Source organism: Pseudomonas sp. RA_15y_Pfl1_P11, assembly GCF_963970975.1.
Classification (GTDB): domain Bacteria; phylum Pseudomonadota; class Gammaproteobacteria; order Pseudomonadales; family Pseudomonadaceae; genus Aquipseudomonas; species Aquipseudomonas tritici.
Genome location: NZ_CAXAOY010000027.1, coordinates 1 through 55411 on the forward strand (window position 1 = coordinate 1; position 55411 = coordinate 55411).

At 58.6% G+C, this 55411-nt stretch carries 57 protein-coding genes, 2 tRNA genes and 4 pseudogenes (1 of these 63 cut by a window edge); 29 read left to right on the forward strand and 34 right to left on the reverse strand.

What is annotated here, in order from left to right:
• From tnpB to dapA, 10 genes are all read right to left on the reverse strand, one after another.
• Positions 1 to 193 (reverse strand): IS66 family insertion sequence element accessory protein TnpB (gene tnpB / locus AACY44_RS25540; protein WP_339531315.1); only part of this gene is annotated, 193 nt, incomplete at its 3' end.
• A 176-nt stretch (positions 194 to 369) separates the two neighbouring features.
• On the reverse strand, positions 370 to 1335 hold the full coding sequence (locus AACY44_RS25545) for a hypothetical protein (protein WP_339531317.1): 966 nt from the start codon (positions 1333 to 1335) through the stop codon (positions 370 to 372).
• Positions 1336 to 1337: 2 nt separating this feature from the next.
• The gene (locus AACY44_RS25550; RefSeq protein ID WP_339531318.1) at positions 1338 to 1937 is read right to left on the reverse strand and encodes a DUF4326 domain-containing protein; all 600 of its coding nucleotides are present in this window, start codon (positions 1935 to 1937) and stop codon (positions 1338 to 1340) included.
• Positions 1934 to 2377, reverse strand: a complete 444-nt coding sequence (locus AACY44_RS25555; RefSeq protein ID WP_083283766.1) for a DUF488 domain-containing protein — start codon at positions 2375 to 2377, stop codon at positions 1934 to 1936. The genes AACY44_RS25550 and AACY44_RS25555 overlap by 4 nt, the downstream gene beginning before the upstream one ends.
• A gap of 9 nt (positions 2378 to 2386) precedes the next feature.
• Positions 2387 to 3163 carry a dual OB domain-containing protein gene (locus tag AACY44_RS25560; protein WP_339531322.1) on the reverse strand — a complete coding sequence of 259 codons (777 nt, stop codon included), beginning with the start codon at positions 3161 to 3163 and terminating at the stop codon, positions 2387 to 2389.
• Between the two features lie 286 nt (positions 3164 to 3449).
• Positions 3450 to 3539: transfer RNA gene (locus tag AACY44_RS25565), tRNA-Ser, on the reverse strand.
• A gap of 83 nt (positions 3540 to 3622) precedes the next feature.
• Positions 3623 to 4336, reverse strand: coding sequence for a phosphoribosylaminoimidazolesuccinocarboxamide synthase (purC, locus tag AACY44_RS25570; RefSeq protein WP_339414938.1), 714 nt, complete (start codon positions 4334 to 4336; stop codon positions 3623 to 3625).
• Between the two features lie 27 nt (positions 4337 to 4363).
• Complete coding sequence (locus AACY44_RS25575) at positions 4364 to 5122, reverse strand: MBL fold metallo-hydrolase (protein WP_339414939.1); 759 nt, start codon at positions 5120 to 5122, stop codon at positions 4364 to 4366.
• Positions 5123 to 5126: 4 nt separating this feature from the next.
• Positions 5127 to 6242, reverse strand: a complete 1116-nt coding sequence (bamC, locus tag AACY44_RS25580) for an outer membrane protein assembly factor BamC (RefSeq protein ID WP_339414940.1) — start codon at positions 6240 to 6242, stop codon at positions 5127 to 5129.
• Between the two features lie 17 nt (positions 6243 to 6259).
• Entirely contained in the window at positions 6260 to 7138 is an 879-nt protein-coding gene (gene dapA / locus AACY44_RS25585; protein WP_339414941.1) for a 4-hydroxy-tetrahydrodipicolinate synthase, read from the reverse strand.
• Between the two features lie 273 nt (positions 7139 to 7411).
• On the opposite strand from dapA, the gene AACY44_RS25590 reads away from it, so the two are divergent.
• Together AACY44_RS25590 and AACY44_RS25595 are read left to right on the forward strand one after the other, a co-directional pair.
• A complete protein-coding gene (locus tag AACY44_RS25590) occupies positions 7412 to 7972 on the forward strand; it encodes a glycine cleavage system protein R (protein ID WP_003172487.1) in 561 nt (186 codons plus the stop codon).
• A 10-nt stretch (positions 7973 to 7982) separates the two neighbouring features.
• Entirely contained in the window at positions 7983 to 8456 is a 474-nt protein-coding gene (locus tag AACY44_RS25595) for a peroxiredoxin (protein ID WP_339414942.1), read from the forward strand.
• Between the two features lie 154 nt (positions 8457 to 8610).
• Here AACY44_RS25595 and AACY44_RS25600 read toward each other — a convergent pair whose 3' ends face one another.
• Entirely contained in the window at positions 8611 to 9681 is a 1071-nt protein-coding gene (locus AACY44_RS25600; protein WP_339427824.1) for an AI-2E family transporter, read from the reverse strand.
• 31 nt (positions 9682 to 9712) lie between these two features.
• The gene (locus AACY44_RS25605; RefSeq protein WP_010212198.1) at positions 9713 to 9952 is read right to left on the reverse strand and encodes a sulfurtransferase TusA family protein; all 240 of its coding nucleotides are present in this window, start codon (positions 9950 to 9952) and stop codon (positions 9713 to 9715) included.
• 94 nt (positions 9953 to 10046) lie between these two features.
• Here AACY44_RS25605 and AACY44_RS25610 point away from each other — a divergent pair, with 94 nt between their 5' ends.
• Complete coding sequence (locus AACY44_RS25610) at positions 10047 to 11480, forward strand: M48 family metalloprotease (protein ID WP_339414944.1); 1434 nt, start codon at positions 10047 to 10049, stop codon at positions 11478 to 11480.
• A gap of 64 nt (positions 11481 to 11544) precedes the next feature.
• Here AACY44_RS25610 and AACY44_RS25615 read toward each other — a convergent pair whose 3' ends face one another.
• The 4 genes from AACY44_RS25615 to rpoE all read right to left on the reverse strand — a co-directional run bounded on the left by AACY44_RS25615 (position 11545) and on the right by rpoE (position 15399).
• Positions 11545 to 12984, reverse strand: coding sequence for a DegQ family serine endoprotease (locus AACY44_RS25615; RefSeq protein WP_339531324.1), 1440 nt, complete (start codon positions 12982 to 12984; stop codon positions 11545 to 11547).
• Between the two features lie 235 nt (positions 12985 to 13219).
• Positions 13220 to 14182 (reverse strand): MucB/RseB C-terminal domain-containing protein, encoded by a 963-nt coding sequence (locus tag AACY44_RS25620; RefSeq protein WP_339531326.1) that lies wholly within the window; start codon positions 14180 to 14182, stop codon positions 13220 to 13222.
• A gap of 15 nt (positions 14183 to 14197) precedes the next feature.
• Positions 14198 to 14785: a sigma-E factor negative regulatory protein gene (locus tag AACY44_RS25625; protein WP_339414947.1), complete on the reverse strand. Its 588-nt coding sequence runs from the start codon at positions 14783 to 14785 to the stop codon at positions 14198 to 14200.
• A 32-nt stretch (positions 14786 to 14817) separates the two neighbouring features.
• The gene (gene rpoE, locus AACY44_RS25630; protein WP_003172477.1) at positions 14818 to 15399 is read right to left on the reverse strand and encodes an RNA polymerase sigma factor RpoE; all 582 of its coding nucleotides are present in this window, start codon (positions 15397 to 15399) and stop codon (positions 14818 to 14820) included.
• 459 nt (positions 15400 to 15858) lie between these two features.
• Here rpoE and nadB point away from each other — a divergent pair, with 459 nt between their 5' ends.
• Positions 15859 to 17475: an L-aspartate oxidase gene (nadB, locus tag AACY44_RS25635; RefSeq protein WP_339414948.1), complete on the forward strand. Its 1617-nt coding sequence runs from the start codon at positions 15859 to 15861 to the stop codon at positions 17473 to 17475.
• On the opposite strand, the gene AACY44_RS25640 is transcribed toward nadB, so the two are convergent.
• Both AACY44_RS25640 and AACY44_RS25645 read right to left on the reverse strand, forming a co-directional pair.
• A complete protein-coding gene (locus tag AACY44_RS25640; RefSeq protein WP_339414949.1) occupies positions 17444 to 17890 on the reverse strand; it encodes a hypothetical protein in 447 nt (148 codons plus the stop codon). The two genes, nadB and AACY44_RS25640, sit on opposite strands and share 32 nt — an antisense overlap.
• Positions 17874 to 18128 (reverse strand): FAD assembly factor SdhE, encoded by a 255-nt coding sequence (locus tag AACY44_RS25645; protein ID WP_339414950.1) that lies wholly within the window; start codon positions 18126 to 18128, stop codon positions 17874 to 17876. Before AACY44_RS25645 ends, AACY44_RS25640 begins: the two co-directional genes overlap by 17 nt.
• Positions 18129 to 18267: 139 nt before the next feature.
• Here AACY44_RS25645 and ygfZ point away from each other — a divergent pair, with 139 nt between their 5' ends.
• Complete coding sequence (gene ygfZ, locus AACY44_RS25650) at positions 18268 to 19209, forward strand: CAF17-like 4Fe-4S cluster assembly/insertion protein YgfZ (protein ID WP_339414951.1); 942 nt, start codon at positions 18268 to 18270, stop codon at positions 19207 to 19209.
• Positions 19210 to 19245: 36 nt separating this feature from the next.
• A complete protein-coding gene (locus AACY44_RS25655) occupies positions 19246 to 20064 on the forward strand; it encodes an HDOD domain-containing protein (RefSeq protein ID WP_339414952.1) in 819 nt (272 codons plus the stop codon).
• Positions 20065 to 20067: 3 nt separating this feature from the next.
• Here the strand turns inward: AACY44_RS25655 and AACY44_RS25660 are convergent, their stop codons facing one another.
• Together AACY44_RS25660 and AACY44_RS25665 are read right to left on the reverse strand one after the other, a co-directional pair.
• Positions 20068 to 21453 carry a sensor histidine kinase gene (locus AACY44_RS25660; protein ID WP_339414953.1) on the reverse strand — a complete coding sequence of 462 codons (1386 nt, stop codon included), beginning with the start codon at positions 21451 to 21453 and terminating at the stop codon, positions 20068 to 20070.
• Positions 21446 to 22117, reverse strand: coding sequence for a response regulator (locus AACY44_RS25665; protein ID WP_010212220.1), 672 nt, complete (start codon positions 22115 to 22117; stop codon positions 21446 to 21448). The genes AACY44_RS25660 and AACY44_RS25665 overlap by 8 nt, the downstream gene beginning before the upstream one ends.
• Before the next feature lie 232 nt (positions 22118 to 22349).
• Here AACY44_RS25665 and AACY44_RS25670 point away from each other — a divergent pair, with 232 nt between their 5' ends.
• The 5 genes from AACY44_RS25670 to AACY44_RS25690 all read left to right on the forward strand — a co-directional run bounded on the left by AACY44_RS25670 (position 22350) and on the right by AACY44_RS25690 (position 27490).
• A complete protein-coding gene (locus tag AACY44_RS25670) occupies positions 22350 to 23333 on the forward strand; it encodes a Bug family tripartite tricarboxylate transporter substrate binding protein (protein ID WP_339414954.1) in 984 nt (327 codons plus the stop codon).
• 60 nt (positions 23334 to 23393) lie between these two features.
• On the forward strand, positions 23394 to 23852 hold the full coding sequence (locus AACY44_RS25675) for a tripartite tricarboxylate transporter TctB family protein (protein WP_339414955.1): 459 nt from the start codon (positions 23394 to 23396) through the stop codon (positions 23850 to 23852).
• Between the two features lies 1 nt (position 23853).
• Positions 23854 to 25368: a tripartite tricarboxylate transporter permease gene (locus tag AACY44_RS25680; RefSeq protein ID WP_339414956.1), complete on the forward strand. Its 1515-nt coding sequence runs from the start codon at positions 23854 to 23856 to the stop codon at positions 25366 to 25368.
• A complete protein-coding gene (locus AACY44_RS25685; RefSeq protein ID WP_339414957.1) occupies positions 25361 to 26389 on the forward strand; it encodes an AbrB family transcriptional regulator in 1029 nt (342 codons plus the stop codon). The genes AACY44_RS25680 and AACY44_RS25685 overlap by 8 nt, the downstream gene beginning before the upstream one ends.
• A 162-nt stretch (positions 26390 to 26551) precedes the next feature.
• A complete protein-coding gene (locus AACY44_RS25690) occupies positions 26552 to 27490 on the forward strand; it encodes a YncE family protein (RefSeq protein WP_339414958.1) in 939 nt (312 codons plus the stop codon).
• 11 nt (positions 27491 to 27501) lie between these two features.
• On the opposite strand, the gene ung is transcribed toward AACY44_RS25690, so the two are convergent.
• Positions 27502 to 28194, reverse strand: a complete 693-nt coding sequence (gene ung, locus AACY44_RS25695) for a uracil-DNA glycosylase (RefSeq protein WP_339414959.1) — start codon at positions 28192 to 28194, stop codon at positions 27502 to 27504.
• Between the two features lie 136 nt (positions 28195 to 28330).
• On the opposite strand from ung, the gene AACY44_RS25700 reads away from it, so the two are divergent.
• The gene (locus AACY44_RS25700) at positions 28331 to 29443 is read left to right on the forward strand and encodes an enoyl-CoA hydratase/isomerase family protein (protein WP_339427820.1); all 1113 of its coding nucleotides are present in this window, start codon (positions 28331 to 28333) and stop codon (positions 29441 to 29443) included.
• 55 nt (positions 29444 to 29498) lie between these two features.
• Here AACY44_RS25700 and AACY44_RS25705 read toward each other — a convergent pair whose 3' ends face one another.
• Positions 29499 to 29861 (reverse strand): hypothetical protein, encoded by a 363-nt coding sequence (locus AACY44_RS25705; RefSeq protein ID WP_339414961.1) that lies wholly within the window; start codon positions 29859 to 29861, stop codon positions 29499 to 29501.
• A 263-nt stretch (positions 29862 to 30124) separates the two neighbouring features.
• On the opposite strand from AACY44_RS25705, the gene AACY44_RS25710 reads away from it, so the two are divergent.
• The 7 genes from AACY44_RS25710 (at position 30125) to AACY44_RS25740 (ending at position 35238) form a co-directional block, all read left to right on the forward strand.
• Positions 30125 to 31747, forward strand: coding sequence for a methyl-accepting chemotaxis protein (locus AACY44_RS25710; RefSeq protein WP_339531329.1), 1623 nt, complete (start codon positions 30125 to 30127; stop codon positions 31745 to 31747).
• Positions 31748 to 31832: 85 nt separating this feature from the next.
• Positions 31833 to 32045: a cysteine-rich CWC family protein gene (locus tag AACY44_RS25715; protein WP_339415050.1), complete on the forward strand. Its 213-nt coding sequence runs from the start codon at positions 31833 to 31835 to the stop codon at positions 32043 to 32045.
• Entirely contained in the window at positions 32045 to 32737 is a 693-nt protein-coding gene (locus tag AACY44_RS25720; RefSeq protein ID WP_339438010.1) for a 16S rRNA pseudouridine(516) synthase, read from the forward strand. Before AACY44_RS25715 ends, AACY44_RS25720 begins: the two co-directional genes overlap by 1 nt.
• 305 nt (positions 32738 to 33042) lie before the next feature.
• A complete protein-coding gene (locus tag AACY44_RS25725) occupies positions 33043 to 33927 on the forward strand; it encodes an alpha/beta fold hydrolase (protein ID WP_339427819.1) in 885 nt (294 codons plus the stop codon).
• 188 nt (positions 33928 to 34115) lie between these two features.
• Positions 34116 to 34189: transfer RNA gene (locus tag AACY44_RS25730), tRNA-Gly, on the forward strand.
• A gap of 195 nt (positions 34190 to 34384) precedes the next feature.
• Positions 34385 to 34909, forward strand: a complete 525-nt coding sequence (locus AACY44_RS25735; RefSeq protein ID WP_339427818.1) for a DUF3833 domain-containing protein — start codon at positions 34385 to 34387, stop codon at positions 34907 to 34909.
• A 23-nt stretch (positions 34910 to 34932) separates the two neighbouring features.
• Positions 34933 to 35238 carry a DUF6482 family protein gene (locus AACY44_RS25740; RefSeq protein WP_339531331.1) on the forward strand — a complete coding sequence of 102 codons (306 nt, stop codon included), beginning with the start codon at positions 34933 to 34935 and terminating at the stop codon, positions 35236 to 35238.
• A gap of 203 nt (positions 35239 to 35441) precedes the next feature.
• On the opposite strand, the pseudogene AACY44_RS25745 reads toward AACY44_RS25740, so the two are convergent.
• A pseudogene (locus AACY44_RS25745) lies at positions 35442 to 35902 on the reverse strand (MFS transporter); the annotation flags it as partial.
• Entirely contained in the window at positions 35899 to 37062 is a 1164-nt protein-coding gene (locus tag AACY44_RS25750) for an MFS transporter (RefSeq protein ID WP_339414966.1), read from the reverse strand. The gene AACY44_RS25750 and the pseudogene AACY44_RS25745, both read right to left, overlap by 4 nt.
• A gap of 95 nt (positions 37063 to 37157) precedes the next feature.
• On the opposite strand from AACY44_RS25750, the pseudogene AACY44_RS25755 reads away from it, so the two are divergent.
• From AACY44_RS25755 to AACY44_RS25765, 3 genes and pseudogenes are all read left to right on the forward strand, one after another.
• Positions 37158 to 37765 (forward strand): annotated as a pseudogene (locus AACY44_RS25755) (LysR family transcriptional regulator).
• A gap of 694 nt (positions 37766 to 38459) precedes the next feature.
• Positions 38460 to 38960: a methylated-DNA--[protein]-cysteine S-methyltransferase gene (locus AACY44_RS25760; RefSeq protein ID WP_065874719.1), complete on the forward strand. Its 501-nt coding sequence runs from the start codon at positions 38460 to 38462 to the stop codon at positions 38958 to 38960.
• Positions 38961 to 39073: 113 nt separating this feature from the next.
• Complete coding sequence (locus AACY44_RS25765; protein WP_339414967.1) at positions 39074 to 39499, forward strand: low affinity iron permease family protein; 426 nt, start codon at positions 39074 to 39076, stop codon at positions 39497 to 39499.
• 52 nt (positions 39500 to 39551) lie between these two features.
• On the opposite strand, the gene AACY44_RS25770 is transcribed toward AACY44_RS25765, so the two are convergent.
• The 3 genes from AACY44_RS25770 to AACY44_RS25780 form a co-directional block, all read right to left on the reverse strand.
• Entirely contained in the window at positions 39552 to 40079 is a 528-nt protein-coding gene (locus tag AACY44_RS25770; protein ID WP_339414968.1) for a DUF4142 domain-containing protein, read from the reverse strand.
• Positions 40080 to 40265: 186 nt separating this feature from the next.
• Positions 40266 to 40676 carry a fosfomycin resistance glutathione transferase gene (fos, locus tag AACY44_RS25775; RefSeq protein ID WP_339414969.1) on the reverse strand — a complete coding sequence of 137 codons (411 nt, stop codon included), beginning with the start codon at positions 40674 to 40676 and terminating at the stop codon, positions 40266 to 40268.
• A gap of 13 nt (positions 40677 to 40689) precedes the next feature.
• Positions 40690 to 41607: a LysR substrate-binding domain-containing protein gene (locus tag AACY44_RS25780; RefSeq protein WP_445261136.1), complete on the reverse strand. Its 918-nt coding sequence runs from the start codon at positions 41605 to 41607 to the stop codon at positions 40690 to 40692.
• Between the two features lie 77 nt (positions 41608 to 41684).
• On the opposite strand from AACY44_RS25780, the gene AACY44_RS25785 reads away from it, so the two are divergent.
• On the forward strand, positions 41685 to 42173 hold the full coding sequence (locus tag AACY44_RS25785; RefSeq protein ID WP_339414970.1) for a DMT family transporter: 489 nt from the start codon (positions 41685 to 41687) through the stop codon (positions 42171 to 42173).
• On the opposite strand, the pseudogene AACY44_RS25790 reads toward AACY44_RS25785, so the two are convergent.
• The 6 genes and pseudogenes from AACY44_RS25790 to yiaY all read right to left on the reverse strand — a co-directional run.
• Positions 42174 to 42713 (reverse strand): annotated as a pseudogene (locus tag AACY44_RS25790) (MFS transporter); the annotation flags it as partial. It abuts the gene before it with no gap.
• A 136-nt stretch (positions 42714 to 42849) separates the two neighbouring features.
• Positions 42850 to 43791: a hydroxymethylglutaryl-CoA lyase gene (locus tag AACY44_RS25795; protein ID WP_339438009.1), complete on the reverse strand. Its 942-nt coding sequence runs from the start codon at positions 43789 to 43791 to the stop codon at positions 42850 to 42852.
• Positions 43788 to 44981 carry a CaiB/BaiF CoA transferase family protein gene (locus AACY44_RS25800; protein ID WP_339438008.1) on the reverse strand — a complete coding sequence of 398 codons (1194 nt, stop codon included), beginning with the start codon at positions 44979 to 44981 and terminating at the stop codon, positions 43788 to 43790. The genes AACY44_RS25795 and AACY44_RS25800 overlap by 4 nt, the downstream gene beginning before the upstream one ends.
• A gap of 113 nt (positions 44982 to 45094) precedes the next feature.
• Entirely contained in the window at positions 45095 to 46006 is a 912-nt protein-coding gene (locus AACY44_RS25805; protein ID WP_339455674.1) for a LysR family transcriptional regulator, read from the reverse strand.
• Positions 46006 to 46698, reverse strand: coding sequence for an NAD(P)H-binding protein (locus AACY44_RS25810; protein WP_339531334.1), 693 nt, complete (start codon positions 46696 to 46698; stop codon positions 46006 to 46008). The genes AACY44_RS25805 and AACY44_RS25810 overlap by 1 nt, the downstream gene beginning before the upstream one ends.
• 92 nt (positions 46699 to 46790) lie before the next feature.
• Positions 46791 to 47939, reverse strand: a complete 1149-nt coding sequence (gene yiaY, locus AACY44_RS25815) for an L-threonine dehydrogenase (RefSeq protein ID WP_339435932.1) — start codon at positions 47937 to 47939, stop codon at positions 46791 to 46793.
• Between the two features lie 125 nt (positions 47940 to 48064).
• Between yiaY and AACY44_RS25820 the strand changes: the two genes are divergently transcribed.
• The 6 genes and pseudogenes from AACY44_RS25820 to AACY44_RS25845 all read left to right on the forward strand — a co-directional run bounded on the left by AACY44_RS25820 (position 48065) and on the right by AACY44_RS25845 (position 54869).
• Complete coding sequence (locus AACY44_RS25820; RefSeq protein ID WP_339414975.1) at positions 48065 to 49081, forward strand: DUF4917 family protein; 1017 nt, start codon at positions 48065 to 48067, stop codon at positions 49079 to 49081.
• A gap of 171 nt (positions 49082 to 49252) precedes the next feature.
• Positions 49253 to 49438, forward strand: a pseudogene (locus tag AACY44_RS25825) (dihydrodipicolinate synthase family protein); the annotation flags it as partial.
• A gap of 121 nt (positions 49439 to 49559) precedes the next feature.
• A complete protein-coding gene (locus tag AACY44_RS25830; RefSeq protein ID WP_339414976.1) occupies positions 49560 to 50099 on the forward strand; it encodes an RNA polymerase sigma factor in 540 nt (179 codons plus the stop codon).
• Positions 50096 to 51070 (forward strand): FecR family protein, encoded by a 975-nt coding sequence (locus AACY44_RS25835; protein WP_339531336.1) that lies wholly within the window; start codon positions 50096 to 50098, stop codon positions 51068 to 51070. Before AACY44_RS25830 ends, AACY44_RS25835 begins: the two co-directional genes overlap by 4 nt.
• A 127-nt stretch (positions 51071 to 51197) precedes the next feature.
• Entirely contained in the window at positions 51198 to 53762 is a 2565-nt protein-coding gene (locus AACY44_RS25840) for a TonB-dependent receptor (RefSeq protein WP_339414978.1), read from the forward strand.
• 207 nt (positions 53763 to 53969) lie between these two features.
• Positions 53970 to 54869, forward strand: coding sequence for a DMT family transporter (locus AACY44_RS25845; RefSeq protein ID WP_339414979.1), 900 nt, complete (start codon positions 53970 to 53972; stop codon positions 54867 to 54869).
• Positions 54870 to 54902: 33 nt separating this feature from the next.
• On the opposite strand, the gene AACY44_RS25850 is transcribed toward AACY44_RS25845, so the two are convergent.
• Positions 54903 to 55411: the 3' portion of a class I SAM-dependent methyltransferase gene (locus tag AACY44_RS25850; RefSeq protein WP_339531339.1), read on the reverse strand. Its footprint extends 709 nt past the window's final position; the window shows 509 of its 1218 coding nt (coding positions 710-1218); its start codon lies off the right edge, out of view; the stop codon is at positions 54903 to 54905.

The following is a 55411-nucleotide window of genomic DNA, read 5'->3' on the forward strand; positions in this document are numbered from 1 at the left end:
AGCCGTTGCGCTCCCAATAAAGTATTTTCACCCGATTACGGGGGCGATTCAGAAAAACAAAAAGCACGGGATCGAACACTGCCACTTTGATATCCAATTCAACCAGGGCGGCGAGGCCGTCGATGGATTTTCGGAAGTCGACAGGCCTGGGGTAGAGGTAGACTTTTTCAACTTTGGCGTCGGGGCGCATCATAACTGCGGGCTCCTGATGGGAATCGGGAGCACAGCATCAGGCTTCAACGGGCAGTTTTGAATGTGTACATGGTGGATCGCTTACGGAGCTTTTAACGCATCATTGGCCGGGCGTTCGCAACCGGGCCAATACCCACGGAGTGAGAAAAACCTGATATTTGCATTATCTAATATTTCTTAAATTTTATAATCTTCGAAATATTTACGCTCATCCGTCCACTTTGCGTCTATGGAGTAGCCTGCAATCAATATCGGAGCAGTGATTTCCGCACAACTCCATTTAGGTCTAGCTACTGTTTTATATACACTCCGGTCTTCTGTTTGACTATTCCAACGCTCAAAAATTTCTTTGCCGTATTGACTTTCAAGAAGGACATGGATGGCAGAAATAGCATCTAGAAGGTGTTCTAGATTTGCATCTGTGATGTTATCGCTTCTATTGTGCTTTACTGCATTATAGGCATTATACCAAGGTAGTGATTTGGTTGGAGATTCGGCCTTCCAATCATGAAAAGTTTTGAATACCTTCACGCTTGGATATTGCACCAAGCTTACTTCGAATTTATCCAGCCCTAATATATCTTTGCATTTTATATAATCATTTGTGGAATATCTATCTTTTTGCTCATAACCATTATCAACCAAGGTCTTTACAAGCAAGCATTCAACTTCTGTGCATGCCAATATCAAAAGCTCTCTAATTTTATGACCGTAAGCACTCAAATTGTTTGCGGACGGCTCAATGTAGTTAAATAAGCTATCAAGGCTAAATTGAATATTTTGGTAGGCTCTAACATCTTGTAAAAATTGTTCACTCACATAGTTAAAGAAAATATTATCTCTTGAAATTCTCGGATAAAAGCTTCCCGGACGTTGAACATCCTCCATTTCAACGATATCGATACTGATCGTCTCTTGGTAACTATGTAAGAAATACTGTATGGCTTCTTTGCCTATTATTTCCCTATCGGCATCTCCTCCGTGCCCAGCGTCAATATATTGGACCCACGTTTGCCAACTATTAGCACCAGATATGGAATAAAAAGCTTTCGAGGTATTCACATAGTAACTGACATGGTTACCGTCCCTTTGAAAAAAACCTAAGTAGCCATCGACATTACGGAATGCTACTAGCTGAAACATGGTCACTTTCCATCATCTTGGGAGTTTAGATAGTTCGCGATTACGTCACCGTGACAAGCCGCAGGCTTGCAGTGACAACCGAGCGTCTTACCCCTAAGTTTTTCGATATTTTCATCAAATTTTTCGGGCAGTTTCAAAAAACGCTTATCAAAATCATAAGCGAATTTGGCTATTACCTCATCGCGGGTGCCTTCCTTGCCCATCTGGTAGGGGTTTCCCCAGAGGGTTCCTCTACCAATGTAAACATCGTAACTATCACCCATGTCTTTATTAGACACCTTGGTGATTTTCAAATTGATAATTCTTGTGGGTATTTCTTTTTCCCGCAATTCATTATCGAGTATAAAAAAACAATTACGCTCTTCATCTTGAAAAAGAATGGCGTGCGTGACTTCTTTCAACGCTTCTTTATCCGAGTCAAAGTGCGTTGCGTGCAAACCCTTCGACTTTGAATATTTTTCGATAAATTCGTTTTCATCACGCAAAAAAATTAGCTCTACCTTTTCAAGAGAGCTGATAATTTTATCGACTTTCCTCTCAAATTTTGAATATGAAAGGAAGTCGATAGGATAAGCAATTAAAACTTTTGCATCTTTATTCATATTAAATCTTTTACAACCGCGTCAGATTGATCCCACGCTTGCTTGAGATAATTTGCAACCAGCCGTCTATGGCACTGATGCGGCTGATGCTCACTGCACAACAAGCAACCTTCATCAATAATTTCAGGCTTTACGTGTTTTTCAATATTTCGCTTCGCCATAAGGTTTAGGAATTTATCCTCGTACTGCTGCCAAGAAATCTCTTTCTTTTGGTATGGCGACAAAATTTCTTTTGTAGGAGCCAATTCCGGCACATGGACGTAATCAACGTCACATAATTCCTTCAGGAAGTATTTCAAATCATCTCTTTTTGCAAAACCTGAGAGCTGAGAAATATTGTTCAACCGAACGTCAACAATTCGCTTTGTGCCTGATAATTTTATCAAGGAGAAAAAGCGTTCTGCTTTTTTCTCCGTAAAACCTATCGTGAAAATCTTCATTTTTACCCCTTAAAATACTGCGGCGACCAATTTATAGGCCTCTCCGTTGTAAGGTTCACCTAGGCTAATGGTGAAATAGCTTACGTTAGCCGCGTACTCGCCATTTTGCTGGGCTTTGTAGTGTTGTTCTGTCTCTGGATCTGTCACGGTCAGAGCATACGGAATCCGGTTATAGGTGAACTTGGCACGTACAACACGTTTCGGATTTCCGAATTGGGCACCCTCCGCACTGACCTTGAAAGTGACATTCTGCGGTTGAATGAGGTAAAGACTTTGACGCGGTTCAGTCAGGTGCTCCACAGAGACCCTATCGTTCACACCTGAATAGCTGTGATTGCCATTCTCCCATAGGGTAGCCGGTGCATCCGCAATCCCTGCAAGGTCATTGACAACCATTTGGCCCGCTTTCTCCCAATAGATGTTGTCATCAATTATGTGGTTCTCACGCTGGAACCCAGCGGGTGCGGTATTCGTGAACGTGATGTCAATGACATCCAGCTTTTGGGCCGTGGTCCCGTCCTGATACTCACGATCTCGCTCGGTGATCTCATGCGTAGCCGTGGTGCCAATAGGACGCAGCCAAGCCCCTGTGTAGTCTCCCGTTGTCACCTTACCAGCAACACAGCAGCCACTGAGCTTACGAGAATTTGCCAAGCAGATTATCCGGTATTGATACGGCATTTTGTATGTCCCTTCCATGATGGCGATATGCCTTTCAGCATCCTCGCTTTGCCCATCACAGATGGCAAGCCTTACTTTGGTGAATCCACAGCCGCCCAACCGCATAGACCGATCAAGCGGTCTGCATCGCAACGTAAGGGCTTCTAACGCACATTCGCTCGCGTGCTACTCAAAGCGATGCGAACCCTACCGTTTCGCACCATAGAGGGTCACACAGGGTGCTGACCAATGAGAAGTGAAGGTCGGACTTAATCGCTGAATTAAAAAATACAGACGAAAAAAAACAGCGATCTGGTCGCTACAGTTTGGCAAAAAGTTGCTACAAACTGCTGCTACAAATCACTGCTTTTTGACCTTCGTAAATCATTGATTTACAAAGGTTTTTCTGTAATGGCGGAGAGATAGGGATTCGAACCCTAGGTACCGGTGAAGGTACAACGGATTTCGAATCCGTCCCATTCGGCCACTCTGGCATCTCTCCAACGGCGCGCATCATAACAGCGTGGATCAGGAAAGCAAAGCGCCGAAGCGATTTTTTTCCGTGCTATCAGATGCTTGCGTCGATTAAAGCGGTACGCCGAGACGATTGGCGACTTCTTCGTAGGCTTCGATCACATCACCGAGGCCCTGGCGGAAGCGGTCTTTGTCCATCTTCTTCTTGGTGTCCTTGTCCCACAGGCGGCAGCCGTCCGGGCTGAATTCGTCGCCCAGGACGATGGAGCCATCGTGGAACACACCGAATTCGAGCTTGAAGTCGACCAGCAGCAGACCGGCGGCGTCGAACAGCTTGCTCAGCACATCGTTGACCTTGAGGGACAATTCCTTCATGCGCGCCAGTTGCTCAGCGGTGCCCCAGCCGAACGCCACGACGTGGGATTCGTTGATGAACGGGTCGCCCTTGGCGTCGTCCTTCAGGAACAGTTCGAAGGTGTATGGATTGAGCTTGAGGCCCTCTTCCACGCCCAGGCGCTTGACCAGGCTGCCGGCGGCGTAGTTACGCACGACGCATTCCACCGGGATCATGTCGAGCTTCTTGACCAGGCACTCGTTGTCGCCCAGCAGTTTGTCGAATTGGGTCGGAATGCCGGCCTCTTCGAGTTTTTGCATGATGAAGGCGTTGAATTTGTTGTTCACCATGCCTTTGCGATCAAGTTGTTCGATGCGCTTGCCGTCGAACGCCGAGGTGTCGTTGCGAAACAGCAGGATCAGGCGGTTGGCGTCGTCGGTCTTGTACACCGACTTGGCTTTGCCGCGGTAGAGTTCTTCACGTTTTTCCATGATGGGCTCCGCTTTGAGTGAGGTGGGCTAGGCGATGTGGCGCCAGTCGAGCCCTGAATCTTGATCGGCCAGTTGCAGCCAGTCCGGGTCGCACCCAAGGGTGTCGACAAAACATTGCCGGGCAAGCGTCGGCAGGTTGTTCTTGCTGCTCAAGTGGGCCAGGACCAAGTGTTGCAGGTCTTGCCAGCCCAACTCATACACCAGGTACGCGGCCTGGTGGTTGTTCAAATGTCCCAGTTCACCGCCCACCCGCTGCTTGAGAAAGTAGGGGTAATGACCGCGAGCCAGCAGGTCTCGGCAGTGGTTGGACTCGATCATCAACGCATCGAGGTTCCGGTAACCGTCCAGCACCTTGGCGCAGTAGGAACCCAGGTCAGTGAGCACGCCGAAGCGTCGCTCTCCGTCACTGAAAACATACTGCGTCGGTTCCTGAGCGTCGTGCGCCACGGCAATCACATCGATGCTCAGGGCACCGATTTGCAGTTGCTCGCCACCGGCCAGGAAACCCGCGGGTTCAATGGGTTTGCGCATCCCGCGCAAGGTGCCGCGACTGAGGTACACCGGAAGATTGTAGCGCCGAGACAGCAAACCCACGCCATGCACGTGGTCGGCATGTTCGTGGGTCACCAGAATCGCACTCAACTGCGTGGGGTGAACCCCCAGGCGCAGCAGGCGCCGCTCGGTTTCTTTTAAGGAGAAACCACAATCCACCAGCACATACGTGTCGTCATGGGCGACCAGCGTGCCGTTCCCTTGGCTACCGCTGCCGAGAACGGCAAAACGCATCGGATCAGCCCAGGTTGTCCTGAATCACGCCCAATACTTTGCGCGCTGTTTCAGCGGGCGCAACGGTATTGATGTTTTTCTCGACGGTGACTTGCACGCTTTCGCCCACTTTGCTCAAACGAACCTGATAACGCTCGGCGCGGGTTTCGACTTCTTCCTTGGTCGGCTTGCTGCCGAACAATTTGCTGAAGAAACCTGGTTCGTCATCTTTGCGCTCGGCCTTTTCAGCCACGTTGATGTAGTACAGGCCCAGGCTGCGGTTGATGTCTTCAACACGCCAAGGGCCCTGTTCCAACGCGCGGCCAACACTGGCCCAGGCACGATTGAGGTCTTCACCCAGGTTCAGCACAACGTTGCCGCTGCCGTCTTCAGTGAGGCTGACGCGGCTCGGGGTGTCGTAATCACGTGCGGCGAGCAGCGAAACGGAACCGCCCTTCTCGGAGATACGGCTCATGCTGGCCAACATCTCGTCGACCAGTGCCGAGTCGACACCGGGGTTAACCGAACGATTGGTGAAATCAACGTTGGCGGTGCTGCCGGCAGGACGCTCGGCGCTGACCACGTAGACTTCACTGGTATTGCGTTGCACACCTGGCTCGATGCGCACACGCACTCGGGCTTCGCTGTCGGCGGCTACACCACCGGCCTGCAGGCGCTTGGCCATGGTCGCGGACAGCTCGCTGCCCTGCTGCCATGCAGTGGTGAATTCACCGGTCTGCGGGCGTTGCTGATCAATGCGAAAACCGTTGTCCTGGAAGAACTGCACCGCCACCGGCCAGACTTCGGCGGGCGGGCGCTGAGCCACGATCCAGCGGGAGTCACCGCTTTTCTGCAGGCTGTAGTCACTGGCATCCGCCACGGCCGAGATCGGCTGTGGACGCGGCACTACGTACTCACCCTTGGTGGTGTCGTCGGCAACGTTGCGCGGGATCGGCAGCAAGGGGTCAAGGCGCTTGGCGACATTGACGCCAGGCGGCAACTCCATCGGCTTGGTGGGTTGGGCTTCCAGGTAATCGCTACCGCGGTCACGGAAGTAGCCATCCGGGCCCCAGATCCAACCGCAGCCACTGGTGCTGGAGATAATCAAGGCAAGTGCGGAAAGTCCGGCCAATCGCTTCATGCGTAATGCTTCCTCAATTAAACCAGGACGCCGGACTGGCGCAGGGCCTGTCGCAGCGGTTCGTGACAGGCTTCACTAAGACGAGTGAGCGGCAGACGGATACCGTCCGGCATCATGCCCATTTCAGTCAGCGCCCATTTCACGGGAATAGGGTTGGATTCGATAAACAGTGTCTTGTTGAGCGGCATCAGCTTCTCGTGGATCGCGCGGGCGGTCAGGGCGTCGCCGGCGATGGCGGCAGCGCACATCTCGCTCATGGCACGCGGGGCCACGTTGGCGGTCACAGAGATGTTGCCTTTGCCGCCGAGCAGGATCAGCTCGACCGCAGTGGCGTCGTCACCGGAATACACCAGGAAATCGCCACTCACGCCGGCCAGGATGTCCTTGGCGCGCTGCAGGTCGCCCGTGGCTTCCTTGATACCGATGATGTTCGGCACGGTGGACAGACGGATCACGGTATCAGCCTTCATATCGCACGCGGTACGACCCGGTACGTTATAGAGGATCTGCGGGATATCGACCGTTTCGGCAATGGCGCGGAAGTGCTGGTACAGGCCTTCCTGGGTCGGTTTGTTGTAGTACGGGGTCACCAGCAGGCACGCATCGGCGCCGGCCTTCTTGGCGTTCTTGGTCAGCTCGATTGCTTCGCGTGTGGAGTTGGCGCCCGTGCCGGCGATCACGGCAATACGGCCCGCAACACGCTTGACCACGAACTCGATCACTTGGATGTGTTCTTCCACATCGAGAGTGGCCGATTCACCGGTGGTGCCGACCGCCACGATGGCGTTGGTGCCTTCTTGCAGGTGGAAGTCCACCAGTTTGCCCAGGCTGTCCCAGTCGAGACGACCTTGTGCATCCATGGGTGTGACCAGTGCCACCATACTGCCCGCAATCATGCAACCGCTCCTGCCGGAAAAAGAGAGCCGTAATGGTACTGGCGCCAAGATGCTTGCACAAGCAAAGTACCGCCTGAGGATGCGTTCTGACGTAACTAAACGACGGACAATGCCATCATCGGGCCAAAGCACACCCTGAAGCACGATGAAATAGGACCGATCACGCAATGAAAACGCCACCTCCTATCCCTTGACGACGCTTTTCGCTACCCTTCATCCTTTGATCGATACCGCCCTTACAGTATCGACCGCTCATCGTTTTAGGAAGGCTGCATGTCCACCCCCACAGTTCGCGAACAATTCCTTGTTATCAGTGCCCTCGGCGCCAACCCCATGGAGCTGACTAACGTCCTGTGCCGCGCCAGCCATGAAAACCGCTGCGCCGTCGTAACCTCCCGCCTGACTCGTCATGGCGAGTGCAGTGCGCTGGTCCTGCAGATCTCCGGCACTTGGGATGCCCTGGCTCGCCTCGAAACCGGCCTGCCGGGCCTGGCAAAGAAGCATGACTTCACCGTCAATGTGGTACGCAGCGCCGCCCTGGAAAATCGTCCGCAGGCTCTGCCTTATGTGGCGTATGTCAGTTCGGCCTATCGCTCGGACATCGTCAACGAGCTGTGCCAGTTCTTCATCGACCACAATGTCGAGCTGGAGAACCTGACCTGCGACACCTACCAGGCCCCGCAAACAGGCGGCACCATGTTGAACGCCACGTTTACCGTGACCCTGCCGGCGGGCGTGCAGATCAGTTGGCTGCGCGATCAGTTCCTGGATTTCGCCGATGCCCTGAACCTCGACGCACTGATCGAACCGTGGCGCCCACAGAACCCAATGTAAGGAAGTTTTCATGGCCGTAGTCATCGACCAACCCATAGCCGATTTCGAAGCCCAGGCCACCAGCGACCAGACCTTCAGCCTCGCAGCCCTCAAGGGCAAGCAAGTGGTGCTCTACTTCTACCCGAAGGACAGTACGCCGGGCTGCACCACTGAAGGCCAGGGTTTTCGTGACCAGTACGCAGCGTTCAAGGCGGCCAACACTGAAGTGTTTGGCGTGTCGCGCGACAGCGTGAAGTCTCACGAAAACTTCAAAGGCAAGCAGGAGTTCCCCTTCGAGCTGATCAGCGACAAGGACGAAGCGGTTTGCCAACTGTTTGACGTGATCAAGCTGAAGAAGCTGTATGGCAAGGAATACCTCGGCGTGGATCGCAGCACGTTCCTCATCGACAAGAATGGCGTGCTGCGTCAGGAATGGCGTGGTGTGAAGGTGCCAGGGCATGTGGATGCGGTTTTGGCCGCGGCGCAGGCGCTGAACAAGCCTTGAGTCTGTAGTAAGCGGGCTTGTCCCGCGCTGAGTTGCGAAGTGCCCCCAACATAGCCGCCGCGTTTTTTTCAGATAAAACGCGGCTGCAGGTTTTAGGGCTGCTTCGCACCCCAGCGCGGAGCGAGCCCGCTCACTACAAGTTTGTGTCATACCGTTACAACAACGGCGCAACCACCGGCTCTTGACGCGGCCATGCATCCAGCACCGCCTTGAACAGCGTCGCCAGGGGGATCGCAAAGAACACGCCCCAGAAGCCCCACAACCCACCAAACAACAACACTGCGCAGATGATCGCTACCGGATGCAGGTTGACGGCCTCCGAGAACAGCAGCGGCACCAGCACGTTGCCGTCCAGGGTTTGGATAATCCCGTACACCGCCATCAAGTAGATGAATTGGTCGCTCCAGCCCCACTGGAACAAGGCAATCAATGTAACCGGCACCGTCACCACCACCGCGCCTACGTAAGGCACCACCACTGAAATCCCGACCAGCAATGCCAGCAAGGCCGCGTAGTTCAGGTCCAGGGCAATAAAGGCAATGTAGGTCACGCCCCCGCAGATAATGATCTCGATCACCTTGCCGCGTATGTAGTTGGCGATCTGCCGGTTCATTTCCTCGGCAACACGGGTAATCAGCGCTCGCTCGCGCGGCAGGTAGCCACTTACCCAACGGCCGATCATGGCGCGGTCCTTGAGGAAGAAGAACACCAGAATCGGCACCAGCACCAGGTAAATCATGATATTCACCAGCAGCGGCAAGCTGGACAGGGAAAAGGTCAGCGCCCATTGGCCGAACTTTCCGATCTCGCCGCGGGCCACTTCTATAGCCTGCAACACCTGCTCATCCGACACCAGGTGCGGGTAGCGTTCCGGCAACAGCAGCAACAGTGATTGCCACTTGGCGAGCATGCCCGGCAACTCATTGAACAGAGTGATCAGTTGATGCCATAGCAACGGCAGCACTACCACGATAAACAGCACCAACACGCCCATGAACAAGGCGAACACCAGCCCCACCGACACCCCGCCCGGCAGGCGCAACCGTTCCAGAGCGGTGACCAGGCCTTGCATCAGATAGGCCAGCACCATCCCCGCCAACACCGGTGCCAACATGCCACCCAAGGTGAGCACAGCCGTAAACGCTAGAAACAACAGAACCGCCAGCACCACGGCCTCCTCATCGGAGAAGTAGCGCTGGACCCAGTCTCGTAACACTTTGAACATCAATCAACCTCAGGTGGTGGGGGCAAACAGTTCAGGCCTTGCGCAACCAGTAACGGTACACACCGGCGGCGTCTTCTTCGTGCAACAGGGTGTGGCCGGCCAGCTTGGCAAACGTACGAAAATCACGCTGAGAGCCTGCGTCCGTGGCGATTACCTTAAGTACGGCGCCACTGGCCAGACGATTGAGTTCCAGCTTGGCCTTGAGCAAGGGCAACGGGCAATTGAGGCCGCTGGCATCAAGTTCGGCATCAAAAGCTACAGCGTCGGTCATGGTTTTACTCCGGGCACGCGTTGGGCTGCTTAGAATATCTGGTCCGAAGCTCAGTGTCCGGCTACAGTAAGCTCTTTGTCGAAAGGCTATGTGCATGACTTTTTTGCGCCCCACCCTGCTGACGCTGGCTTGCCTGCTGGCCTCCCCAGGCTTCGCTGACGACCTGCCGTCACTTGGCGACGCCAGTTCTGCCATTGTCTCGCCACAACAGGAATACCAGTTGGGCCGCGCCTGGCTGGCCTATCTGCGGGGCCAGGTCTCGCAACTCAACGATCCGCAGCTCAAGGATTACGTCGAAACCAGCGTTTACAAACTGGTGGAGACCAGCCAAGTCAACGACCGTCGGCTGGAGTTCATCCTGATCAACAGCCCGCAACTGAACGCCTTTGCCGCACCCGGCGGTATTGTGGGGGTCAATGGAGGCCTGTTCCTCAACGCTCAGACCGAAGGGGAATACGCTTCGGTGCTGGCGCATGAGCTGGCGCACTTGTCCCAACGCCACTTCGCCCGTGGCGTGGAAGCGCAACAACGCATGCAGCTTCCGATGATGGCAGCGTTGCTTGGCGGCATCATTGCCGCAGCCGCTGGTGCAGGTGACGCGGGTATTGCTGCGATTGCCGGCACACAGGCTGCTGCAATCCAAGAGCAGCGTCGGTTCTCGCGGCAAAACGAACAAGAGGCGGACCGCATAGGCATCCTCAACCTGGAAAAAGCCGGTTACGACCCGCGCTCCATGCCAACCATGTTCGAGCGTCTGATGCGCCAGTACCGCTTCGATGCCAAGCCACCGGAATTCCTGCTGACACACCCGGTCACCGAATCGCGAATCGCCGACACCCGCAACCGCGCCGAGCAGTCCAAGCCTGGCGGCAAAGAAGATAGCTTGCGCTATCAACTGATCCGCGCACGGGTGCAATTGCAGTACGAAGACACCCCAGGGCTCGCCGCCAAGCGCTTCCAGGCGCAGTTGGACGAGAACCCGAAAAACGATGTAGCGCGTTATGGTTTGGCTATCGCCCAGATCAAAGGCTCCCAATTCAAGCGAGCGCGGGAAAACCTGACAGCGTTGCTGGCCAAGGCACCGAACGACATTACCTACAACCTGGCGCTGATTCAGTTGGAGATCGACAACAATCATCTGCCCGATGCCCAGCAACGTACCGATCGGATGCTAGCCCAATATCCGGGCAACTATCCGCTGAATCAGATCCGAGTAGACGTGTTGCTCAAACAGAACCGCACTGCCGATGCAGAGAAGGCCTTGGACGGTTTGCTCAAATCCAGGCCCGACGATCCCGACGTTTGGTATCAGGTTGCGGAAACCCGAGGCTTGTCCGGCAATATCATTGGCCTGCATCAGGCCCGCGCCGAATACTTCGCATTGGTAGGTGACTTCCAGCAGGCCATCCAGCAGTTGGATTTTGCAAAGCGTCGCGCTGGAAGCAATTTCCCGCTGTCGTCGCGTATCGACGCGCGTCAGCGTGAACTGATCGAACAGGAGCGCCTGGTCAAAGGAATGATGAGCTAAATACAGCGGCCAAAAAAAGCCCCGCCCTCGTTAAACGAAGGCGGGGCTTTTTCTTTTTACCGAGTTACTCGGCCAACTTGAAGGTTATGAAGCTGGCACGCCCCTGACGCAGCACTCGCATCGATACCGAGCGGTTCTTCGGCAGCGCCTTGGCGATGTCAGTGAACTGCTTGGTATTGTCGATTGCCTGATTATTCAGGTGGGTGATCACGTCACCTGGCTGCAGGCCAATCAGGGACGCAGGGCCATCCTGGACTTCCTTGATCAAGACGCCGCTCTTGAGGTCGTATGTCTTCTTTTGTTCAGCGGTCAGTTCGGCGACAGCAATGCCCAGGCGATTGCTGCTGCGTTCGGCACCCGGCTTAGCGTTACCCAACGCATCCAGTGCTGCCCCCTCTTCAGGGATTGCGCCAACAGTCAGCTCAACGTTCTGGCGCTTGCCCTCGCGGATCACTTCAAGCTTGGCCTTGCTGCCTGCCTTGAGCGCGCCTACCAGGTGCGGCAGGTCGGCCGACATGACAATTGGCTGGCCGTTCATGCTAAGGATCACGTCGCCGACTTGCAGGCCACCCTTGGCAGCCGGGCCATCGTCCTGGATCTGCGCGACCAGTGCACCGGCCGGCTTGTCGAGGCCGAAGGATTCAGCCAGGTCTTTGTTCACTTCCTGAATCACCACGCCCAACCAGCCACGGCTGACCTTGCCACCGCTTTTCAGTTGGTTGGAAACGTCCATGGCTACATCGATCGGAATGGCAAACGACACCCCCATGAAGCCACCGGAACGGGTGTAGATCTGCGAGTTGATCCCCACCACTTCGCCGGCCAGGTTGAACAGCGGGCCACCGGAGTTGCCCGGGTTGATCGGCACGTCGGTCTGGATGAACGGCACGTAGTTTTCGTTCGGGAGGCTGCGGCCAATGGCGCTGACAATGCCTTGAGTCACGGTATGGTCAAAGCCAAACGGCGAACCGATAGCGACTACCCACTGCCCGGCTTTCAGGTCCTGGGATTTACCCAGTTTCAACACTGGCAGGTCTTTGCCTTCAATCTTCAGCAAGGCCACATCGGATCTTGGATCGGTGCCTACCAGCTTGGCTTTCAGCTCACTACGATCAGCCAGGCGCACGAGAATCTCGTCGGCATCGGCAATCACGTGGTTGTTAGTGAGGATGTAGCCATCCGGCGAGATGATAAAGCCCGAGCCCAGGGACTGAGCCTCACGCTGGCCGCCACCGCCGCCACGGGGCGCGCGCTGTTGCGGCATGCCGCGCTCGAAGAACTCGCGCAGCATCGGCGGCAGGCCTTCCAGGTCCGGCATCTGCTGGTTGGAGACTTTGCGATCCGGCAGTTTTTGCGTGGTACTGATGTTCACAACGGCAGGCGATGCCTGCTCAACCAATTGGGTGAAGTCAGGCAACTCGACCGCTTGCGCAGGTAAGGCCTGACCCAGCACCAATACCGTGGCGACTATGGATAGGTACGATTTCAAACGTGGTATCGACATACAGCTCCCGTTACGACGAGCAGGGTTGAGCGACAGGGTTCAAGAAACGCCGAAAACTGCGACCGACATCTTTGTTCCGCGAACAAGACAAGGCCAGAGCCGACAAGCACTGACCTATAAAAAACATGAGGGATTTTTGCAAGTGAAAATGCTGATCCAGACATTTCATGTCTCTCGGCAGCCAACCTGGCATGCAACTACAGTGAAACGTCAGGATGAACATAGAATTAACGACTCACGGCTGGGCGACTGGCTTTTTTTCACCGCGTACCGACAATGCGATACGTTCTGCGGTGCCGATTGGAATCTCACCCACTACCGTCACCATCATTTCGCCGTCCACCGTATTCAGGCGGCGCGATACTGCAACGGTGGGCCCCAGTTGAGTGCGGGTTTCAGTGACGCTCACATCGCTGATTGGCTCGAGGAACACCGAGAAACGCGCCAGCCCGTCTTCATACATCAGGCTGTCGACGGTCGCTTTGGTCTGGGTGTCTTTTCGAGCACCGCTATTGGTCAGCTGAAACCCGGGCGGCAACCATTCCAGATACCAGGTCTCGGTAGACTGCACCTCTGGGGCTTTATCATTGGCGACCGTAATGGATGTGCATTCGCTGCTAGGCTGCAGATCGCGGTCTTCAGGGACGAGCGACGTATTCAACCGCGTGAACTGGAAACGCTCGAGCAACTGCCCCTGATCATTGAGTAACAGTGATTTGAGCGGCAGCGCGGTTTCACGGTCCAGGTGCAGCTCAAAACCATAGCGGTATTGGTCACGGGAAGTGATTGACACGATCACCGCATTGCGACCGGCCACGCGGGATTTGCCAATAACGGCCATTTCGTAGAATTGATTGAGTTTTTTCGGATCAAGTGCACGTGATGGTGCATCGCGCGAATTGCCAAGGCCTGCGACAAGAGTGCCGCTGACACATTGCGTTCGACCATCCAACCGCACGACTTCCTGGGCAGAACCATCAAGCTGCAAGAGCCGCTCACGGACCTGACCATTCTGGACGCGATGCCAGATGTCATGAGTAGAAAAACTGCCGCTACGTTCGTAGACAAACGTACCTTGAAAGCTTTGCTGCTGTTCTGCACGCCCAAGTCGAGTCAACCAGTCTTGGGCTTCATCGGCATGGCCGGGGAGTGCAAAACAACCACTGAGCAAAAGCGTAAGGAGCGGTATGGCTCGCATAGAGCTCCTTACGGATTAGCGGTTTTCCAGGCTTGCTGCGCGAGCGTATGGCAGAGCGCTCTCAGTGCCTTTCAAGGCAGATTCCTGTGCATGTTGGCGCAGGTAGCCTGGAAGACGCTGATCTTGCCAGCCGGATTGCCCTTGCAACACACCGCTGGCCATAGGACCGGTGGAGTCAGAGCTTTCCTTGTAGCCGGCCAGTACCGCTGGGCCTTTGACTTGCGGACCGGCCATGACCGGTTGCTGAGTCTGCTGGGCCAGTTCGGCACCGGCGATTTCGTCCTGATTATACAGGCGAACACCGGCCAACACTGCGACAGTCACCGAGGCAGCCACTGCGAGGCGACCCAGGCTACGCCATGGACCACGAGCAGATTTTGCCGGAACGGCTTCATCAGCAAGCGCAGCAGAAACCGCCGCAGCAATATCCAGACGAGGGATTAGAAGATCCTTGTGCATTACCGCCCGAGCGACTTGGTAACGAGACCAGGTATCACGGGTTTCGGCATCATCAAATGCATTGAGCACTCGACGAAGTTCCAGTTCATCCGCTTCGTTATCCATCACTGCGGACAGCGATTCCTGCAGGGCATCACGACTCATGGCGGTTCCTCTCTTGGCTGTAGCCGCTGTCTTTAGTTCTCTTGCAACAGCGGTTGCAAGGCTTTATCGATGGCTTCCCTGGCCCGGAAAATCCGCGACCTTACAGTCCCCACCGGACACTGCATGACACTCGCAATGTCTTCGTAACTCAGACCATCGAATTCACGTAAAGTTAACGCCGTACGCAAATCTTCTGGCAGTTGCTGAATTGTGCGATGAACGGTGCCTTCGATCTCGTCGCGCAGCAACGCACGCTCCGGCGACTCGAGATCTTTGAGGCCGTGATCACCATCGTAAAATTCTGCATCTTCTGAACTTACATCGCTATCCGGCGGGCGGCGTCCGCGAGACACCAGATAGTTCTTCGCCGTGTTAATGGCGATTCGGTATAGCCACGTGTAAAACGCACTATCACCGCGAAAATTACCAAGCGCACGGTAAGCCTTGATAAAGGCCTCCTGTGCAACGTCCTGCGCTTCATGGGTGTCGTGCACAAACCGCACGATCAACCCGAGAATTTTGTGCTGGTATTTCAGCACTAGCAGATCAAAGGCCCGCTTGTCACCGCGTTGAACGCGCTCGACCAGCTGCTGATCCTCTTCCTGGGTTAGCATGAACACTCCTCGTTGTACTTGAAGGAGGCTTGCATAACTAAACGATCAGGCTTGCAAACATAGACTCGGACTTTTCGCAAAAGTTCTCCCCCTCAAAGCAAGTTTCCGGCATGCACTGATTTGGCACACACGAAAAACGCAGCACGGGCAACGCCGGCTGCGCGAATAATCTTGTCGCCGGTTTTCTGACGCGTCCAATGCTCCCGACGGGCCAATAAACTCAACGTTTCCCAGCTTCCGGGCAACCTGCTATTGAGTCGAGGCTTATGCAAAAAGTTCCCGTCTCACTAACCCGCCGATTTTACAGAAGCCGTGCACCGTAATCTCATATTGCCACGAATGCCCGACTATTGTGCCGCTCCACCCCTCTATATACTAGTAGTCCGTGTGACCCTTTGATTCGCCGATCCAGGCGTCCTGTTTGCGCCACCCCGGATCGCTTTTTGCGGAATCCTTTAAATGAGCCAACAGTTTCAACACGATGTCCTGGTGATCGGTAGCGGCGCGGCCGGCTTGAGCCTTGCGCTGACCCTCCCCAGCCACCTGCGTATTGCGGTACTGAGCAAAGGCGACCTGGCAAACGGCTCGACGTTCTGGGCCCAGGGCGGTGTCGCCGCCGTGCTGGACGACACCGACACGGTGCAATCCCACGTCGAAGACACCCTCAATGCCGGCGGCGGCCTGTGCAATGAAGAGGCGGTGCGCTTCACTGTCGAGCACAGCCGTGAGGCGATTCAATGGCTGATCGACCAAGGCGTGCCGTTCACCCGTGACGAACACGCTGGCAGCGACGACGGCGGCTTTGAATTCCACTTGACCCGCGAAGGTGGCCACAGCCATCGCCGAATCATCCACGCTGCCGACGCCACCGGCGCAGCCATTTTCAGGACGCTGCTCGACCAGGCACGCCAGCGCCCCAATATCGAGCTGCTTGAGCAACGCGTCGCCGTCGACCTGATCACAGAGAAACGCTTGGGCCTGGACGGCGAACGCTGCCTCGGCGCCTACGTGCTCAACCGTGTCAGTGGTGAAGTCGACACTTACGGCGCGCGCTTCACCATCCTGGCCTCAGGCGGCGCAGCGAAGGTCTACCTCTATACCAGCAACCCGGACGGAGCCTGCGGCGACGGTATTGCCATGGCCTGGCGCTCCGGCTGCCGGGTGGCCAACCTGGAATTCAACCAGTTCCACCCCACCTGCCTGTATCACCCACAGGCCAAGAGTTTCCTGATTACCGAAGCCCTGCGCGGGGAAGGCGCACACTTGAAACTGCCTAACGGCGAACGCTTCATGCAGCGCTTCGACCCGCGCGCCGAGCTGGCCCCGCGCGATATCGTCGCCCGTGCCATCGACCATGAAATGAAGCGCCTGGGCATCGACTGCGTCTACCTGGATATCAGCCACAAGCCCGAAGCCTTCATCAAGACCCACTTCCCCACGGTTTATGAGCGCTGCCTGGCGTTCAACATCGATATCACCAAAGGCCCGATCCCTGTGGTGCCGGCCGCCCACTACACCTGCGGCGGCGTGATGGTCGACAGGCATGGCCGCACCGACGTACCCGGCCTGTATGCGATTGGCGAAACCAGCTTCACCGGCCTGCATGGCGCCAACCGAATGGCCAGCAATTCGTTGCTCGAATGTTTCGTCTATGCGCGCTCCGCGGCGGCGGACATCCTCGAGCAGCTTCAACGCATCCCGGTGCCTGCCGCCCTGCCCCGTTGGGACGCCAGCCAGGTCACCGACTCGGACGAAGACGTAATCATCGCGCACAACTGGGATGAGCTGCGCCGCTTCATGTGGGACTACGTGGGAATCGTGCGCACCAACAAACGCCTGCAACGCGCGCAGCACCGGGTGCGTCTGCTGCTGGATGAGATTGAGGAGTTCTACAGTAACTACAAAGTCAGCCGCGACCTGATCGAGCTGCGCAACCTGGCCCAGGTAGCAGAGTTGATGATCCGCTCGGCCATGGAGCGCAAAGAAAGCCGCGGCCTGCATTACACCCTGGACTACCCGCAGATGCTGCCCGAAGCCCGGGACACTATTCTGGTGCCAACCACCTACGGCGGCTGAACTTCAAGCGCACCCGCAGGCGCCGATGCACATCGGCGACCTGCGCATCCGACGGCACACAGATAGAACGCACCCACCACGCTCCAGGCACCCGATAGCGCAGCACCACGATTAGCGGCAGCGCCAAGCTGTCGGGACGCAACTGCACGCTGTGCCAACCTCGCTCAGCACTGAGCAACTGCCAGCCATCGGCGTCGCGGCGCAGGCCACGAATCGACGAACGGTGTGTGAGCAGGATATGACGCGGTAAAACCCAGGCGGCATGCGCCAGGCACAGCAACATGCCCAGGCTTGAACAAGACAGATCAAGAAACAAAAGCGCACCCAACGCGAACAGCTGGGCGAGGAGATACGCCGCCAGCATCAGCCGTGAGGCCTGCCAGCGGCATTCAAACGTATTACTTGGGCTGAACACGGTCCAGAATCATCCGGACCATACGCTGCAGTTCCGGGTCTTCCGATTCAGCACGCTCCATAAACCAGCCGAACATGTCCTGATCTTCGCATTCCAGCAGCCTGACATAGAGGTCGCGATCCACCTTATTGAGCGTCGCATACACATCCTTGGTGAAAGGCACCAGCAACACGTCCAACTCCAGCATGCCACGACGGCTGTGCCAGTAGAGACGATTGATTTCTACATCTTCGACCATGAAGCGCTCCTCAAATAGAGCGCAAGTATACAGGCCCGACGGCACCGGAACAGTCGGCTTTGGTCGCCCATACGGAAACTATCCATTTGCCGGGCGCCCCTCTATGATGCACCCATGACTTTTTGACCTGCGATGACCCATGGCTGACTCTGCTTTCTTCTGCCCCCTGTCCCACGAAGGCGTTCTCGCCGTCCGCGGCGCCGACGCTGCCAAATTCCTTCAGGGCCAACTGACCTGCAACCTCAATTACCTGAGCGAGACCCAGGCCAGCCTCGGCGCGCGCTGCACACAAAAAGGACGTATGCAGTCGAGCTTTCGCATCCTGCTGCAAGGTGACGGCGTGTTACTGGCAATGGCCACTGAGCTGCTGGAACCGCAGTTGGCAGACCTGAAGAAGTACGCTGTGTTCTCCAAATCCAAGCTCACCGACGAAACCGCCGCCTGGGTGCGTTTCGGCCTCGTGAGCGCGAATCAGGCGTTGGCCAGCCTAGGCCTGGAACTGCCGGCCGAGACCGATAGCGTCGCCCGCAGCGATGCATTGATTGCCATCCGCGTGTCCCCTGAGCGCGCCGAACTCTGGGTACCCACCGAACATGCTGAGGCCGTGCACGAGCAACTGGCCAAGCAATTAAAAGAAACAGATTTGAATGATTGGCTCCTGGGTCAAATCCGCGCGGGCATTGGCCAGGTCATGCCGCAGACGCGCGAGCTGTTCATCCCGCAGATGCTCAACCTGCAAGCCGTGGGCGCCGTCAGCTTCAAGAAGGGCTGCTACACCGGCCAGGAAATCGTAGCGCGCATGCAGTACCTGGGAAAACTCAAACGTCGGCTGTACCGCTTGAGCCTCAATACCGCTGAAATGCCCGAGCCAGGCACGCCGTTGTTCTCTCCCAGCCATAACAGCTCGATCGGCGAAGTGGTCATTGCCGCAAAAGCTGACCAAAACGTTGAACTTCTGGCCGTATTGCAAGCCGAAGCTGCCGATAGTGGCGATGTGCATTTAGGCACGCTAGAAGGTCCCGCCTTACAGCTGCTTGACCTGCCTTACACACTCGACCGTGATCGAGAGATCCAGCGTTAGTCGCCATACCTTTTTGCAACACGCTAGAGAGCATGAATGAACGAGCTGGCGGAAAAAGTCCAACAGGCTTTAGTGACGGCCATCGACAACGATGACCTGGTTCTGCCGACATTGCCGGAAGTAGCCCTGAATATTCGTCAGGCCGCTGAAGACCCGGAAATCAGCATCAGCCACTTGAGCAAAGTGATCGGTCGCGATACCGCGCTGTCGGCTCGCCTGATAAAAGTGGTCAACAGCCCGTTGTTGCGTGCGACCCAGGAAGTCACCGACCTGCACACCGCCATCACCCGGCTGGGCACCAACTACAGCAGCAACCTCGCAATCGGCCTGGTCATGGAGCAGATTTTTCACGCCCGCTCCGATGTGGTTGATCAGAAAATGCGTGATGTGTGGCGTCGCAGCCTCGAAGTAGCGGGCGTCAGCTATGCCTTATGCCGCAGTCACAGCCAGCTCAAGCCCGACCAGGCGGCCCTCGGCGGCCTGGTGCACCAGATCGGCGTGCTGCCGATCCTGACGTACGCAGAAGACCACTATGAGCTGCTGTCGGACTCGGTCAGCCTCAACCATGTAATCGAGAGCATCCACCCGTTACTGGGCGACAAACTGCTAAGCGGCTGGGACTTTCCGGAAATGCTGGCGAAACTGCCCGGCCAGTACCTGGACCTGGAACGCGATTCGGCCAGACTCGACTACATCGATGTGGTGCAAGTCGCCGTGCTGTATTGCCATCGCGGCACCGATCACCCCCTGGCAAGCGTATCGGCCTCTACCCTGCCGGCGATCAAGAAACTGCGCATCGACCCCTACAGCGAATCCTTGCGCGCCGAGTTGGATGAAGCCCGCTCGATGTTCTAATGATCAGCCCGCGATAAAACTCACCCGCACCTTCAACCCGGCCTGCTCGCCATCGTGCAGGCTGATCTGCGCCAGATGCGCCCGGCAGATTTCACCGACAATCGCCAACCCCAGGCCTGACCCCATGCCTTGTTGGCTACGGCGGTAGAAGCGTTCGAACACCCGGTCCCGCTCATCCTGCGGAATACCGGGGCCGTCATCCTCCACTTCCAGCACCGCCGGTGCCGTTACACGCAGGATCACGTTGCCACCCGGCGGCGTGTGAGCCAAGGCATTGTCCACTAGATTGCTCAACAGCTCATTCAACAGCGTTGGCTCACCGCGCAACCACACCGGCTCGTCGGCTTCCAACGCCAACGCCACGCCGCGTGCGTGGGCCAACGGCGCCATGGCCATGCCCAGCTCCCGAGCCAATTGGCTAAGGTCAAGTAGCTGCGCGCCGCCTTCGGCAATCGCTCGGGCACCGTTTTCGATGCGTGCCAGAGACAACAGTTGATTGGCCAGATGAGTCAGACGGTCAGTGCCCTGGGCCGCGGATTCCAAAGTACTGCGCCAGATGGCGGGGTCTTCGGCGCGCAAGCCCAGTTCCAACCGGGCCTTCAGCGCTGCCAGCGGCGTACGCAACTCATGGGCCGCATCGGCAATAAACTGCGCCTGGCGCTCGAACTGGCCGCGCAGGCGCTCGGTGAAGTGGTTGAGGGACCGCACTAACGGGCCGAACTCGTGCTGCACTTCCACCAACGGCAAAGGACGCAAGTCGTCGGACTGGCGCTCCTCCACCGCCGTGCGCAAACGCTCCAATGGGCGCAACGCCGCACTCACGGCAAACCACACCAGCAACAACGCGCCGATGCCGAGCATGCCCAGGCGCAGCAAGGTGTCGGCCATCAGGCTGCGAGCCATGCTTACGCGCGCTTCATCGGTTTCGGCGACGCGGATTTCCGCCATGCCATTCATGTTGGGTTCAGAGACAGCCTTTAGCAGGCTCACCACACGCACTTCCTGGCCCTGATACACGGCGTCATAGAAACGTGCCAGTGCCGGATAGTCATCGGTGCGCGGCGTGCCCGGCGGTGGGCCGGGAAGGTTTTCGTAGCCGGAGATCAACTGCTGGTGGATGTCATTGACCTGGTAATAAATCCGCCCGGCACTGTCGTAGGCAAAAGTGTCCAGGGCGACGTAGGGCACATTGGCGCTCAAGGTGCCATCTACTTGGGTCAAGCCAGCGGCGATAGTGCGCGCCGAGGCCAGCAGTGTGCGGTCGTAGGCGGTATCAGCGGCCTCGCGGCCATTCCAGTAGGCGCTCATGCCGCTGGCGAACATCAACAACACCAGCAGCAGCGCCAGGTTCCACAGCAGGCGCCAGCGCAAGCTGCTGGGCTTATGCATCGCGAGCTTCCAGCAAGTACCCAAGGCCACGAAAGGTCACGATAGCGATGGGCTGGCCGTCGAGTTTCTTGCGCAGGCGGTGCACGTAGATTTCGATGGCATCCGGACTAGCCTCCTCATCCAGGCCGAACACCTGGGAGGCTAACTGCTCCTTGCTCATCACCCGACCCGGGCGAGCGATCAGCGCTTCGAGCACTGCTTGCTCACGGGAAGTAAGCGTCATCAGCTCGCCACCCACGGTGAAACGCCGGGTGTCGAGGTCGTAGACCAGCACGCCGCAGGCCTGCTGACGCTCGCCACCCAACACGCTGCGCCGCAGCAACGCCTTGACCCGCGCCTCCAGCTCCGTCAATTCGAAAGGTTTGGCGAGGTAGTCGTCAGCCCCCAGGTTCAGGCCGTGTACGCGGTCCTTCACATCACTGCGTGCCGTCAACATCAGCACCGGCAGGTTTTTTCCACGGGCGCGCAAACGCGCGAGCACCTCGAAACCATCCATGCGTGGCAGCCCCACATCGAGTATCGCCGCCGCGTATTCCTCGCTGCTCAGGGCCAGGTCCGCCGCCACCCCATCGTGCAGCACGTCAACGGTCAAACCCGTGCTCTTGAGCGCTTGCGCAACACTTTCGGCGAGTTGCAGATGGTCTTCAACCAGCAAGACACGCATGGATTTCTACCTCATTCAGGCGTGGTCGGCACCACGCATTGCCGGGCAGTTTACAGGCGCCGCCTGCCCTGTGAAGCCCGAAGACATTGAAAGGTGACTGAAAGGTTAGTGAAAGCTTCGCGCTTTAGCATCCGGCTACGGCAGGTTACGCCTGCCAAGCTATTTGAGTGATAGCAACCGAAAAACGCCTCGAAGCGTTTTCGTCCCAATAAGAACAATAATGGAGACAGGCATGACCCCTTCCCTTCGTAAATTCGCACTCGCCGCCGGCTGCATGCTGTTTGCCGGCCAACTGTTAGCCGCTGATGAACCCAAGCGCCCGGAATGTATCGCCCCAGCATCGCCTGGCGGCGGCTTTGACCTTACTTGCAAACTGGCGCAAAGCGCGCTGGTCAACCAGAAGCTGCTGAGCAAGCCGATGCGCGTCACCTACATGCCTGGCGGCGTCGGTGCCGTGGCCTACAACGCGGTGGTCGCCCAACGCCCTGCGGACGGCGGCACCCTGGTTGCGTGGTCCAGCGGTTCGCTGTTGAACCTGGCCCAAGGCAAGTTCGGTCGCTTCGATGAAAGCGCCGTGCGTTGGTTGGCAGCGGTCGGCACCAGCTACGGCGCCATCGCGGTGAAAGCCGATTCGCCCTACAAGAACCTCGACGATCTCGTCAAAGCCTTGAAGAAAGATCCAGGCAGCGTAGTGATCGGTTCCGGCGGCACTGTGGGCAGCCAGGACTGGATGCAAACCGCGCTGATCGCCAGAGCCGCCGGAATCAACCCGCGCGAGCTGCGTTATGTGGCCTTGGAAGGCGGCGGTGAAATCGCCACCGCTCTGCTCGGCGGCCACATCCAAGTGGGCAGCACCGACATCTCCGACTCCATGCCGCACATCTTGAGCGGCGATATGCGTCTGCTGGCGGTGTTCTCCGAACAGCGCCTGGATGAGCCGGAAATGAAGAATATTCCGACCGCCAAAGAGCAAGGCTACGACATCGTCTGGCCGGTGGTTCGCGGTTTCTACCTGGGGCCAAAAGTCAGCGATGCCGACTACGCCTGGTGGAAGGACGCGTTCGACAAACTGCTGGCCTCTGAAGAGTTCGCCAAGCTGCGTGACCAGCGCGAGCTGTTCCCGTTTGCCATGACCGGCCCGGAGCTGGACACCTACGTGAAGAAACAGGTGGCTGACTACAAAGTGCTGGCCAAAGAGTTCGGCCTGATCCAGTAATCGCCCTTCTGTAGCGCGGCCACGCCCGTTTAAACACGCGGCGTGGCCCAGGAGTTCAACATGCTCTTACAACGCATTTTTGCCGCCGTGTTGCTGCTGGCCTGCGCCGGCCTCGCAGCGATGGCGTGGCGCTATCACGCCGCATTTTCATACGAACCAGTCGGGCCACGCGCCTTCCCGCTGCTGATGCTCGGGCTGATGAGCCTGGCGCTGATCTACATGCTGATTCGCCCGCAGCCAACTCGCCATACCGAAGAAGAACCCGCGCTGGACCGTGCCACCTTGATCAAGATCGGCGTGTGCGTCGCGCTGTTGATCGTGTTCGCAGGCACCTTCGAACCTCTGGGCTTCATCCTCAGCAGTATGCTGATCGGCATCCCGATGGCACGCCTGTACGGCGGCCGCTGGTTGCCCAGTGTGGTGATCGTCAGCCTAATGGCCGTCGGGCTTTATCTGCTGTTCGATAAAGTCATGGATGTGCCGCTGCCCCTTGGCCTGCTCGACGTTCTGGAGAACTGATATGGATACTTTCGGCTACTTGGGCCAAGGCTTCGGCGTTGCACTGTCCCCCTACAACCTGATAACCGCGCTGTGCGGCACCCTGATCGGCACCGTGGTCGGCCTGTTGCCGGGCCTTGGCCCGATCAACGGCGTGGCGCTGTTGATTCCGATCGCCTTCGCCCTCGGCCTGCCGCCGGAATCGGCGCTGATCCTGCTGGCAGCCGTGTACCTGGGCTGCGAGTACGGTGGCCGGATCAGCTCGATCCTGCTCAACATTCCGGGCGAAGCGTCCACCGTGATGACCACCCTCGACGGCTACCCGATGGCCCGCAAAGGCCTGGCGGGTGTAGCGCTGTCGTTGTCGGCCTGGAGCTCATTCATCGGTGCGTTTATCGCTACCTGCGGCATGGTGCTGTTTGCGCCGCTGCTGGCCAAATGGGCGATTGCCTTCGGCCCGGCGGAATACTTCGTACTGATGGTATTCGCGATTGTCTGTCTCGGCGGCATGGCGGGTGATAAACCCCTGAAGACGTTTGTGGCGGCGCTGATCGGCCTGTTCCTCTCGGCGGTGGGCATCGACGCCAACAGCGGTGTGTACCGTTTTACCGGCGATAACATTCACCTCACCGACGGCATCCAGTTTGTGGTGTTGGTGCTGGGCTTGTTCTCCATCAGCGAGATCCTGTTGCTGCTGGAAAAAACCCACCGTGGTCAGGAAGCTGTGAAAGCGACCGGACGGATGATGTTCAACCTGAAGGAAGCGTCTTCTGTCTTTGTAGTAAACATCCGTTGCGGACTGCTCGGTTTCATCATGGGCGTGTTGCCCGGTGCCGGTGCGACCTTGGCCTCGGCGGTTGCCTACATGACCGAAAAACGCCTGGCCGGTGCCAGCGGTACATTCGGCCAGGGCGACATGCGCGGCCTCGCCGCTCCGGAAACCGCGATCGGAGCGTCCGCCTGCGGTGCGCTGGTGCCGATGCTGACGCTTGGCGTACCCGGCTCGGGCACCACGGCGGTGATGATCGGCGCACTGTCGTTGTACAACATCACCCCTGGCCCGCTGCTGTTTCAACAGCAACCGGATATCGTCTGGGGCCTGATCGCCTCGCTGTTTATCGCCAACATCATGCTGGTGGTCCTCAACATCCCGATGATCCGCATCTTCACGCGCATCCTGGCCGTGCCAAACTGGGCGCTGGTGCCAGTGATCGCGATCATCACGGCGATTGGTGTCTACGCCGTTCACGCGACCACCTTCGACCTGTTCCTGATGGTGGGTATCGGCATCTTCGGTTACATCCTGCGCAAGCTCGACTTCCCGCTGTCGCCGGTGCTGCTGGGCTTTATCCTGGGCGGCTTGATGGAGCAGAACCTACGCCGTGCGTTGTCGATCTCCAACGGTGACCTGCAAATCCTCTGGTCGAGCCCGATCACCTTTGGTGTGTGGGTACTGACTGCGCTGATGCTGGCCCTCCCGCTGGTGCGCATCTACCGCAAACGTGCCTTGCAGCGTCGTGCCGTGGCCGATGCCTGAGACCACCTTTAAACACTGGTGGGGAACACCGCTGGTCGGGCTGGCCGGCGGTTACCTGGCCAGCCTCGTCGGCTGGCCTTTGCCGTACATGGTCGGCTCGTTGCTGGCGATCATTCTGGTGCGTTGCCTCACGCCTTGGCAGTTGGCCGAGATACCCGGCGGGCGCAAATGCGGCCAATGGGTGGTGGGCATAGGCATTGGCCTGCACTTCACACCGGTGGTGATCGAGCAGGTGATGAGCCACTTCGGGCTGATTTTTTTTGGTGCGCTGGTCACCAGCCTGTCGAGCGTGGTCGGCGTGTGGTTGATGAGGCGTAGCGGTGAAGACCGCGCCACCGCATTTTTCTCCAGCATGCCGGGTGGCTCCGGTGAGATGGTCAACCTCGGCGCACGCAATGGCGCAGTGCTCAGCCGGGTCGCGGCGGGGCAAAGTTTGCGGGTGCTGGTGGTGGTGCTGTGTGTGCCGGCGATCTTCAAGTATTTGCTTGAAAGTGGCACGCCGCAGTTTCATCCGGCACCGGTGAGTTGGCCTTGGTTGTTAGCTCTGTTTCCGATGGGTGCGCTGATGGCCTGGGGCTGGCAGCGTTTGCGTCAGCCGAACCCGTGGTTGTTCGGCCCCTTGCTGGTGAGCGCCACTGCCAGTGTGGTCTGGGACCTGCATATCGCCCTACCCGACGGCGGCAGCCAGATTGGCCAATGGCTGATCGGCAGCGGTTTGGGCTGCCACTTCAATCGTCAGTTCTTTCGACGTGCGCCATCGTTCATGGGCCGCACCCTGATCGGCACGGCCTTGACCATGGCGCTGGCGACATTCGCGGCGGTGGGTTTGAGCGCCCTGACCCATCTGGACCTGCGCTCGCTGACCCTGGGCATGATGCCCGGCGGCATTGCCGAGATGAGCCTCACTGCCGAGACCCTGCAACTGTCGGTGCCGCTGGTGACGGCAATGCAGGTGATGCGCTTATTATTCGTGTTGTTTTTGGCAGAGCCGCTGTTCAGACACTGGAACCGCCTACCCTGAGCAGAGCCGCTGTGCAAAGGTCTCCCAGGAACCATGACCGCTCATCTGAACTGTCATTTTTCACAGGTAGTCAACCTCACTCACTGAGCGCTCAATCTGTGGTGCAGATCGCGTAAGTACACGTGATGACTGCACCCTTTCCGCCTACTCGAATTGCTCATCATGACCAAACACAATGAGCCACGCCCACCGACCTCTGACGACGCCGCAAAACCTGCAGCGATTGTGGAAACCATCGCAGTACCAGGCGACCCCAATAGCCTGGTGATGAACCGTGCAGGCACACGTCTGTATGTGACAAGCGCTACAACGGGATCCATCACCGTCCTCGGCACCCAACCTCTGCGGGTGATACAGACCCTAACAGGCCTGGGTTCTCCCATAAGGATAGTAATCAGCCCGGATGACTCCCGGGTTTATGTGAGTGACAACAGTGTCGCGACTGGAACCCCCATCAACGTCATCGAAACCCTGAATAACACCGTAGTCAAAACCATCACAGGGCTCATCACGGTGAATGGCATGGCGCGGAACTCAACGGGTACAAGATTATATGTGGCTGATCACGGCGATTCGAAACTGGTTGCCTTTGATACCAGCACCTATCAACGAGTGAGTGAGACACCGGTGCATGGCCCTAAAGACGTGGTGATCGCACCGGACAACACGCGTGCTCACGTCGCCACGGATAGTCACGGCTGGGCCATCGTCGACCTCGCGAGCAATAATGTCACCGCGTATATCGGCATCGCCGCCGGCACCCCCACGGCCATCGCTTACAGCCCGCGCTATCCAAACCTCTACATCACCCACCGCGAAAGTGGAAAGGTGACCGTTGGCAATGCCTTGATCCCCGACGTCAGCAAAGAAATCAGCAACCTTGAGGGGCCTTGGGCCATTGCCTTCAATCGGCTCAGCGAAATGGCGTATATCTCTGAAACAGACGGGCGTCGGATCAGTATTATTGACACGCGTCTGAACCGCGTCACCGGCACTATTGAAGGTTTCGACAAACCGCGGGGTATGGTTGTCGCCCCGGATGGCCGCAATCTATATGTCGCTGATATCGAGAATGGCTCGGTTTCGATGGTCAGGCTTTAGTACCGCGCGGATCAGACGAGCGGCAACCGCCACTCAATCGGTGCCTCGCCATTCTGCTCAAGAAACTTGTTGGTGCGGCTGAAATGCCCGCAACCCAAGAACCCGCGATACGCCGACAACGGCGACGGGTGCACCGAGGTCAACACGAGGTGCTTGGTCGCATCGACCAACTTCTGCTTGCCCTGCGCATGTGCGCCCCACAGCAAAAACACCAAATGCGGCTGATGTTCGCTGACCACTTCGATAACCCGATCGGTAAAAAACTGCCAGCCCTTGCCCGCATGGGCGTTGGCGTTGGCACGCTCCACGGTCATGGTGGTGTTGAGCATCAAAACCCCTTGGTCAGCCCAGCTTTGCAGGTAACCATGATTGGGGATGTCGATGTTCAGGTCGCGCTTGAGCTCTTTATAGATATTCACCAGCGACGGCGGCGTCGGCACGCCCGGTTGCACCGAAAAGCACAGCCCATGAGCCTGGCCGGGACCGTGGTACGGGTCCTGGCCGAGGATCACCACTTTGACCTTGTCCAACGGCGTGGAATTGAGCGCATTGAAAATCAGCGGGCCCGGCGGGTAGATTTCTTTTCCGGCGGCATGTTCCTGGCGCAGAAACTCGCGCAATTGGACCATGTAGGGCTTATCGAACTCATCGCGCAGGGCGTGTTTCCAGCTGGGTTCGAGTTTGATACGGTCGCCATCGGTCATAGTTGAATTGTCTTGTAAAAAAGAATGAGGCGAACCCTAGGAAAGCCGACTCCGCTTGTCAATTGATCTGACACCCCACCGGCACTTTCTTACTAAGCGATCATACTGATCCTTCACCTTCTCGCTTGAGGTCACGATGAACCTGCACTTCGAAGAGCTAACCGGCAGCGACGGTGCCCGCATCGGCATCGCCAGCCTCGATGCTGAACAGTCCCTCAATGCCCTCTCCTTGCCAATGATCCTCGCCCTCGGCGACCGCCTGGACACCTGGGCCAAGGACCCAAACATCGTGTGTGTGCTGTTGCGTGGCAACGGTCCCAAGGCGTTTTGCGCTGGCGGCGAAGTACGCAGCCTGGCCCAGGCCTGCCGTGAACATCCCGGCGAGGTGCCGCCATTGGCTGCGCAGTTTTTCGCGGCGGAATACCGCCTCGACTACCGCCTGCACACCTACCCCAAACCGCTGATCTGCTGGGGCCACGGTTATGTACTGGGCGGCGGCATGGGCCTGCTGCAAAGCGCGTCGGTGCGTATCGTCACCCCGAGCAGCCGGTTGGCAATGCCGGAGATCAGTATCGGCTTGTATCCGGACGTGGGCGCTAGCTGGTTCCTGTCGCGCCTGCCGGGCAAACTCGGCTTGTTCCTTGGCCTGACCGGCGCGCACATCAACGGTCGCGACGCCTTGGACCTTGGCCTGGCCGACCGCTTCCTGCGCGACGATCAACAAGACGAACTGCTGGATGGCCTGCTGCAACTGAACTGGCAGGAACAGACCTCGGTGCAACTCAATAGCCTGCTCAAAGCGCTTGCTCAGGAAGCCGTCGATCAGAAACCCGAAGCGCAATGGCTGCCGCGGCGCGCACAGATCGACGAATGGTTGGACGTGGGCGATGTGCGCTGTGCCTGGCGCGCCTTGAGCCAACTGCTTGAGCACGCCGATCCGTTGTTCAGCCGTGCCGGCAAAACGCTGACCGAGGGCTGCCCACTGACCGCCCATCTGGTATGGGAGCAGATCCAGCGCGCCCGGCATTTGTCCCTGGCCCAAGTGTTCCAGATGGAATACACCCTTAGCCTCAATTGCTGCCGCCATCCGGAGTTCAGCGAAGGCGTGCGTGCGCGACTGATCGACAAGGACCAGACGCCCCATTGGCATTGGCCCGATATCAATACCGTCCCAGAAACGGTGGTGCAGGCGCATTTCAATAAGGCGTGGGAAGGCCGCCATCCGTTGGCTGACTTGTCTGATTACTGATTATTGGCGCCCATAAAAAAGCGGCGCTTCATGCGCCGCTTGCCATGCGGGTCTGTCAACGGTGACCGCCGCGACCACCTCCGTGGTCGGAACCGCGACCATGCCCGCCATTACCCCAACGGTCGCTACCCCAGCCTTGATTCGGATAAGGCCGGTAACCGGCGCGCGGCCCGTAATAGCGCGGCGCAGGCTGGTAATAACGCGGTGCCGAGTAATAACGCGGTTGGGGCGCGTAATAGCGCGGCGAAGGGTAATAGTCACGGCGGTAAGGATACGCCGCGCCACCGCCGTAGTAGTACACCGGCGCCGGTGAGGTGTAGACCTCAGAACGGTAATAGCTCTGGCCTCCATCGTAATAAGGCACACAGGCAGAAAGGGTCAGACCGAGTAAAGCACTGAGCAGCAGTCGTCGATACATGGCGGCCTCCTGGACCGCGGAAGAGCACCTCCAGCGACGCTGAAGGGCGGCATTCAGCTTTCACTGAATGACGAAATATCTGACATCAAAAACCGAATCTGGTGCGTTTTCGCAACAGCTTGATACATCTGCGCGCACTTTAACGTTTCAGTAAATTTAGCTAGCTCGAAACTTTGCCAATTGCGATGATATTACTATGACATCGCGCGAAGCCAGGGAGGCTCTACCGTGCGCCTTTCGCGACTATCACCGAACTCGCCCCCATGAAAATATCAACCAAACTGCTGCTTTCATTCCTTCTATGTGCGCTGGTCACCCTCGGGGTCGGCCTGCTGGGCATCAAAGGGGGGGTGCGCCTCGCCACAGCATTGGAGCAGACGTTCTCCAACAATCTGGTGTCCGTCAGCAATACGGCGGCCACCCTCAATGGCTTGGTCGCGCATAACCGGGGCCTGTACCGATTGATGGATGCAAGCAAGGGCGACGTCTCCGCCCAGGACCGCGATCGCGTGCGCCAGGACATCGCCAACGAACTCAAGCACAGCCAGGCGGTTTACGCTGCCTACCGCGCAACACCGCTGGAAGATGACGAACGGGCAGCGGGAGATAAACTCGACCAGATTTGGCCCGCTTATATCAGCAGCTCCGAACGCATCATGGCGCTGCTCGACAGCGGCCAGGTCGAACAGGCCCGCACCCAGCTCAACACCGCCAACAACGAACTCTTCCGTGAGGCGCGCGAGTTGATCCGCGTGATGATCGAATCCAATAACCGCCAGATCAAGGAAGGCGTCATCGCCGCCGATGAGCTGCGCGGCAGTGCGTTGGCGTGGATGATCAGTGGCATTGTCCTGGCCTTCATCATTGCCATCACCATTGGGGTGTTGATCACCCGCCTGATCACCCGCCCTATCGCCCAGGCTGTGGAAAGCGCACAACGCATTGCCAAGGGCGACCTGACCCAGGCCATCCTCACCGAACGCACCGACGAAGCCGGGCAATTGCTGATGGCACTGGCGGATATGCAGGGCGGCTTGAAAAGCACCCTGATGGAAATCGCCAACGCTTCCGACCAGCTCGCTTCAGCCGCCGAAGAATTGAGTGCGGTCACCGATGAAAGCAGCCGTGGCCTGACCCGTCAGAATGATGAGATCCAACAGGCCGCTACGGCCGTGAACCAGATGACCGCTGCGGTAGACGAAGTGGCGAGCAACGCCGTATCGACCTCAGAGGCTTCGCGCCAGGCCACCAGCGAGGCCGAGGACGGTCGCCAGCAAGTCGAACAGGCCGTGTCCGGCATGAGTTCGATGGTGAGTGAAATCAACGATTCCACGCAATCGGTCGCAGATCTCGCCGGGCAAGTGCGGGAAATCGGCAAGGTGATCGATGTGATCCGTGGCATCGCCGACCAGACCAACCTGCTGGCCCTCAACGCCGCCATTGAAGCGGCCCGTGCGGGCGAGCAAGGTCGCGGTTTTGCAGTGGTCGCCGATGAGGTGCGTGCACTGGCGCATCGCACTCAGATCTCCACGGTCGACATCGAAAAAATGATTGGCGAAGTGCAAGTCGGCGCTGATGGTGCGGTCGCGGCAATGAACAAGAGCCTGACCTGGGCCAACAATACCCAGGCCCTTGCACAAAACGCCGGTGAAGCACTGCAACGCATCACCGCCAGTGTGGCGATGATCAATGAACGCAACCTGGTGATCGCCTCCGCGTCGGAGGAGCAGGCCCAGGTGGCACGCGAAGTAGACCGCAACCTGCTGAATATCCAGGACCTGTCCACCCAGACGGCCGCCGGTGCCAACCAGACCAATGCCGCCAGCCAGGACCTGTCGCGCCTGGCCACGTCCTTCAATGCACTGGTCAGCAAGTTCCAGCTCTAAGTAGCCTGTGCGGGGTCGGCCCTGTATCGTGCAAGGCACACCGGAATTCTCCGGAACCTTGCCTGATCCAAGCCCGAACCTGCCGATGACCACGCCAACCCTCTGCCCTGCCTGCGGCGCCCGCAACGACTGTACCCTGGCTGACCCACGTACGGTCGACCGGGCCTGCTGGTGCTACAGCGTCACCATCGACCCGGCCGTGCTCCAGGCCCTGCCCGATGAATTGCGCAACAAGGCCTGCTTGTGCCCGCGCTGTGCCAGGGTGGATGAGCAATTACGCGGGGCAGAGCCGACGTAATGCGGGTTGATCGTTTCCTCAGTAACCTGCCGCGCTTCAATCGCCAGCAAGTGCGTTTGCTCTTGGTGGAACGACGGGTGTCGGTCGATGGCGTGGCAGTCAGCGATCCTCATCATGAGGTGCGCGAATTCAGCCGCGTCTGCGTCGACGATGAAGTGCTGCAGGCGGGTAAACCCGCACGCTACTTCATGCTGCATAAGCCTCAGGGTTGTGTGAGCGCCACGGCAGACCCGCAACACCCGACCGTCCTGGATTTATTGAATGAGCCCGACAAAGCCGACTTGCACATCGCCGGCCGCCTGGATTTCAACACGACGGGGCTGATGCTGATCACCAACGACGGCCAATGGTCGCGCCGACTGACGCAACCGCAAACCAAGTTGCCCAAGGTCTACCGGGTGGAGACCGAGCAAGACATCAGCCCTGCGTACGCGATTACCTTTGCCAAAGGCCTGTATTTCGCTTTCGAAGACCTGACCACGCAACCCGCAGGGCTGGAACTGCTTGGGCCGAGAACCGCTCGTCTCAGCATAATCGAAGGGCGCTACCACCAGGTGAAGCGCATGTTCGGGCACTTTGATAACAGGGTGATCGGCCTGCATCGCGAGCAAATGGGCCCTTTGGTGCTGGATGCTGCCCTTGCGCCAGGCGAGTATCGGGCGCTGACTGACGACGAAATCCGACAAGTCTGACGACCGTTCGGCCGGTGGTGACAAAAAATCTTCTCATCGCCTTGCGGGGTGGAACCTCTGCTGCTTGAATCAGGATCACCAGTTTAAATATGACTGGCGAGTCGCCTATAACCTCCAAGAAACACAGTGCCCCGCCCGCGCTTGATCTACGGGCCTTCCCGGCAAACAGCCCGCCATAACAACACCCGTCGGCCAGCCGTCATCGGATCGACATGGGCCTCCCACTTCAAGGCGTATGCCTACCTGTCACAAAGCTCGTGCAGAGTTACCTGCGCGCCCTACCCGCTTGCCAGGAGTCTTACGACATGAGGCCAGAAATCGCTGTGTTGGATATACAGGGTCAGTATCGGGTTTACACGGAGTTCTATCGCGCGGACGCTGCTGAAAAGACCATCATCCTGGTCAACGGCTCCATGGCCACCACGGCATCCTTCGCTCAAACCGTGAAAAGCCTGTACCCGCAATTCAATGTGGTTTTGTACGACCAGCCCTACGCTGGCCGCTCCAAAATCCATAATCGCCATGAGCAGATGCTGACAAAGGAAGTCGAAGGCCAGATTCTGCTGGAGCTTATCGACCACTTCGCCGCCGAACACGTATTGTCATTTTCCTGGGGCGGCGCCGCCGCGTTGGTTGCCCTCGCCCATCGCCCTCGTCGGGTTGAAAAGGCCGTGATCAGTTCGTTCTCGCCGGTGATCAACGCCCCCATGCGCGACTACCTTGAACGCGGCGTCGACTACCTCGGCAACCTCGACCGCGACCGCGTCGGCCATCTGGTCAACAGCACCATCGGCAAACACCTGCCGTCGCTGTTCAAACGCTTCAACTACAAACACGTCAGCAACCTGGCCGAGCATGAATACGGGCAGATGCACTTTCACATCAGCCACGTGCTGAACAGTGACCGGCTGTGTTACGTCAAAGCGGCCAGGCAAATCGCCGTTCCCGTGTTGTTTGTGAACGGCGAATGGGACGAATACACCAGCGCCCAGGATGCCAAGCTATTTGGTCAATACGTGGCTAACAGCAGCTTCAGCACCATTCAGGCGACCGGGCATTTTCTGGATATGGAGCACAAGGCGGCGTGCCGCGACAGTCGGGATGCGGTGGTGGGCTTTCTGAAACCTGAGCGGCAGGTCAGCCGGTTGCGGTATCACCAAGGCCAGACGCAGCATGCCTTCGCGATCTGAAATGAGACCCACTGTAGGCGCGAGCTTGTATGGGAGCCGGCTTGCCTGCGATAGCATCACCGAAGTGTGACTGACACACAGAGGTGCCGGTATCGCGGGCAAGTCAGTAACTGCGCTTGTAACTCACACATTTTTGAAGAAAAACTTCAAATCCTGGCGAACATCTGGTACAAAGTCAGCCGCTCTGAGCGGGTATAGTTTAATGGTAGAACAGTAGCTTCCCAAGCTTCCGACGAGGGTTCGATTCCCTCTACCCGCTCCACACGAATTCTCGTTCCGCGTCAGGTCTTTTATTGACGGGAAAACAAAAAACCGGTCCTGTAAGGCCGGTTTTTTTATGCCTGCGATTTGAGGTATCCGTTATTCCTGTCGCGCAAACCTGTACAAATCTATATTTCTGTACAAGTATCTATTCAACACGCTGGCAATTCGCCGCGCGCGATCACGGAGCCGGGCAATGACTCGTCTACTGGTTTCATTGTTGCTGATATTGAGTTTGAGCAGTTGCGCCAACGTCGAGGTCGAGCACTACGCTGACCAGCAGCCGCAACTGGATTTGGAGCGTTTCTTCAGCAAGCCCGTCAAGGCCTGGGGGATTTTCCAAAAGCGTTCCGGGGAGGTCGCCAAGCGCTTTGAAGTGAACATAGCCAGCCGACGCGAGGGGAACGCCCTGATTCTCGACGAACGCTTCCTGTACAGCGATGGCACACGTCAACAACGCGTGTGGACACTGACACCGGATGGCCCGGGACGCTGGAAGGGCCGAGCGGGTGATGTGGTCGGCGAGGCAATCGGCGAAGTGGCGGGTAACGCACTGCGTTGGCGCTACCGACTCAACCTGCCGGTGGACGGCTCGGTCTACGAGGTGAGCTTTGATGACTGGATGTACCTGATGGACGAGAACACCTTGATCAACCGCTCCAGCATGACCAAGTTCGGCGTCGAATGGGGCCAGGTCACGTTGTTCTTTCGTCGCCAATAAATAACTCGCAGTGAGGCTCAATCATGAATATGCACAGGCTGACTGAATTGGCGGTAAAAGGTGAAATTCGCGAGCTGGAGTTACTGTCGCTGGAGGGTGGTTTCTACATCGCGCGTGTCAGGCTGGATGACGCTGAAATGACATTGCTCGGCGATGATGCCAAGCCGCTGCGCATCGGCTCTACCACGCATTTGCGCGACCTGTTACAACGGGTTCCGCCGTTTCCCTGCGTGCTGGTGCAGCAGTGCGTGCACGATGAAATGTGCGGTGTTCGGGAAGGGCCGATTGGCGCGTTGCGCATTCCGTTTCCGCTGACCTCATCTCTTTAAAGCGCTATGCATTTTTTGGCTCCCCTCCCCCTTGGTATGGGCGGCCTGGGAAGGCAAGCCTATACAGTGCGCGAACGGCCCTGCGCACAAGCACCATTGAGCAGGGCCCCGGCAGCATCACCATCAACCCGGTCAGTGGCAAATACACGGCGGCAACGATTAGCAACGCCGTGCTGCTTCCCGTCAGCTATACCGATGCGCGCGCCAAGATCGCCGCTGAAGTTGTGTTTAGACAGCGCCTGCTTGATCCAACCACCGTCCTCGTAGACGTCGCTGATCATTGAGGAGGCGAGCGGTTGTTGGGTGCTGGCGCCCAACCCACCCAACAGCAGCGCCAGCAATAACATCGCCAGTCCGCGGGTCTGGCCCACCAACAAGTAAGCCTCGCCCGCAAGCACGGTGCCGCTCACCAGCATCGGTACACGCCCCAACGCTTCGCGGCGTGACTGACCATGAGCTGGGACGCCGCCATCATCCCGGAATAGGCCCCGCGTAACAGTCCGATTTACGCGTAGGAAAGCGCGAACTGCGCCTGCCAGATCGGCAGCAGCACGTAGATGACATCGGTAAGGCCGTCATGCACGGCATGCGCACCGCAGCCGGCGATCAGCGTGCGACGGCGGGTTGATGATGCGGCAGCAGGCACCTCGACGGTATCGTTCATGGTATTGGGATCGGTTCAGGTTTAAGGGGTTTCCAACCGGTCAGGGCAATCAGCAAGGTCAATACCTGGAAGGTCATAATCAGCGCCACGCACCCGGCCCAGCCCCAGCGTTCCCAGATCAAAGCCGGCACAATCGCACCGCAACTTCCGCCCAGGTAATAACACGTGAGGTACACGCCCACGGCGCCCGCTTTGTTGTCACGGGCGGTAGCGGTGGTGAACGCGTTGGCGGCTGCCTGGGCGAGGAATACGCCGGTGGAGCTGAGCGCCAGGCCCACGACGATGCACCACAAGGAAGGCACTAACGTCAGCGCTGAGCCGGTGATGCCCAGCACCGCAGCCACGCTCAGCAGTTCGGCGTGAGGCCGGGCTTTACTGAGGCGACCGGCGATGGGGATCACGACCAGCGCCAGCAGGAACACGGTGTAAAGCGTGCCCAACGCCGCAGGCCCCAAGTTGAATGGCGGTAATCCGAGGTACAAACCGGCGTAGGTAAACGCTGCGACTTGGGAGAACAACACGCAAAAACCTACAGCGTAAGCAGCCAGCAAGGGCTTGCGAAAAACGGCCGAGAAAGCGGTTTTAACCTTCGCCGTTCGCACACGACTGATCGGCAACAAGAACGGGATAAACCCACCCACCATCAGGCTCAGCACCGCCAGCAACTCGAAGGCTTCGCGCCAGCCCACGTATTCAGTCATCACACCCGTGACAAAACGCCCGGCAAACCCACCCAGTACGGTGCCTGCCACATACAGGCTGGTGACCTCCGTCACCGTGCCGCCACTCCAGCGGTCGCCGATGTAAGCCACGCTGGTGGCAAACACCACCGGGATCAACATGCCTTCGACAAACCGCCACACCAGCACTTCGGCAAAACTGTCGGCGTAGGCGGTCATCAGCGCCGGCACCGCCAACAGCAAAGCCGCCACGCTGATCACCGTGCGTTGCTCAAAGCGCCCGGTCAGTCGGCTGACAAACGGTGCAGTGATCGCCACGGCCAGCGTCGTCACGGTGATACTCCATCCCGCCGCCCTGGCACTGACCTGAAACTGCGCGGCAAAGGTCTGCAGGATGCTCTGGGTGGCATAGAGGTTGAGGAACGCCGCGCAGCCACACAGGAACAGGGCAAGGCGGGCACAATGCAGGCGCGGTTTCATGAAACCTCTCGTTTTATTTTGTGAGGTCTTTATAGAATGGCCGGCGGATCTTAAACCAATACCGATTACGAACCGATCGATACCCAAGGATCAGGATGCTCGATCTACGCAAGCTGCGGTACTTTCTGACGGTAGCTGAAGAATTGCACTTCGGTCGCGCGGCCATTCGCCTGCACCTGGCTCAGCCACCGCTGACCCGGCAGATCTCGGCGCTGGAAACCGAGCTGGGCTTCAAGCTGTTTGATCGCACCAGCCGCAGCGTCACCCTCACGGCTCAAGGGCGGTCATTCCTGCCCTACGCGCGCGACTTGTTGGAGCAGGTGATTGCCAGCAAGCTGGCTACGGGCACCGCCGGGCAGCTAGCCTTGGGGTACGTCAGCTCCATCGCCCTGTCGGACCTGTTCAGCCAGACGATACAGGCGTTTGCGCAGCGTTTTCCCGACGTTCAGCTGACCTTGGTGGAGTGCGCCTCCGGCAGACTGGGCGGCAGATCACCTCTATCATCGCGCTGGTGGCGGCTGGGCAAGGTGTGGCGTTGGTGCCGACGTGTACGCAGAGCCTGATGAATAAAGGCGTGACGTACAGGCCGTTGATGGAGGGGGATGCGTATGCACCGTTGTTGGTGCTGACTCGAAAGGAGAAACAGAACTTATCGATCCGAGCCTTTATGAGCGTGATTGATGAGGTGGTGCGGGCTGGATAACGCATCAACTCTCCAACGCTAATTCACTCGCCGCTATCGGAAAGTTCGTTCAAAACGAATGGGGATCGTGGCGTTGATCACCGAACGTTGGTGGTTACAGTAAGTACCCTTTTGAGGGCTAAACGATGCACTATCCCATCGCAATATCGACCGGCGATGAAAACTCCGCTTGGAGCGTGGAAGTGCTTCAGCAGAGGCATTGATTAAGCTCATTCCTACAGGGACGAGAAAGTTCGCCTATCACCATGGGAAACCTTAACCAGAATAGGACAAAGCAGGATGCTCCCGTGCGGACAAAAAACGTCAACGCAGGTGTTTAGAAAAGTCGTAGGGCTGGTGCTGATCATCCCATTGCTAGCCGCACTGATGCCTATTCCCCCGATAGGCCTGGGCCGTTTTGTATTGATAGCGGCAGTTGCCGGGTCTATCTATGGCGCGTGGTACGCAAGGCAGCACGCTGGTCGAGGCCTGGCAATCGGCGCGGCCATCATCGCGCTACTCAATCTTGGCTCACTGGTCGCACTGTCAACGCCCTCGATAGCCTGGTTTGTCTACCTGGTCTCCTGGGTCTATGGGTCGGGCAATTGGATTCACTGGCGCTTGTAGCGGGCGTAGAATTACACCGCAAGAAACAAGGTTCCCCCACGGTTAGCAAGACGGATAGTGGCGCCATACAGCATCAAGGATTATGCCCATGCCTTATGAATACAAGCTCATGCCCTCCCCTGTGGGCCAACTCACCCTGGTGGCGCGCAATGGCAAACTCGGCGCCATCCTGTGGGAAACAGAGCGCGCCAACCGTGTGCGCCTGGGTGAGTTGCACGAGGCCAATGACAGCCCGGTGCTGTTGGAAGCCGAACGCCAACTCAAGGAATACTTCGCCGGTACCCGTAACCGATTCGAGCTGGAACTGGACTTCGATGGCACCGACTTCCAGAAACAAGTCTGGCAAGCGCTGCTGACCATTCCTTTCGGCGAAACCCGCAGCTACAGCCAGATTGCCCAACAGATCGGCAACCCAAAGGCAGTACGTGCGGTGGGTGCTGCCAATGGCAGGAATCCGATCTCGATCATTGCACCCTGTCATCGCGTCATCGGCGCGTCGGGCGGGCTGACCGGGTTCGCCGGGGGGCTGCAAGCCAAGCAGTATTTGCTGGCGCTGGAAGGCACGGGCCAGGCGCAATTAGCCTTCTAAAAACAGCCGCCGACAAAAACGTACAACGTTGTTCACCGGACTAAATGTAAAAAGAAATTTCAAAGAATTCCTGCGGTCCAGTCTTTCATCACCCCCTACCAAGGAAACCGGTCATGAAATTCTCCACAGTCTCCCAATCCCTCTCCCGCTGGGCGGGCAGCCCACGCACGTTCTACGCGGCGGTGGCGTTGATCCTGGCGTGGAGCCTGAGCGGGCCGTATTTTCACTACAACGACACCTGGCAACTGATCATCAACACCTCGACCACCATCATCACGTTTTTGATGGTGTTCCTGATCCAGAACACGCAGAACCGCGACAACGACATCCTGCATATCAAGATCGATGAACTGCTACGCGTGTCCAAGGATGCTCAAAACGCTGTGCTCAGTCTGGACGGCCTGGACCGTAAAGAACTGGAAAAGCTGCGCCAGGAGTACCGCAGCCTTGGCAAGGCTGGCACCGTGAACCTGAACAGCAGTGGTGGCTATGCTGGCGACGATGCCGGGCCGAATAAAACTGATTTGAACCAGGCATGAAAACGGCGGTTGGAGAACATCCAACCGCCGTTTTTCATTTCAAGTGACGGATTCAGCCGTCGCCTTGATGACCTTTAGCATGGGTCGAAGCCAACGCACGGGCTTTCTGCAAACGCTCCTCCAACTTAGGCAGCGTCTCGTCCACCAAGGCTTTTATTTCAGGTACATCCGATGCCGCGCCTTCCCGTTTGAACAGGGCGATGGCGTCTTCGTTTTCCTTCACCTGTTGCGCGGTGTAGGCCGCATCAAAGGAGTCGCCGTCCTTGAGTTCAGGCATCAGCGTTTCGGCTTTATCGACGATTTTCTCCCGCGGGGCCACAGGCAGATCGAGCTTCTTGGCGATGGCCGCCAGATGCTGGTTGGCCAGGGTGCGCTCGTTGATCACCTCAATGGTGTAGTCCTTGATTTCCTGGGACGATGTCTTGGCGTGGGCCATGCGACTGGTTTCGATATCGGCCATACCTTTGGCCGAAGCCTGCTCAATGAATTCAGCAGGCGACTGGGCGAAAGCATTGCTGGCGCCGAGGCCCAGCAGCATCGCGAAACTGGCGGTGCGTAACCGGATAGCCATGCGGCTCATGATGGGTTCCTCCAGGGCAAGAATAGGTGCGGGAGAACACAGCCCGCCCTCAATTCGAATTTTCAGGGCAGCAAAGGTTTAGAAAAAACTTTTCAGTGCGACGAACGGTCATCTTAAAATCCGGCTGGTTTGCTGCCTGCACGACCTGCCAACACGTGCGCTTGAGCGTTTACGCACGTGCCCGCCCTACGGGTAAAACGTCATTCCGGCATAAGGCTTTTCGCGGCACGCGCGTAGCCGTGAGGCCAGGTCGCCGACATGGGCTTCGAGCTTGTGGCCATCGGGGTCGAGGAAATAGAACGAAGCGCCTTCACTGCGGTTGTCGCGCCACTCTTCAACATCAACCGTTCGCAGGCGCTCGATCAGCGCCGCGAAATCAGCCGCAGCGACGGTAAACGCATAGTGGGTGTAATCGGCGGCTGGATTCGCGTCGCGCAATGGATCCAGCGATAAACACAGCCATGAACCCGGCAGTGAGAGGTAGGCGCCGGCGTCCCATGTGGCGTCGAGCTGAAGGTGCAACAGCTCATGGTAGAAGCGGACGCTGCGATCCAGATCGGTGACGGCCAGGGTCAGGTGGTTAAAGCCTGAGAGCATGTTGTTTTTCCTGTCAGCGGTGATCTTCGGACAATACACCCTGCACCTGCCCAATCAACCACTGCAACCCCGAATCCCCACCCCGCCGCGCATGCCACGCCAATTCAAATGCAAACGACGGAATATGAAACGGCGGCAGCACCGCCAGCAAGTGCTGATGATCGATATCGAGCAAGCCCCGGGACGACACCGTAAGGATCAGGTCCGTGCCCCGTATCAACTGCGGCGCCACGCCCCAATGCGGCAGGCTGATCGCCACATGCCGACGCTCACGAATCGCTGTCAGCGCTCGCTCGATTTCCGGCGTGCCGCTGCCGCGCATCTCCAACAACACGTGCGGACGTGACAGGTAGGCGGGCAAATCCAGCGTGCCGCGCTCCGGCAGGCTGCTGCGGTCCACCAGACAGGTGTAGTGCTCTTCGAACAACGGCGTAGTACGCAGTTCGGCGGGCATGTCGGGAAACACGCCGGCGGCCAGGTCGAGGTCGCCATTGAGCACCCCCTCCACCATGCCTTCACGGCTGGCCTGGATGATTTGCAGATCGATACCCGGCGCCTCACTGCGCAGCGTACGCACCAGATCGGGTAGGAAAATCGCCGCACTGTAGTCAGACATTGCCACACGAAACCTGCGCTTGGCCGATGCCGGCTCAAAGCGATTCGGCGCCAGCAGGGCTTGCACCTGAGCCAGGGCTTCAGCCAGTGGCGTGGCCAATTCCAGCGCGCGAGCGGTCGGCACCAAACTACCGCCCTGACGCACCAGCAGCGGATCGCCGAGCAGGTCACGCAAGCGCGCCAGCGCATGGCTGACTGCCGGTTGGCTCAGGTGCAGACGCTCGGCGGCACGGGTGACGTGTTGCTCGCTGAGCAAGGCGTCAAGGATCACCAACAGATTGAGGTCGATGCGGCGCAGATCATTCATCAGCTGCATGCTCACCATAAGAAATTGGAATTTAAATTTGCGTCACGAATAACCTAGAGTCCAGCAAAACCTCTGGGAGAGTCGAAATGACAACGTTACATTGGGTAGGTTTATTGGCGCTGGCCGTGATTGCCGGGGCCGTGGTGCCGTTTCAGAGTGCGATCAACGCCACCGTCGGGCGCGGGCTCGGCCACCCGTTGTGGGCCACCCTGGCGTCGCTGCTGGTGAGCATCATCGTGTTGCTGCCGGTGATTATGGCGATGCGTCTGCCGCTGCCGAGCCTGACGTTTATCACCCAGGCGCCACTGTGGATGTGGGCGGGTGGCGCGTTCGGCGTGTGCTTTATTTCCCTGGCGTTGATGTTATTGCCTAAGCTCGGCGCCTCGGGGTTTATCGCGTTGGCCATGGCCGGGCAGATTCTTGCGTCGCTGGTCCTCGATCACTTTGGTCTGTTCGGCCTGGCTGAGCGCCAACTGACAACGCCCCGCGTGCTGGGGGCGTTGTTGTTAATCGGCGGCGTGGCGTTGATTCAGTTCAGCGCCACACCCGCCCCCGCTCTGGCAACGACGGGTTGATCAACCCTTATCGAGGGTGCGCAATTTTTGCGGCAGGCCCCACAGCAAGAGCGCCGCCGCCAACAACGCGCACACGCCGATCACATACAGCGCCGGGGTGGTGCTGCCGGTGAGGTCCTTGATGCGCCCCACCATCACCGGGCTGACAATCCCACCGAACTGCCCGAGGGTATTGATCACCGCAATACCGCCCGCCGCGCCTGCGCCGGCGCCCGCCAGCAACTTGGGTGGCAGGGTCCAGAAGGTCGGGATCGACGCGATGATGCCAGCGCCCAACATGCCCAGGGCAATGATCAGGAAGGTGGTGTGGTCGGCGAAAAACCCGGCGCTGAAAAAGCCCACCGCACCGAGTACCACCAGGCCGCAGACAAACTTGCGACGCTCGCCGGTAGCGTCCGACAGTCGCCCGATCACCACCATGCTGATGGCGCCGCAAACATAAGGAATCGCCGTGAGCAGGCCGATCATCACCGGGTTCTGGGTGCCCGCGCTGCGGATCAGTTGCGGTGCCCAGAAGTTGAGGCCGTACGACGCCAGGCGACCTTGCTGACCAGGGCTTTTTCGGCATCGATTTCAGCAGCCGGGCGCGCGCCGGCCTCCAACGTATTAGTGCTCATGGTTTCTCTCCAGCGGGCTGCTCACAGGCGCCCAATTGTTTTTGTTGTCTGGTGTAGCGTTACAACGTGGCGATGTAGGCCGGCGGCGCGTGCAGGTCGCAATTGCGCCCTGCCTTCGCCACCTGGCCAGGAAGTTCGTGGCCCAACAAGGCCGGCAAGCGGCGGGACATTTGCAGCAGGTGCGGCAGGTCGATACCGGTGTGAATGCCGACTTCCTCGCACAGGTTGACCAAATCTTCGGTGCAGATATTGCCCGATGCCCCCGGCGCAAACGGGCAACCGCCCAAGCCACCGAGCGCCGCGTCAAAACGACGGGCACCAGCCTCGTAAGCCGCCAGCACATTGCACAAACCCAGGCCGCGGGTGTTGTGAAAATGCAGGGTCAGGTCACTGGCAGCTATGCGCTGCAACACACGCTTGACCAGGCTCGCCACCTGACGCGGGTTGGCCATGCCCGTGGTATCGGCCAGGCTGATGCCCTTGATGCCCAGCGCTTGATAGGCCTCGATAATCTTCAGCACGCGGTCTTCGTCGATCTTGCCTTCGAACGGGCAACCAAAGGTGGTGGCGATGCTGGCGTTGAGCCTCACCGGGTGGTCGGCGGCAACGCTGACGATATCGCCAAACGCCGCCAACGACGCCTCGCAACGCATGCGCATATTGGCCAGGTTGTGGGTCTGGCTGGCGGACATCACCAGGTTCAGTTCATCGGCGCTAGACGCGATAGCGCGCTGCGCCCCCTTGAGATTCGGGATCAACGCCACATAGATGACACCTGGCTTGCGCTTGATGCCCTGGAACACTTGCTCGCCATCACGCAATGCCGGGATGGCCTGGGGCGAGACAAATGAACCGGCCTCAATCCGTGAAAAGCCCGCCAGGGAAAGCTGGTCGATCAGGGCGATTTTGTCGGCCGTCTCGACCCAGGTCGGCTCGATTTGCAGGCCGTCGCGCGGGGACACTTCCTGCACAATCAGCGGGTCGGAATAATCAGAAATCATTGCACCACTCCCGTGCTTTTCAGACGTTGGATATCAGCGCCGGCCAGGCCCAGGCTGCCGAGAATTTCGTCAGTGTGTTGCCCCAGGGTCGGGCCCTGCCAGTTCACGCCGCCCGGGGTTTGCGAGAGTTTGGGCACGATGCCGGGCATCTTCACTGACACACCGCCGGGCAACTCGGCAGTGAGCAACATGTCACGCGCCTGGTAGTGTGGGTCGCTGACGATGTCCGCCACCGAATAGATACGCCCGGCCGGCACTTCGGCGGCCTCCAGGGCGCTGAGCACTTGGTCGATGGGCAGACTGCTGGTCCAGTGGGTGATCGCGGCGTCGAGCAAACTGCTCTTGGCGGCGCGGCCATCGTTGTGGGCGAATTCTGGGGCTTCAGCCAGGTCGGCGCGGCCGATGGTGGTCATCAAGCGTTTGTAGATCGGGTCGCTGTTGCCGGCAATCACCACATAGGCACCGTCGGCCGTCAGGTAGGTATTGGAAGGCGCAATGCCGGGCAAGGCGCCGCCGCTGCGTTCACGCACATGGCCGAGCATGTCGTATTCCGGCACCAGGCTTTCCATCAGGTTGAACACGCTTTCGGCCAGGGACACATCGACAATCTGCCCATCGCCCTGCCCCGTCTTGACCCGCAACAACGACATCAGCGCGCCGATCACGCCGTGCAACGAGGCCAGGGAATCACCGAGGCTCACACCGACCCGCGCGGGCGGCGAATCCGGGTTGCCGGTGGTGTAGCGAATGCCGCCCATGGCCTCGCCGATGGCACCGAAGCCAGGGCGGTCGCGATAAGGGCCGGTCTGGCCATAGCCAGAAATACGCACCAGCGTCAGCTTGGGGTTGAGGGCGTGCAGTACATCCCAACCCAGGCCGAGCTTTTCCAGGCCGCCGGGGCGCAGGTTTTCGATGAGGACGTCGGCGTCGCCGAGCAGTTGCTTGATCAAGTCCAGCCCTTCTGGCGACTTGAGATCCAACGCCAGGGACTTCTTGTTACGCGACTGCAGGTACCACCACAGCGACGTGCCTTCGTGCAGCTTTCGCCATTTGCGAAGCGGATCACCCTGGCCCATGGCTTCGATCTTGATCACCTCCGCGCCAAACTCGGCCATCAGCCGGGCGGCGAACGGCGCGGCAATCAGGGTGCCGATCTCGATCACCTTGATACCGTTCAGGGGAGCCGTCATGGGGTGTACCTCTTACTCTTGGAATGTGTCGCCAAGACTAGAGGGCCGGTGCAGAAAAAATCCAACCGTCAGTTGGCAAGGCGCGTTCGCGAAAGGCGAACACTGTAATTCGCTTACACCGGCATCTTGCGCAGATAGTCAAACAGCAGCCGGCTGACCGGCGACAGCTGTGCCTCATCACGCACCACCAGGATCAGGCTGCGATCCGACCAGTCATCCGTCAACGGCACAGCATGTAACCCCAATGCGCGACCGAAAAGTTCATAGGCCTTCTGCGGCAGGATGCCAATCCCCATATTCGCCTGGACCATCCGGCACATCGCATCAAACCCCGGCACATGAATGCGCAGGCGCAGCATCTTGCCCGCCTCGCGCGCGGCGGCGTGGGTGCGCATATTGATGGAGCTGGCGGCGTGCAGGCCGACGTAATCGCTGTCCAGGGTTTGGGCAAATGCCAGGGTTTCTCGGGTTGCCAGCGGATGATCCGCCGGCATCAGCACGACCAATTTGTCGTGCCGATACGTCACGCTCGGCAGGCCCTTGGTGTCGGTGTCAATGGAGCAAATCCCCAGGTCCGCCACGCCATCCAGAACGCCTTGCACCACGCCGTTGCTGGGGCGCTCTTCCAAGTCGGTTTTCACTTCGGGGTGCTGCTCGGAAAAGTCCCGCAAATCTTCAGGAAGGAACTGAATGATCGCCGACAGATTGGCCAGCATCCGCACATAGCCGCGCACGCCGTGGCTGTGTTCGCCCAATTCCAGGCCCATTTTTTCGACGTTGAACAGCATCTGCCGTGCATGGTGCAACAGGGTTTCGCCGGCTGCGGTCAACTCCATGCCCTTGGCCCGCCACACAAACAGGCTTACGCCCAGCACCTGTTCCAGTTCCATCCAACGCTTGCTGGCAGCCGAAACGGCAATGGCTTCACGGTTGGCGGCACGGGTCAGCGTACCTTCCTCAAAGACCGCGACAAACAATTGCAGCGTGATCAGGTCCAGCCGACGCACCAGGCCTTTGTGCATCATCAGCGACGCTCGCTGGCCAACCGATTGATCTCGGCCTGCTCCACCACTTGCTGCGACGCACCATGACTCGCCACCTGCAACATAGCCCGGCCGACGGTCTCGGTGCTTACCACCCAACCCGGTTTTATCCGCCGGACAAACGACAACAACGGCCCGAGCACCGAATAGAAGGTCTGGTACAACGGCGTCTTCGAGCGCACGCCATGCAAGGGCTGGATCACCCCCGGCCGAAACAGATACACCGCCTTGAACGGCAGGCGCAGCAGGGCATTCTCGGTCTTGCCCTTGACCCGCGCCCACATCGACTTACCCGCCTCGGAACTGTCGGTACCGGCGCCGGATACATAGATAAAGGTCATCTGCGGACTGAGCCGCGCCAGGGTGCTGGCCGCGACCAGGGTGCTGGCCGCGACCAGGGTGAGGTCATAGGTGAGGCGGGTGTACTTGGTTTCATTCATCCCTGCCGACGAAACGCCGAGGCAGAAGAAGCACGCATCAAAACCTTGCAGCAGGTTTTCCAAGGGCTGGAAATCCAGCATGTCGCCGTGCAACACCTGATGCAGCTTGCCGTGTTCCTGGGTCAAGGGCGTGCGGCCCACGGCGATGACTTCCTGAACGTCGGCGGCCAATAGGCACTCGCGTAACACGCCCTGACCGACCATGCCGGTGGCGCCGAATAGCAGAACTCTCATAGGGGGACCTCAGCGGCAAGCCGCAAGCTTCAAGCTCAAGTTGAATGCAGTTCAGCCTGTAGCTTACCGCTTGCAGCTCATAACTACCCCATTCAGAACGCGTTACGAAAGATCTCCTCAATCTGACGCTGATCCGCCCGCCGTGGGTTGGTCAAACCACAGGCATCCTTGAGCGCATTGGTAGCCAGCAGCGGAATGTCCTGCAACTTGGCGCCCAATTCTCGCAGGCCCGCCGGGATTTCAACGTCCGAGGCCAGGCTACGAATCGCGGCGATGGCGACTTGTGCGCCCTCTTCGTCGGTGATGCCCTTGATGTCGGCGCCCAATGCGCGGCCCACGTCGCTCAGGCGTTTGGCGCTGACGCTGGCGTTGAAGCTTTGTACGTGGGGCAGCAACACCGCATTGCACACGCCGTGGGGCAGGTCGTAGAAACCACCCAACTGGTGCGCCATGGCGTGAACAAAACCCAGCGATGCATTGTTGAACGCCATCCCGGCGAGGAACTGCGCGTAGGCCATGTTTTCCCGTGCAGTCTTGTCGCTGCCGTCGCGTACGGCCAGGCGCAAGTTGGCGCTGATCAGTTCGATGGCCTTGATCGCGCAGGCGTCGGTGATGGGTGTGGCGGCGGTGGACACGTAGGCTTCGATGGCATGGGTCAAGGCGTCCATGCCGGTGGCAGCGGTGAGGCCCTTGGGCATGCCGACCATCAGGCTCGGGTCGTTGACCGACAGCAGCGGTGTGACGTTGCGGTCGACGATGGCCATTTTCACGTGGCGGGTTTCGTCGGTGATGATGCAGAAACGGGTCATCTCGCTGGCGGTGCCGGCGGTGGTGTTGATGGCCACCAGTGGCAGTTGCGGTTTGCTCGACTGATCGACGCCTTCGTAGTCGCCGATATGCCCGCCGTTGGTGGCGCACAGGGCGATACCCTTGGCACAGTCATGGGGCGAGCCGCCGCCCAGGGACACCACGAAGTCGCAGTCGCTCTGTTGCAACAGCGCCAGGCCTTTCTCGACGTTTTCCACGTTGGGGTTGGGCTTGGCGCCGTCGTAGATCACTGAGTCGATGTCCTGCATCGCCAGTTTCTCGGCGATCATGCTCGCGACGCCCGCCTTGGCCAGGCCGGCGTCGGTGACGATCAGTGCCTTGTGAAAGCCGTAGTTGCGGATGGCGATCATGGCTTCGTCGAGGCAGTCGGTGCCCATGATGTTGACGGCGGGAATGAAGAAGGTGCTGCTCATGGCGAATCCTCGTATGACGTTTATGCCTACAGCATCGACCTCACCTGCCTACGCCATCTTGATCAGGATCAACACCCGCTCGTGATAAAGTCACCGTCCAGCCGATTTCGAGTAGACCCGCCGCAATGAAGGATTTCCAGGATATTGACGCCCACCTTGAAGACTGGAGCGCACTGCGCAGCAGCACCGACTTCAGCGGGATTCTGATCGGCAACGGCGCAAGCCGAGCGATTTGGGAAGACTTTGCCTACGATTCGCTGTTCGAAAACGCGCGCACCATCGAAGAAAAACCCCTGAGCCCCTCCGAACTCAGTGTGTTCGATGCCCTGCACACCCGCAGTTTCGAGCAAGCGCTGGGTGCGTTGAAAACCACCAGTCGAGTCAACAAGGCCCTGGCGGTGAGCTCGGCGGCGCCGCGTAATCGCTATTACGCGATCAAGGAAGCCTTGATCAATACGATCCACACCGTGCATATCCCGTGGAGACTGGTGCAGCCGTCTACGTTGGCGACGATCAACAGCGAGCTGGCCAATTACGCCACGGTGTTCACCAGTAACTACGACTTGCTCAACTATTGGGCGATCCTGCACACGCCGGGCATCGACGACTTGTTTCGCAGCGCCGACGCCAGCTTCGACCTGCGCAACACCCGCACCGACGCCACGCGCATCCTCTACCTGCATGGCGGCCTGCACCTGGTGCGCAACCTTGATGGCACCGCGCGCAAATTGCCGACCACCGAGAGCACGTTGCTCAGCAGTTTTGCCATCAACAACACGATCAAGACCCTCGATGATGTGCCGCTGTTTGTCAGCGAAGGCAAGGTTGAGGAGAAGCTCAAGACCATCCGCAGCTCGGACTATCTGTCGTTTTGCTATGAGCAGTTGCTGACGCATGAGGGCGCGCTGTGCATCTTTGGCCATGACTTGGGGTCGCAGGATAAGCATCTGGTGGATGCGATTCGCCAGGCAAAGCTGACGACTTTGGCGATCTCGGTTTCGGGGCGCAGCGATGGGTTTATCCGCCAGCAGAAACGGCGGTATTCAGCGTTGTTTGACGGGTCTGGAATTGAACTGAAGTTCTTCGCGGCGCGCACGCATCCATTGGGTAATACGGCGCTGTCAGTGCCTGTCGAACGCTGATCCCCTGAACGAAGAAGATCAACTGTGCGAGCAAGTCGAATCGTCGCACCGCCGCTCCCACATTGCACTGCATTTCAAATCAGAATCGCGTCACTCTTCGGCGCTGTGAACGACCACCAGCACTGCGCCTGCAGGCACTGGTCCAGATGCAAAACACCCTGGCGGATAATACGTGGACCGACCCTCATCAGCGTCTGCGACCTGACCACCGCGAAGGCCGTACGCCGCGCCCGCTACGCCGAAGCCAATGGCGCCGATGCAGTGATGGTGCTGTCGGCGTCTTACTGGAAGCTCAGCGAAGCGGAAATCCTCGCCCACTATGCAGCGATTGGCGACAGCATCGGCGTGCCGATCGTGTTCCCACAGGAACGTCTCCACATTTTTGACTGAGGACATCTGTTACAGAGAGACAAATAACAATAATTCTCGATATCATTCACGACCTTTTCCAAATCGTGCTTCCTCAAGAAGGATATCCATGTCTCGTCCCAAGCCCGACCCGTTGTCGGCCGATGCCTTTCGCGGATTTTATACAGATATCCTGTATTTCCTGCGCAGACGCACGGACAACGCCAGCGACGCGGCGGACATGACGCAGGATGTCTTTACCCAGTGGCTGGACTACCGCGACCGGGCCAAGGTCGAGCAGCCACGGGCGTTTCTGTTCCAGATGGCGCGCAACCTGCTGCGTGATCACTGGCGCAAACAGAAGGTGCGGCACTGCGTTCACGTTGATCAGGCCGATATGGACGCGGAACCTGTCACCGACGAGCAAAACGACCCCATGGCCGCCGCGCAACGCTTGCAACGGCTGGAACAGTTGAAAGAAGTCCTCGCCGGACTCTCGCCCCGCCGGCGAGAAGCCCTTATGCTGCACCGCTTCGAAGGCTTGAGCCAGGCGCAGATCGCCGAGCGCATGGGCATTTCCACCAGCATGGTGGAAAAACACATCGCTTTTGCCCTGCTGCATTGCAAGCGACGCCTTCAACAAGAACCCGGCACGGAGCAGCCAGAATGAATCGCCTGAGCGACACCGAGCTCTTGGACATCGAAGCCAGCGACGCCATCGATGCCCAAGCCGCCAGCTGGTTTGCCCGCAACCGCAATGATACGGGGCGCGCCGAGCGCAAAGCGTTTGCCGCCTGGCAGGCCGAGCCCGCCCATGCCCGCGCCTATGCCGAATTCGAGCAACTGTGGGCCGACCTGGAACAGTTACAGCAACTGAACAAGCCCGTGACGCTGCCCAAGCGCAAACCGTCGGTATGGCGCCCAGCCCTGGCCCTGGCCGTGGCCGCCGCCTTGCTGTGCGCGGTGCTGGCGCCCCACATCGGCGCGCCCCGCGAGCTGTATCACACCCAAGTGGCGGCGCACGCCAAAGGCATGCGCACCCTCAACCTGCCCGACGGCAGCACCTTGTATGTGAATGCCAACACCCGCGTACGTGTGGACTTCAGCGCGCACCAGCGCATCGTGCACCTGGACAAGGGCCAGCTGTATATCGAAGTGGCCGCCGACAAGGAACGACCGTTGTTCGTGCAAGCGGGTGAAGCGAGCGTGCGCGTGGTCGGCACCGGCTTTGACGTGCGCCGCAGCCAACAGCAACTGGTGATCAGCGTCGCCCATGGCCAGGTCGCTTTCGAGCCGGATGCAAAAAGCCCGGTCACGCTGCTTGGCGCCCAGCAACGTGCTATCTACCGCTATGCCAATGGTACGTTGCAGCAGCAAACCCTTCCCTTCGAGGAGGTCGCTGACTGGCGCAGTGGACACTTGTCGTTTCGCAACCGCGAACTTGCCAGCCTTATCGACGAGTTGAGCCTTTATCGCCCTCAGGCACCGTTGCAGGTCAGCAACGCCGTGGCGCACCTGAAGGTCTCGGGCAATCTTGATGTGAATGATCCAGACGCCCTGCTCAACGCCCTGCCCGCCCTGTTACCGGTGAAAACCGTGGCGTCGGCGGACGGCATTATCAAAATCGAACCGGGCAAATAACCGCGCAAATTCTTATTTGAGAATATTTTTCATTTGCAGGTGTGGATTTTTTTATCTGCCCCGTCTTCCTCCGGTCTGCATTCGACACGCACGCCTTTTCGGCCATTTGGCCACACCGGGGGATTTCATGTTTCGCGCGCCTTGCCACGCTTCGCACCTGTTGCTTCGACCAACCCTCATCGCCACCTGCCTGGCATTCAGCCTCAATGCCCAAGCCGAGCCATTCAAGCTGCCCGCCCAGGCGCTGGCGACATCCCTGAGCCAGGTAGCGCAGCAGGCGAAAATCCAGCTGTTGTTCGATGAAGCGCTGTTCAGGAACGTGCAAGCGCCGGCACTCGACGGTGACTTCACCGCGGAAGTGGCGCTTCGCACCTTGCTGAAAAATGGTGAATTCATGCTGATCAAAGTCGGCAACACCTATGTGGTAAGGCCCGAAGAGGCGAAAACCACCCAGAGCGGTGCGATTCAGTTGGACGCCCTGAGCGTGATCGGCACCGGTACCGAGGTCGACGCCAGCACCGTAGGCCGCTCCACCTTGAGCCAGGCCGATATTGACCGTTATCAGCCCGACAACATCCCTTCACTGCTGCAGACTTTGCCCGGTGTGTTCATGGGCGGCTCACCCAAGCCAGGTGGCCAGACCATGAACATTCGCGGCATGGGCGATGCAGAAGATGTGCCGATGAGCGTGGATGGCGCAACCAAAAGTGGCTTCGAGCGCTATCAACAAGGCACGGTCTTCATCGAGCCCGAGTTGATCAAAAGCATTGAGGTGGAGAAAGGCCCCTACTCGCCGTTCACCGGTAACGGCGGCTTCGGCGGCACGGTCAACATGACCACCAAGGATGCGCCAGACTTGCTCAAGGACGGGCGTAACGCCGGGGCGATGGCCAAGTATGGCTACTCCAGCAACACTCACGAGCAGGTGTACAGCGGCGCGGTATATGGCCGCACCGACGATGGTCGCATGGATGGCCTGATTTACCTGACCAAGCGCGACGGCGACGACTTGAAGCTCGCCGGCACGCCGCCCGACCCGCGCAATAAATACCCGATCAACCCCAAGCGCCTGCCCAACAGTGCACAGGATGTAGAGGGCAAGTTGTTCAAGGTCAATGCCCACTTTACCGACGAACACAGCATGGGCCTGTCCTACTCCCGTGCCAAAAGCGAGCGCATGGCGCCGTTCTCGGCTAAATCCTACCCGTCACCGCCAACGCAATCGGCGATCGACCGGTATGGCTACAAAGGCGCTCTGATACGTTTCCTGGCCGACCGTGAAACCGTGGACACCACCTGGTCGGGCAAATACCAGTACCAGCCGCTGAACAACCCATTGATCGACTTGAAGCTCAGCTACTCGTTCTCCAAGACCGACCAGACTGACGAACGCGCCGAAAATGCAGTGATGGGTCTGAGCACCGGTGGACGCAAGATGGAAACGTCTTACGCAGACCGCATCTTTGAGCTGCGCAATATCAGCCTGTTGACCACCGGCCCGCTGGAACACGCAGTGACCACTGGCGTGCAGATCCGCAAGCACGACCGCGAAACCGAAAGCTGGATGCCGGGCGCGACCTACAACACCGCCAGATACAACTATGGGCATTTCCAGCCGTATTTCATGCCGCACGGCAAGGTCGACACAAATTCGCTCTACCTGCAGGACGCGATCACGCTTGGGGATGTGACCCTCACCCCGTCCCTGCGCTATGACCACGTGCGTAACCGCGGCGAAGCCAACGATGCGCCGTACTACAGCAACCCGGACCCGCGCGTCGGCCATGACTACAGCGACCGCACCTACACCGGATGGTCACCGCGCCTGGCCGCGTTCTGGAACGTGACCCCGGATGTGGCCTTCTTCGCCAGTTGGAACCGCACGTGGCGTGCGCCGGTCATCGATGAACAGTATGAAGTACAAGGCGCCGCCAGCACGCGCAGCGCCACAAGCCTCAACCTCAAGCCCGAGCGCATTACGGCGATTACCGTGGGCAACGTCACCAACTTCTCGCGCATCTTCACCCGCGATGACAACCTGCAACTGCGCACCACGCTGTTTCACAACCGCATCGAAGACGAGATCATGAAGGCCACCGGCATCGGCTGCGAACGGCAAATGACCGTGCCGGGCAATATCAATTCGGTGTGCACCGACACGGCGTCCAGAACCAACTATCGCAACGTCGGCGGCATGACCATCAAGGGCGTCGAGCTCGAAAGCTACTACGACTCGACATACGTGTTCGGCTCTGTGACTTACTCCTGGGCTACAGGTAAACGCGACAACCCCTACACCAACCCTTGGGCTACCGACCGTCATGTGTGGGCACGCGATATTCCACCGGCCAAATGGGTCGTGGTGCTGGGTACCAAAATCCCGAGCTGGGACGCGCAAGTGGGCTGGCAGGGCCAGTTCGTGCGCAAGACCGATCGCGTGCCCACCGACATTTACCCAGGCGGCTTCAACTCCAGCATCGGCGACTTTATCTACGACCAAACCGAGAACGCCAGCTACGACACCCAGGGTCTGTTCGCCAATTGGAAACCGCAGCAAGCCGGCCTCAAAGGCACCGAGATCAACTTCACCGTCGACAACCTGTTCAACCGCAGCTACCAGCCGGCCCTCAGCGGCGAGGGCGTCTACAGCGAAGGGCGCAACGCCAAGATCAGCATCACGCGCTTCTTCTAAATGTGGATGCCGGGCTTGCCCGCGATGCAGACACCTCGGTGTAACAGGTAGGCCCAAGTGATGCTATCGCAGGCAAGCCAGCTCCCACTCCCCCCACCCGGGACTCAACTGTACGGATAAATCCTCACCCAGCTGTAGACCCGCAATCAGCGGGGGTTGTGGCTAGATGGGTTTCCCTTGAAACCCTCCAGTTTTCGGTTCTTCCCTATGAGCTCGCGCGAAAACACCGGCATGGCCCTCGGCCTGCTGGGCGTCATCATCTTCAGCCTGACCCTGCCCTTCACCCGCATCGTGGTGCAGGAAATGCACCCGTTGCTCAACGGCCTGGGCCGCGCGCTGTTCGCGGCGATCCCGGCGGCAGCGCTGTTGTTGTGGCGGCGCGAACGCTGGCCGAGCTGGCGTCAGGTGCGCGGGCTGTGCCTGGTGATCGCGGGCGTGATTCTGGGCTTTCCGGTGCTGTCGGCCTGGGCCATGCAAACCTTGCCAGCGTCCCATGGCGCGCTGGTCAATGGTCTGCAACCGTTGTGCGTAGCGCTGTATGCGGCGTGGCTGTCCCATGAGCGGCCGTCAAAAGCCTTCTGGGCCTGCGCGGCGCTGGGCAGTGCACTGGTGTTGAGTTATGCGCTGATCACCGGGGCCGGCAGTATTCAAACGGGCGACCTGCTGATGCTTGGCGCGATTGCCGTGGGCGGCCTGGGTTATGCCGAAGGCGGGCGACTGGCCAAGCAGATGGGTGGCTGGCAGGTGATCTGCTGGGCGCTGGTACTGTCGACGCCGGTGTTGATCGGCCCGGTGTGGTACTTGGCAGCGCAGCATCAAGGGGCGATTTCCATGCGCACGTGGTGGGCGTTTGGTTATGTGTCGCTGTTCTCGCAGTTTTTGGGGTTCTTCGCCTGGTATGCCGGGTTGGCCATGGGCGGGATTGCACGGGTCAGTCAGATTCAGCTGTTGCAGATCTTCTTCACCATCGCGCTCTCGGCACTGTTCTTTGGTGAACACATCGAGCCGATTACCTGGGTATTTGCGTGTGGGGTGATTGTGACGGTGATGCTGGGGCGCAAGACGGCGGTGCAGCCTGCGCCAGCTCCCAAGCCGAGCGCGGCCTGAATATGGGAGCCCGCATTTTGATTCGCATCGTGCTCAGGTCAGGTACCCATCCGCGCGCAGCAGGGTTTCCAGGCAGTGCTCGGTGATGTGGTAGAACGCCTTCAGTTCCTGGATTTTCTCCAGCAACTGCGCGTTGTCCATCGGCTCCGCGCGCTTCACCGCGAGGATCATCTTGTTCTTGTTGGTATGTTCCAGCGAGATGAACTCGAACACCTTCGTCTCATAACCACAGGCCTCCAGGAACAACGCGCGCAAACTGTCGGTGACCATTTCCGCCTGCTGGCCCAGGTGCAGGCCGTATTGCAGCATCGGTTTAAGCAGCGCCGGGCTCTGGATCTGCAGGCGAATCTGTTTGTGGCAGCACGGCGAGCACATGATGATCGACGCGCCGGAGCGGATGCCGGTGTGGATCGCATAGTCAGTGGCAATGTCGCAGGCATGCAGGGCGATCATCACGTCCAGCTCGCTCGGCGCCACGCTGCGCACGTCGCCACATTTGAACACCAGCCCGGGGTGTTCCAGGCGGGCGGCGGCGGTGTTGC

Bases quoted from the DNA above. Each gene is read 5' to 3' on its own strand.
- AACY44_RS25760 (WP_065874719.1), top strand. From the start codon at position 38,460: ATGCCTTATGAATACAAGCTCATGCCCTCCCCTGTGGGCCAACTCACC.
- AACY44_RS25735 (WP_339427818.1), top strand. From the start codon at position 34,385: ATGACTCGTCTACTGGTTTCATTGTTGCTGATATTGAGTTTGAGCAGT.
- AACY44_RS25680 (WP_339414956.1), top strand. From the start codon at position 23,854: ATGGATACTTTCGGCTACTTGGGCCAAGGCTTCGGCGTTGCACTGTCC.
- AACY44_RS25660 (WP_339414953.1), bottom strand. From the start codon at position 21,453: ATGCATAAGCCCAGCAGCTTGCGCTGGCGCCTGCTGTGGAACCTGGCG.
- AACY44_RS25555 (WP_083283766.1), bottom strand. From the start codon at position 2,377: ATGAAGATTTTCACGATAGGTTTTACGGAGAAAAAAGCAGAACGCTTT.
- AACY44_RS25590 (WP_003172487.1), top strand. From the start codon at position 7,412: ATGTCCACCCCCACAGTTCGCGAACAATTCCTTGTTATCAGTGCCCTC.
- AACY44_RS25765 (WP_339414967.1), top strand. From the start codon at position 39,074: ATGAAATTCTCCACAGTCTCCCAATCCCTCTCCCGCTGGGCGGGCAGC.
- AACY44_RS25665 (WP_010212220.1), bottom strand. From the start codon at position 22,117: ATGCGTGTCTTGCTGGTTGAAGACCATCTGCAACTCGCCGAAAGTGTT.
- bamC (WP_339414940.1), bottom strand. From the start codon at position 6,242: ATGAAGCGATTGGCCGGACTTTCCGCACTTGCCTTGATTATCTCCAGC.
- rpoE (WP_003172477.1), bottom strand. From the start codon at position 15,399: ATGCTAACCCAGGAAGAGGATCAGCAGCTGGTCGAGCGCGTTCAACGC.
- AACY44_RS25780 (WP_445261136.1), bottom strand. From the start codon at position 41,607: ATGCAGCTGATGAATGATCTGCGCCGCATCGACCTCAATCTGTTGGTG.
- AACY44_RS25685 (WP_339414957.1), top strand. From the start codon at position 25,361: ATGCCTGAGACCACCTTTAAACACTGGTGGGGAACACCGCTGGTCGGG.
- AACY44_RS25835 (WP_339531336.1), top strand. From the start codon at position 50,096: ATGAATCGCCTGAGCGACACCGAGCTCTTGGACATCGAAGCCAGCGAC.
- AACY44_RS25700 (WP_339427820.1), top strand. From the start codon at position 28,331: ATGAACCTGCACTTCGAAGAGCTAACCGGCAGCGACGGTGCCCGCATC.
- AACY44_RS25575 (WP_339414939.1), bottom strand. From the start codon at position 5,122: ATGCGTTTTGCCGTTCTCGGCAGCGGTAGCCAAGGGAACGGCACGCTG.
- AACY44_RS25645 (WP_339414950.1), bottom strand. From the start codon at position 18,128: ATGGTCGAAGATGTAGAAATCAATCGTCTCTACTGGCACAGCCGTCGT.
- fos (WP_339414969.1), bottom strand. From the start codon at position 40,676: ATGCTCTCAGGCTTTAACCACCTGACCCTGGCCGTCACCGATCTGGAT.
- AACY44_RS25720 (WP_339438010.1), top strand. From the start codon at position 32,045: ATGCGGGTTGATCGTTTCCTCAGTAACCTGCCGCGCTTCAATCGCCAG.
- AACY44_RS25830 (WP_339414976.1), top strand. From the start codon at position 49,560: ATGTCTCGTCCCAAGCCCGACCCGTTGTCGGCCGATGCCTTTCGCGGA.
- AACY44_RS25840 (WP_339414978.1), top strand. From the start codon at position 51,198: ATGTTTCGCGCGCCTTGCCACGCTTCGCACCTGTTGCTTCGACCAACC.
- AACY44_RS25810 (WP_339531334.1), bottom strand. From the start codon at position 46,698: ATGAGAGTTCTGCTATTCGGCGCCACCGGCATGGTCGGTCAGGGCGTG.
- AACY44_RS25800 (WP_339438008.1), bottom strand. From the start codon at position 44,981: ATGACGGCTCCCCTGAACGGTATCAAGGTGATCGAGATCGGCACCCTG.
- AACY44_RS25605 (WP_010212198.1), bottom strand. From the start codon at position 9,952: ATGACCGACGCTGTAGCTTTTGATGCCGAACTTGATGCCAGCGGCCTC.
- yiaY (WP_339435932.1), bottom strand. From the start codon at position 47,939: ATGAGCAGCACCTTCTTCATTCCCGCCGTCAACATCATGGGCACCGAC.
- AACY44_RS25805 (WP_339455674.1), bottom strand. From the start codon at position 46,006: ATGATGCACAAAGGCCTGGTGCGTCGGCTGGACCTGATCACGCTGCAA.
- AACY44_RS25545 (WP_339531317.1), bottom strand. From the start codon at position 1,335: ATGTTTCAGCTAGTAGCATTCCGTAATGTCGATGGCTACTTAGGTTTT.
- AACY44_RS25675 (WP_339414955.1), top strand. From the start codon at position 23,394: ATGCTCTTACAACGCATTTTTGCCGCCGTGTTGCTGCTGGCCTGCGCC.
- AACY44_RS25550 (WP_339531318.1), bottom strand. From the start codon at position 1,937: ATGAATAAAGATGCAAAAGTTTTAATTGCTTATCCTATCGACTTCCTT.
- AACY44_RS25615 (WP_339531324.1), bottom strand. From the start codon at position 12,984: ATGTCGATACCACGTTTGAAATCGTACCTATCCATAGTCGCCACGGTA.
- AACY44_RS25770 (WP_339414968.1), bottom strand. From the start codon at position 40,079: ATGAGCCGCATGGCTATCCGGTTACGCACCGCCAGTTTCGCGATGCTG.
- purC (WP_339414938.1), bottom strand. From the start codon at position 4,336: ATGGAAAAACGTGAAGAACTCTACCGCGGCAAAGCCAAGTCGGTGTAC.
- ygfZ (WP_339414951.1), top strand. From the start codon at position 18,268: ATGGCTGACTCTGCTTTCTTCTGCCCCCTGTCCCACGAAGGCGTTCTC.
- AACY44_RS25795 (WP_339438009.1), bottom strand. From the start codon at position 43,791: ATGATTTCTGATTATTCCGACCCGCTGATTGTGCAGGAAGTGTCCCCG.
- AACY44_RS25710 (WP_339531329.1), top strand. From the start codon at position 30,125: ATGAAAATATCAACCAAACTGCTGCTTTCATTCCTTCTATGTGCGCTG.
- AACY44_RS25625 (WP_339414947.1), bottom strand. From the start codon at position 14,785: ATGAGTCGTGATGCCCTGCAGGAATCGCTGTCCGCAGTGATGGATAAC.
- AACY44_RS25845 (WP_339414979.1), top strand. From the start codon at position 53,970: ATGAGCTCGCGCGAAAACACCGGCATGGCCCTCGGCCTGCTGGGCGTC.
- AACY44_RS25620 (WP_339531326.1), bottom strand. From the start codon at position 14,182: ATGCGAGCCATACCGCTCCTTACGCTTTTGCTCAGTGGTTGTTTTGCA.
- AACY44_RS25610 (WP_339414944.1), top strand. From the start codon at position 10,047: ATGACTTTTTTGCGCCCCACCCTGCTGACGCTGGCTTGCCTGCTGGCC.
- AACY44_RS25670 (WP_339414954.1), top strand. From the start codon at position 22,350: ATGACCCCTTCCCTTCGTAAATTCGCACTCGCCGCCGGCTGCATGCTG.
- AACY44_RS25750 (WP_339414966.1), bottom strand. From the start codon at position 37,062: ATGAAACCGCGCCTGCATTGTGCCCGCCTTGCCCTGTTCCTGTGTGGC.
- AACY44_RS25690 (WP_339414958.1), top strand. From the start codon at position 26,552: ATGACCAAACACAATGAGCCACGCCCACCGACCTCTGACGACGCCGCA.
- nadB (WP_339414948.1), top strand. From the start codon at position 15,859: ATGAGCCAACAGTTTCAACACGATGTCCTGGTGATCGGTAGCGGCGCG.
- AACY44_RS25725 (WP_339427819.1), top strand. From the start codon at position 33,043: ATGAGGCCAGAAATCGCTGTGTTGGATATACAGGGTCAGTATCGGGTT.
- AACY44_RS25595 (WP_339414942.1), top strand. From the start codon at position 7,983: ATGGCCGTAGTCATCGACCAACCCATAGCCGATTTCGAAGCCCAGGCC.
- dapA (WP_339414941.1), bottom strand. From the start codon at position 7,138: ATGATTGCGGGCAGTATGGTGGCACTGGTCACACCCATGGATGCACAA.
- ung (WP_339414959.1), bottom strand. From the start codon at position 28,194: ATGACCGATGGCGACCGTATCAAACTCGAACCCAGCTGGAAACACGCC.
- AACY44_RS25715 (WP_339415050.1), top strand. From the start codon at position 31,833: ATGACCACGCCAACCCTCTGCCCTGCCTGCGGCGCCCGCAACGACTGT.
- AACY44_RS25785 (WP_339414970.1), top strand. From the start codon at position 41,685: ATGACAACGTTACATTGGGTAGGTTTATTGGCGCTGGCCGTGATTGCC.
- AACY44_RS25600 (WP_339427824.1), bottom strand. From the start codon at position 9,681: ATGTTCAAAGTGTTACGAGACTGGGTCCAGCGCTACTTCTCCGATGAG.
- AACY44_RS25655 (WP_339414952.1), top strand. From the start codon at position 19,246: ATGAACGAGCTGGCGGAAAAAGTCCAACAGGCTTTAGTGACGGCCATC.
- AACY44_RS25820 (WP_339414975.1), top strand. From the start codon at position 48,065: ATGAAGGATTTCCAGGATATTGACGCCCACCTTGAAGACTGGAGCGCA.
- AACY44_RS25705 (WP_339414961.1), bottom strand. From the start codon at position 29,861: ATGTATCGACGACTGCTGCTCAGTGCTTTACTCGGTCTGACCCTTTCT.
- AACY44_RS25740 (WP_339531331.1), top strand. From the start codon at position 34,933: ATGAATATGCACAGGCTGACTGAATTGGCGGTAAAAGGTGAAATTCGC.
- AACY44_RS25560 (WP_339531322.1), bottom strand. From the start codon at position 3,163: ATGCGGTTGGGCGGCTGTGGATTCACCAAAGTAAGGCTTGCCATCTGT.